This window comes from Streptomyces sp. NPDC004658 (genome assembly GCF_040609555.1).
GTDB lineage: Bacteria > Actinomycetota > Actinomycetes > Streptomycetales > Streptomycetaceae > Streptomyces.
This window is the reverse complement of sequence record NZ_JBEXKG010000005.1, coordinates 1-56086: the sequence shown is the minus strand read 5'-3', so window position 1 is coordinate 56086 and position 56086 is coordinate 1. Positions and strand designations below refer to the sequence as shown.

Sequence of the window (56086 nt, the reverse complement as noted above, 5' to 3'; positions counted from 1 at the left end):
ACCGCGTTCGCCCGGGCGTTCAGGACGCCCGACCTGCGCAAGAAGCTGCTCTTCACGCTGGGCATCATCGTGGTCTACCGGGTCGGTACCCACATCCCGATCCCCGGCGTGAACTACAAGGCAGTCCAGACCTGTGTGAACGAGGCCCAGGGCAACCAGGGCCTGTTCGGCCTCGTGAACATGTTCAGTGGTGGTGCGCTGCTGCAGATCACGGTCTTCGCGCTCGGCATCATGCCGTACATCACGGCCAGCATCATCCTTCAGCTGCTGACCGTGGTCATCCCGCGCCTGGAAGCCCTGAAGAAGGAGGGCCAGGCCGGCACGGCGAAGATCACGCAGTACACCCGTTACCTCACCGTGGCGCTCGCCATCCTGCAGGGCACCGGCCTGGTCGCCACCGCCCGCAGCGGCGCGCTCTTCAGCGGTTGCTCGGTCGCCACGAGCATCGTCCCGGACCAGGCGATCTTCACCACGATCACCATGGTCATCTGCATGACCGCGGGTACGGCCGTCGTGATGTGGCTCGGTGAGCTGGTCACCGACCGCGGTATCGGCAACGGCATGTCGATCCTGATGTTCATCTCGATCGCCGCGACCTTCCCGTCCGCGCTGTGGGCCATCAAGAAGCAGGGCACCCTGGCCGGCGGCTGGATCGAGTTCGGCACCGTCATCGCGGTGGGCCTGGTCATGGTCGCGCTCGTCGTCTTCGTCGAGCAGGCCCAGCGCCGCATCCCGGTGCAGTACGCGAAGCGCATGATCGGACGCCGTTCCTACGGCGGCACGTCCACGTACATCCCGCTCAAGGTCAACCAGGCGGGTGTGATTCCCGTCATCTTCGCCTCCTCGCTGCTCTACATCCCGGCGCTCGTGGCGCAGTTCGCGGGAGGCAAGTCGGGCTGGAAGACTTGGGTCGAGCAGAACCTCACCAAGGGCGACCACCCGATTTACATCGTTTCGTACTTCTTGCTCATCGTTTTCTTCGCGTTCTTCTACGTGGCGATCTCCTTCAACCCCGAAGAAGTAGCCGACAACATGAAGAAGTATGGTGGCTTCATCCCGGGCATCCGGGCTGGCCGACCGACCGCTGAGTACCTGAGCTACGTGCTCAACCGGATCACCTGGCCGGGTTCGCTGTATCTGGGTCTGATCGCTCTCGTACCGACAATGGCGTTGGTGGGCTTCGGGGCAAGCCAGAACTTCCCCTTCGGCGGGACCAGCATCCTGATCATCGTGGGTGTCGGCCTCGAGACGGTGAAGCAGATCGAGAGCCAGCTCCAGCAGCGCAATTACGAAGGGTTCCTCCGCTGATGCGTATCGTCCTCGTCGGGCCGCCGGGTGCCGGTAAGGGAACGCAGGCCGTCCGGCTCGCAGAGAAGCTGGACGTCCCGCACATCTCCACGGGCGACCTGTTCCGGGCCAACATCAGTCGGCAGACGGAGCTGGGCAAGCTCGCGAAGTCCTACATGGACGCCGGCAACCTCGTTCCCGACGAGGTGACGATCGCGATGGCCAAGGACCGCATGGAGCAGCCGGACGCGGAGAACGGCTTCCTGCTGGACGGCTTCCCGCGCAACGTCTCGCAGGCGGAGGCGCTGGACGAGCTGCTGCAGACCGAGGGCATCACCCTGGACGCCGTCCTGGACCTGGAGGTCCCCGAGGACGAGGTCGTCAAGCGCATCGCCGGCCGGCGCATCTGCCGGAACGACTCCTCCCACGTCTTCCACGTGACGTACAGCCCGCCCAAGCAGGAGGGCGTCTGCGACGTCTGCGGCGGCGAGCTGTACCAGCGCGACGACGACTCCGAGGAGACCGTCCGCAAGCGGCTGGAGGTCTACCACACGCAGACCGAGCCGATCATCGACTACTACAAGGCGCAGGGCCTGGTCGTGACGATCTCCTCCCTGGGCCCGGTGGACGAGATCACGCGGCGGGCGCTGGAGGCCCTCAAGCGCGAGAAGGCCGAGAAGTAGCTCCCGGCCCTTCCGGCCGCGGTGCCCTCCCCGGGGCGCCGCGGCCGTACTGTTGTACAGGTATCCCCAGTCGGTGTGAGTGACGGAGAGCGCAGGCCCCCCATGGTGCAGATCAAGACCCCCGAGCAGATCGCGAAGATGCGGGCGGCGGGCCTGGTCGTAGCCGCCATCCACGCGGCCACCCGCGAGGCCGCCGTGCCGGGCGCCACCACCAAGGACCTGGACGAGGTGGCCCGCAAGGTCCTCGCCGAGCACGGCGCCAAGTCGAACTTCCTGGGCTACGGCGGCTTCCCCGCCACCATCTGCACCTCCGTGAACGACGTGGTCGTCCACGGCATCCCCTCCGACGACGTCGTCCTCAAGGACGGCGACATCATCTCCATCGACTGCGGCGCGATCGTCGACGGCTGGCACGGCGACGCGGCCTACACCGCGTTCGTGGGCTCCGGTCACGCCCCGGAGCTGATCGAGCTGTCCCGGGTGACGGAAGAGTCGATGTGGGCCGGTATCGCGGCCATGAAGCAGGGCAACCGCCTGGTCGACATCTCCCGGGCGATCGAGACGTACATCCGCCGCCAGCCCAAGCCGGGCGGCGGCCGGTACGGGATCATCGAGGACTACGGCGGCCACGGCATCGGCACCGAGATGCACATGGACCCGCACCTGCTGAACTACGTCGACCGCCGGCGCGGCAAGGGCCCCAAGCTGGTCCCGGGCTTCTGCCTCGCGATCGAGCCGATGGTGTCGCTGGGCACCCCGCGCACCGAGGTCCTGTCGGACGACTGGACGGTCATCACCACCGACGGCACCTGGTCCTCCCACTGGGAGCACTCAGTCGCCCTGACGGAGCAGGGCCCGCTGGTCCTGACGGCCCCCGACGGCGGCAGGGCCAAGCTCGCCGAGTACGGCGTCACGGCGGCACCGGACCCGCTCGCTTAACGATCTCCCCCGTAGGGCAGACTTCCTCGATTCGCCTTTCGGGGTGCGCCGACGTAGACTGACTCGTCGGCTCTCGTGCACCCGCATGTCCGCATGCTCCCGCAAGGGAATCCCAGGGATCGCCTGAGAGTCGATCAAGGTAGTCGATTCGAAGGGCGAAGCGTGGCCAAGAAGCAAGGTGCCATCGAGATCGAGGGCACTGTCGTCGAGTCTCTGCCGAACGCCATGTTCAAGGTCGAGCTCCAGAACGGCCACCAGGTCCTGGCACACATCAGCGGCAAGATGCGTATGCACTACATCCGCATCCTCCCTGACGACCGGGTCGTGGTGGAGCTGTCTCCGTACGACCTGACGCGTGGCCGGATCGTCTACCGGTACAAGTAGATCTTGCCCGCGCCCCGGGCCCGCCCGGTGCGATGGCACTGACCCGGAGAACCTCACCCCATGAAGGTCAAGCCGAGCGTCAAGAAGATCTGCGACAAGTGCAGGGTGATCCGCCGTCACGGCCGGGTCATGGTCATCTGCGAGAACCCGCGCCACAAGCAGCGCCAGGGCTGACGCACGACCATCACCCTCTGCACCTCTATCGCAGAGTTTTCGCGCGACGCGAGCTGAATATGTTCATACGCAGAGCCCGAGCCATCCAGCTCGACACCCCCGGTTCGGAGGCCGGGGACCCGGTTCGTACCTAGTACGGCGGCCGGGAGCCGGTTCTGTGGAAGACCTCCGAAGATTCACCAGGAGCCATTGAATGGCACGCGTTTCCGGTGTCGACATCCCGCGCGACAAGCGCGTGGAGATCGCCCTCACCTACGTGTTCGGCATCGGCCGGACCCTCTCGAAGGAGACGCTGGCTGCGACCGGCGTCGACCCGAACACCCGCGTTCGTGACCTGACCGAAGAGCAGCTGGTCGCGATCCGCGAGTACGTCGACAACAACATCAAGACCGAGGGTGACCTCCGTCGCGAGATCCAGGCCGACATCCGCCGCAAGGTGGAGATCGGTACCTACCAGGGTCTCCGTCACCGTCGCGGTCTGCCCGTCCGCGGTCAGCGCACCAGCACCAACGCCCGCACCCGCAAGGGCCCGCGTCGCGCCATCGCCGGCAAGAAGAAGCCGGGCAAGAAGTAGTCCGCAGCGGACACCTGTCCACGGTCTTCGCTGTAGGACCGACCACCTCCCTCTAGGAGTTTGTAGATGCCCCCCAAGGGACGTCAGGGCGCTGCCAAGAAGGTGCGCCGCAAGGAAAAGAAGAACGTCGCTCACGGCCACGCGCACATCAAGAGCACGTTCAACAACACGATCGTCTCGATCACGGACCCGTCCGGCAACGTGATCTCCTGGGCCTCCGCCGGCCACGTCGGCTTCAAGGGCTCCCGGAAGTCCACGCCGTTCGCCGCGCAGATGGCCGCCGAGTCGGCCGCCCGCCGCGCCCAGGAGCACGGCATGCGCAAGGTCGACGTGTTCGTCAAGGGCCCGGGTTCCGGTCGTGAGACCGCGATCCGCTCGCTGCAGGCCACGGGCCTCGAGGTCGGCTCCATCCAGGACGTCACCCCGACCCCGCACAACGGCTGCCGTCCGCCGAAGCGTCGTCGCGTCTGACGCTTCCCCGGTCGCTGGTCGCGGGCGGTACGGCTCTTTCGGGTCGTGCCGCCCGTACCCTTGCAGTACCCGCGCTTCTCCGGCGCGGTTTCCGTCGGACGTCAAATAGCGGGCGTCCACGAAAGAAGGATCTGATCCACACATGCTGATCGCTCAGCGTCCCTCGTTGACCGAAGAGGTCGTCGACGAGTTCCGCTCCCGGTTCGTGATCGAGCCGCTGGAGCCGGGCTTCGGCTACACCCTCGGCAACTCCCTCCGCCGTACCCTCCTCTCCTCGATCCCCGGTGCCGCTGTCACCAGCATCCGGATCGACGGCGTGCTGCACGAGTTCACCACCGTGCCGGGCGTCAAGGAGGACGTCACCGACCTGATCCTCAACATCAAGCAGCTGGTCGTCTCCTCGGAGCACGACGAGCCGGTCGTGATGTACCTGCGCAAGCAGGGCCCGGGTCTGGTCACGGCCGCCGACATCGCGCCCCCGGCCGGCGTCGAGGTGCACAACCCCGACCTCGTCCTCGCCACGCTCAACGGCAAGGGCAAGCTGGAGATGGAGCTGACGGTCGAGCGCGGCCGCGGTTACGTCTCCGCCGTGCAGAACAAGCAGGTGGGCCAGGAGATCGGCCGTATCCCGGTCGACTCCATCTACTCGCCGGTGCTGAAGGTCACGTACAAGGTCGAGGCCACGCGTGTCGAGCAGCGCACCGACTTCGACAAGCTGATCGTCGACGTCGAGACCAAGCAGGCGATGCGTCCGCGTGACGCCATGGCCTCCGCGGGCAAGACCCTGGTCGAGCTGTTCGGTCTCGCGCGCGAGCTGAACATCGACGCCGAGGGCATCGACATGGGTCCGTCCCCGACGGACGCCGCGCTCGCCGCCGACCTGGCGCTGCCGATCGAGGAGCTGGAGCTCACCGTTCGGTCGTACAACTGCCTCAAGCGCGAGGGCATCCACTCCGTGGGTGAGCTGGTCGCGCGCTCCGAGGCCGACCTGCTGGACATCCGCAACTTCGGTGCGAAGTCCATCGACGAGGTCAAGGCGAAGCTGGCCGGCATGGGCCTGGCCCTCAAGGACAGCCCGCCCGGATTCGACCCGACCGCCGCCGCGGACGCGTTCGGTGCCGATGACGACGCTGACGCCGGTTTCGTGGAGACCGAGCAGTACTAAGAGCTCCGCGGGGAGGCCGTACTGCTTCTGCGGACCGGTCGTGGCTGGTCGCGCAGTTCCCCGCGCCCCTTCCGGGGCGCCCCTTCGGGGACGCCCCGGATCTCCGACGAGCAACCGCTCGCTCGGATACTGACCCCGGTACCTGACACGGCCGGGGCAGACACACAGGAGAAGAACCATGCCGAAGCCCACCAAGGGTGCCCGTCTGGGCGGCAGCGCCGCGCACGAGAAGCTCCTCCTCGCGAACCTCGCGAAGAGCCTCTTCGAGCACGGCCGTATCACCACCACCGAGGCGAAGGCCCGTCGCCTGCGTCCGTACGCCGAGCGTCTGATCACCAAGGCGAAGAAGGGTGACCTTCACAACCGCCGCCAGGTGCTTCAGGTCATCACGGACAAGAGCGTCGTCCACACGCTCTTCACCGAGATCGGCCCGCGCTACGAGAACCGTCCCGGTGGCTACACCCGCATCACCAAGATCGGTAACCGCCGTGGCGACAACGCGCCCATGGCCGTCATCGAGCTGGTCGAGGCGCTGACGGTGCAGCAGAAGGCCGTGGGTGAGGCCGAGGCCGCCACCAAGCGCGCGGTCAAGGAGGCCGACGAGGCGAAGGCCGAGGAGACCAAGGTCGAGGAGACCGAGGCCGCCGAGGCTCCCGCCGAGGAGTCGAAGGACGCGTAAGCGTTCTGCCCCCAGGGCGATGGCGGGCCCGTTCCTTTCGAGGAGCGGGCCCGCCCTTGTGTTGTTGAGAGGATCTGTACGTGAGTGACGAAGTACAGCCCGGCCATGTCCGTCTCCGTCTCGACCTGTCCTACGACGGCACCGACTTCCACGGCTGGGCCAAGCAGGCCGGTGGCAGGCGGACCGTGCAGGGGGAGATCGAGGACGCCCTGCGGACGGTGACCCGGTCACGGGAGACCTACGAGCTGACGGTCGCGGGGCGGACCGACGCCGGGGTGCACGCGCGCGGGCAGGTGGCGCACGTGGACCTGCCCGAGGGGGTCTGGCGCGAGCATCACGAGAAGCTGCTCAAGCGGCTCGCCGGCCGGCTGCCGAAGGACGTGCGGGTGTGGGCGCTCAGGGAGGCGCCGAGCGGGTTCAACGCGCGGTTCTCGGCCGTCTGGCGGCGCTACGCGTACCGGGTGACCGACAACCCGGGCGGGGTGGACCCGCTGCTGCGCAACCACGTGCTGTGGCACGACTGGCCGCTCGACGTGGACGCCATGAACGAGGCCGCCCGCGCGCTGCTCGGGGTGCACGACTTCGCCGCCTACTGCAAGCGGCGGGAGGGTGCGACGACGATCCGTACGCTCCAGGAGCTGAGCCTGGTCAGGGGGGACGACGGGATCATCACCGCCACCGTGCGCGCGGACGCCTTCTGCCACAACATGGTGCGGTCCCTGATCGGCGCGCTGCTGTTCGTGGGGGACGGGCACCGGGGGCCCGAGTGGCCCGGGAAGGTGCTGGCCGCGGGGGTGCGGGACTCCGCCGTGCATGTCGTACGGCCGCACGGGCTGACGCTGGAGGAGGTCGGCTATCCGGCCGACGAACTGCTGGCGGCCCGGAGCAGGGAGGCGCGGAACAAGCGGTCGCTGCCCGGAGCGTCGGGCTGTGAAACCTGTTAGTTACCTTCCATTTCGCTGATCTTATGCCTCATGTCTGGACTTACCAGGCGTAACACCCCTTAGCAACTCTTACGCGGTTCATACCTCTCGGATACAGTTGCGCCTCCCGGCCAAAAGTTCGACAGGGGTGGCCGGGGTTGGCTGGGGGGTCGACGGGCCGGAACGCCCGGGGTTGGACAAGGGCATGACTTCAGTGGGTCCCGTGCGGACCGGGGGGCGTCGCGCGGCGCGCCAGAGTGCGGGGCGGCGACGGGCCGGACGGGGCGGGAATCCCGCCCTCGGGCTGCTGCCGCTCCCGCCGACGGACCGGGAGAAGTACTCCTACGCGCACCGGCATCTGTGGATCCTGACCATCAGCTCACTGGTCAGCTTCTGCTGTCTGGTGATGAGCCAGTTCAAGCTGGCCCAGTCCACGCCGGTGCTGTGGATCTACACGCCGCTGCTGGTGTTCACGGTGATCTACTACCTGGTGTCGCTCCGGGTGAACGGCTTCACCCGGGACTTCGACATCGCCCACCACCGGCGGCTGGTGCAGAACTGGCGGCCCGAGGTGTACCCGTCCGTCGACGTGTTCCTGCCGGTGTGCGGGGAGCCCATCGAGGTGCTGCACAACACCTGGCGGCACGTGCGGGCGATGGCCGACCGCTACCCCGGGGTCTGCGTGCCGTTCGTGCTGGACGACGGCGCGAGCCCGGAGCTGGCCGCGATGGCGCGGGACTTCGGGTTCCGCTACGGCACCCGGGAGAACCGGGGCTGGTTCAAGAAGGCCGGCAATCTGCACTTCGGCTTCGCCCAGTCCGACGGCGAGTACATCCTCATCCTCGACGCCGACTTCACCCCGCGCGCGGATCTGCTGGAGGAACTGCTGCCCTACATGGACGCCGATCCCCGGATCGGGATCGTCCAGTCCCCGCAGTACTTCCGGGTGCTCGACTCGCAGAACTGGATCGAGCGCGGCGCGGGCGCGGTGCAGGAGCTGTTCTACCGGTCCGTGCAGGTGTCGCGGCAGGGCAGTGACGGCGCCATCTGCGTCGGTTCCTGCGCGATCTACCGGCGGGCGGCCCTGGAGACCAACGGCGGCACCACGCTGATCGAGCACTCCGAGGACGTGCACACCGGCTTCGACCTGCGCGGGCTCGGCTGGGACCTGCGGTACGTCCCGGTCGCGGTCTCCACCGGGGTGTGCCCGGACACCGCGGGCGCCTTCTTCAACCAGCAGTACCGCTGGTGCTCGGGATCGATGAGCCTGCTCGGCAGCCGCAAGTTCTGGCAGGCGAAGATCAAGCTCTCCAGCCGGCTGTGCTACATGTCCGGGTTCTTCTACTACATCCACACCGCGCTGTTCACCTTCGCGGCGCCGGTCATCCCGATCGTGCTGCTGCTGATGATGCCGGAGAAGCTCAAGGTGGAGCATCTGCTCCTGGTGCTGCCGAGCATCCTCTACACCACGATCGTCTTCCCGATGTGGCACCGGGCGCCGTACCGCCTGGAGGCGTGGGCGGCCCGCATGATGTACGGCTGGGCGCACGTCTTCGCCATCTGGGACATCCTGCGCAAGAACCGGATGGGCTGGCAGCCGACGGGCTCCTCCGGGGCCAAGAAGAACAAGACGCGGCGCTTCTGGATCGGCATGTGGGCCTGGAGCGGCGGCACGGCGCTGGTCTGGGTCACCGCGGCGGTGTACCGGACGTTCACCATGAACGCCCCGGACTTCGCCCTGATCCTGTCCTCCGGGTTGTTCTACGCGCTGGTCGTGGGCCGGGTCCTGGTCCAGCCGCGCTCGGGGGCGGAGGCCGTCTGATGCCACTGACGAAACGATTCCGCAACGGTCGTACGGCCCGACTCCACAGCGGCGGTACGGCCCGCGCCGCGCTGGCCGGCGTCCTCGTCGGCGTCCTCGCGCTGAGCGGCTGCTCGCTGCTCGGCGACTCCGGGGACTCGCCGTCGTCCGGCGGCGCCACGGCCGCCCCGCAGGCCACGGCCGGCACCGGCCAGGACGTCCCCTACGACGTCACCCCCCTGCTGAAGCCGGCGAGGAAGTACTTCGGCGCCGCGGTGCCGGGCGCGCCGCACTCCATGAAGAGCGTCGACGCGTACACGAGGATGACCGGCAAGCAGCCGAACCTGGTCGAGTACTACGCCGGCTGGGGCGACGGCTTCGACGCCACCGGGGTGCGCAACGCCTGGGCCGAGGGCGCACTGACGCTGATGTCCTGGGAGCCCTTCGACACCCCGCTCGCCGACATCGCGGCGGGCAAGTCGGACGCGTACCTCAAGAAGTACGCGACCGCGGTCCGCACGCTGAACCTGCCCGTGGTCATCGACTTCGCGGACGAGTTCAACGGCCACTGGGAGAAGTGGGGCACGAAGGACGTGACCCCGGCCCAGTACGTGGCCGCCTGGCGGCACATCCACCAGACCTTCGTGGACGAGGGCGCCACCAACGTCATCTGGGCCTGGTCGCCCAACATCGTCAACCCGGTCCCGGACGTGAAGCTCAAGCCGTACTACCCGGGCGACGCCTACGTCGACTGGGTCGGACTGATCGGCTACTTCACCGCCGGCGAGGACAACTCCTTCGACAGCGTCTTCGGGACCACCCGCGACCGGGTCCGCACCTTCACCGAGAAGCCGATCCTGCTGCTGGAGACCGGCGCCATGCCCGGCGAACGGCGGCGGGCCGACATCCGCAACCTGTTCGCGGGCGTCGCGGCGGACGACGACATGCTCGGCTTCGTCTGGTTCAACCACAAGAAGCGCGCCGACTGGCGGCTGGAGGCGAGCCCGCTGGCGCTGAAGGAGTTCAGACGCCTGGCCGCCGACGACCGGTTCGGCTTCGACGTACGGAAGCCGTCATGAGTTCACGACCCGAGTACTACGTCCCCCAGCCCTACGACCCGTACGCGGACGACGACCCGCAGGGCGGCTGGTTCAACTCCGACGGGTACGTCCCGCGCCGGCCGCAGGGCCACGAGAGTGCCCAGGGGCACGACACCGCCCAGGGCCACGAGACGCCCCAGGGCTACGGCGTCCCGCAGGGCTACGACAGCCCCGAGGGGTACGACTACGACCCCCGGACCTATCCGTACCAGCAGCAGGACGACCAGCCGACGTACGCCCTGCGCACGGTGGCCGAGCCGGCCGCGCCGGAGGAGCCCGGGTACACCGTGCCCGAGACGCCCGAGGTCGGCTGGGACATGGCCGCCAGCCGGCGGCGCGCCTGGGTCAGCCGGGCCGTGCTGCTGTTCGTCCTGGCCGTCCAGGCCGTGCTCTCGCTGCGCCTGTCCAACACGGCGTTCCAGGACGAGGCCCTGTACCTGGCCGCCGGCCACGCCGAACTGCAGCACCTGCTGCACGGCACCCCGCTGCCCATCGACTACGGCGCGTACTTCTCCGGCTCGCCGCAGCTGTACCCGGTCCTCGCCGCCGCCGTCGACGGCCGCTTCGGGCTCACCGGGGCCCGCCTCCTGAGCCTGGCCTTCATGCTGGGCACCACGGCGCTGCTGTACTCCTTCACCCGGCGGCTGTTCAACGAGCGGGCCGCGCTGGCCGGCGCGGCGCTCTTCGCCGTGGTGCAGTCCACGGTCGTCATGGGGTACTTCGCCACCTACGACGCCGCCGCGGTGTTCCTGCTGGCCCTGGCCACCTGGATCGTGGTCCGCACCGACCGGGCGCCCGTGGCCGCCGTGCTGCTCGCCGCGCCGGTCGCCGTCCTCGCCGTCGGTGTGAAGTACGCGTCGGCCCTGTACCTGCCGACCATCGTCGTGCTCGCGCTGCTCACCGGCTGGCCGCACAAGGGCGGCAAGGCCTTCCTGCGGATGCTGCTGCTCGCCCTCGGCGTCGGCGCCCTGCTGGCGGCCGGCATGTACAGCACCGATCTGCTCGCCGGTGTGCGGCAGACCACGACCAACCGCCAGCACGGCTCCGACAGCGCGGCCTTCCTGCTCCAGCGGTCGGCCCAGTGGGGCGGGCTGATGTTCCTCACCGCCGTCGGCGGCGCCCTGTCGTACGTGCGGCGCAGCCGGATGAACGAGTCGCCGATCGCCCAGCGGCTCGGCAACCCCGGCTGGCGCTGGCGGGCCCTGCTGGGCCTGGTGCTGTGCGGCACCGCGCTGCTCGCGCCCGCCTACCAGATGCACCTGGGGACCGTGGTCTCGCTGTTCAAGCACGTCGGCTTCGGCCTGCTGTTCGCCGCGCCGATGGCCGGCGTCGGCGTGACCCGGCTGATCGGGGCCCACTTCCGCTACCCCCAGCTCGGCATCATGCTGTGGACGGCGACGCTCTGCCTCGGCATCTCGCAGGCGGACTGGCGCTTCGGCGTCTGGCCCGACTCCTCGAAGATGATCCAGGTCATCGACTCCCACGTGGACCGCAAGGGCCACTACCTCGCCTCGACGCCCGAGGTGCCCGTCTACTACCTGCGCGACAGGACCAGCCACCGGCAGTGGCAGGGCGTCTTCGCCCTGGAGTACACGGACAAGAAGGGCACGTACCACAAGGGCGACGCCGCCTACCGCGCGGCGCTGCGCGACGGCGAGTTCGACCTGATCGTCCTGGACGGTCTCACCAATCCCCGGGTGGACACCGTCGTCGCGGACGCGGTCAAGGGCAATCCGCACTACCGGCTCCTCGCCGACCTGCCCTTCCGCAACTCCAGCGGCACCGGCCACTACCGCATCTGGGTCAAGACCGCCTGACGCACCCGAAGCACCTGATCTGAGAAAGGCCGTTCCCTTGCGGCTCACCGTCATCGGCACCGGCTACCTCGGTGCCACCCACGCCGCCTGCATGGCGGAGCTCGGCCACGACGTGCTCGGCGTCGACGTCGACCCGGAGAAGGTCGCCGCGCTGAGCGCTGGCCGTGTGCCCTTCCACGAGCCCGGACTGCCCGAGCTGATCGCGAAGCACACCGCGAGCGGCAGGCTGCGCTTCACGACCTCCTACGCCGAGGCGGGGGCCTTCGGCGAGGTGCACTTCGTGTGCGTCGGCACCCCGCAGCGCGCGGACTCCGGCGCCGCCGACCTGAGCCATGTCGACGCCGCCTTCGCCGCCCTGGCCGCCCACGCGGCACCGGACGCGCTGGTCGTCGGCAAGTCCACCGTGCCCGTCGGCACGGCGGAGCGGCTGGCGCGCACCTACGCCACCGAGGTCGCCTGGAACCCCGAGTTCCTGCGCGAGGGCTTCGCGGTCGAGGACACGCTGCGCCCGGACCGGCTGGTGTTCGGCGTGGACAGTGCCCGCGCCGAGACGATCCTGCGCGCCGTGTACGCCCCGGTCCTCGCCGCCGGCACCCCGCTCGTCACCGCCGACTTCCCGACCGCCGAGTTGGTCAAGACGGCCGCCAACGCCTTCCTCGCCACCAAGATCTCCTTCATCAACGCGATGGCCGAGGTCTGCGAGGCCGCCGGTGCCGATGTGCGCACCCTCGCCGAGGCGCTGGGCCACGACGACCGGATCGGCCCGAAGTTCCTGCGCGCCGGGATCGGGTTCGGCGGCGGCTGCCTGCCGAAGGACATCCGCGCCTTCGCGCACCGCGCCGAGGAGCTGGGCGTCCCGCTGACCTTCCTGCGCGAGGTCGACGCGATCAACATGCGGCGCCGGGACCGGGTGGTGGAGCTGGCCCGCGAGCTGTGCGGGTCGGACCTGCTCGGCGCCCGGGTCGCCGTCCTCGGCGCCGCCTTCAAGCCCGGCTCCGACGACATCCGCGACTCGCCGGCGCTGGCCGTGGCGGCCCGGCTGCGGCTGGAGGGCGCCGACGTCACCGTCCACGACCCCGAGGCGATGGACAACGCCCGCAAGGCGTTCCCGCTGCTCGGGTACGCGCTCACCGTGGAGGACGCGCTGCGCGGGGCCGACCTGGTCCTGCATCTGACCGAGTGGCCGCAGTTCCGGGAGATCGACCCGGAGCGGGCGGCGGCACTGGTGGCCCGGCCCCGGATCGTGGACGGGCGAGGGGTGCTCGACGGGGGCCGCTGGGCCGCGGCGGGCTGGCTTTTCCGGGCGCTGGGCACTCCGGCGCCCGCAGGGGAGGGACAGTGAGGGCACAGGACGAGCCGCCGGTCACCGTGGTGATGCCGACGTACAACGAGGCGGCGAACCTGCCGGGGATGGCCGAGGCGGTGCTCGGGCTGCCGCTGGCCGGGCTGCACCTGAAGATCGTCGACGACTCCAGCCCGGACGGCACCGGGCGGATCGCCGACGAGCTGGCGGCGGAGTACAACAGCGGCGGGCGGCGCCGGATGAGCGTGCTGCACCGCACCGAGAAGGACGGGCTGGGGCGGGCGTACACGGCGGGGATGTCCGCCGCGCTGGCGGAGGGCGCCGCGTACGTCGTCCAGATGGACGCCGACGGCAGCCACCCCGTGGAGGCCGTGCCCCGCATGCTGGAGGCGGCCCTCGCCTCCGGCGCCGGTCTCGTCGTGGGCAGCCGGTACGTCGAGGGCGGCTCGCTGGACGAGCGGTGGGGCGCGCACCGGGTGCTGCTGTCCCGCTTCGCCAACCGCTACGCGCGCGCCGTCCTCGGCACCGACATCCAGGACATCACGGCCGGCTTCAACCTGTGGTCGGCGGCCACCCTCAGGGACGTGGACCTGTCGTCCCTGGACAGCGCGGGCTACAGCTTCCAGGTGGAGCTGAAGTACAAGGCCGTACGCGCCGGGCACACGGCCGTGGAGATACCGATCCGGTTCGCCGAGCGCACGGAGGGTGCCTCCAAGATGACCCTGCGCACCCAGCTGGAGTCGGCCGTGGTGCCGCTGCGGCTGCGGCTGAAGCGGCAGTAGGCGAGCCCGGCTAGCGGGCGGCGGCCGAGGCCTGCGCCTGGCCGCGGCGGTGGATCTGGTTCGCGGTGAACTGGGCGAGGTCGTTGCCGGCGGCGAAGACCTTGGTGTCCTTGGTGGTGACGTCCTTGCCGCTGGTGAAACCGGAGATCGTGAAGTAGGCGTAGCGGCCGTAGGCGTTCCTGGTCGAGCGGCAGAACGCGCCGTCGCAGAAGGGCTTGACGCCCTTGCCGAACAGCGAGCGCACGATGCTCCGGTCGTCGGTCCGGCCCTTGGCCTTGGCGGCCTGGGCCGCGTCGTCGAAGACGGCGACGCCGACGGTGACCGCGATGCCGCCGTTGGTGTAGGTCACCCGCATCAGGCGGGTGCAGCCGTTGCCGGTGAGGATCTTGGGGAGGGTGCCGCCGGCGGCGGTGGCACAGCTCCTGGTGTCGGCCGCCGGGCCCTTCTTGTACACCGTGCCGCCCATGGTCAGCTGCGTGCCCGGGAACAGGGTGTCCGGGCTGAGCGGGGCGGTGTCCTTCTTGGCGCTGGATATGAAGTCCTCCGGGTCCAGCGGCGGCGGCGCGCTGGTGGGCGCGAAGGACGGCGTCGCGGTGCCCGTGCCGGGCAGCGATCCGCTGGCGGGCAGGTTGCTGGGGCCGGCCTGCGGGTCGCCGCCGTTCGCGGAGACGACGGCCATGGCGACCGCGGTGCCTATCGCGACGGTGGCGAGCGCGCCGCCTGCTATGAACAGCAGCTTGCGGCGCTTGTTCCGCGTCTCCGATGCCTCGGCGAGCGCGGCCCAGTCCGGCGTCCCGTCGTCGGATCCGCTGTTCCACGGCTGCTGGGAATTCGGTTTCCAGGGATCCCATTGAGACTGGGGTCCCCCCTGCCCGTAACTCATGGGGCGCATCTTAGACGGGGGGCCGGTGGTGCGGGGTCCCTCCGGCGGCCTGCCTCGTTTTGACCCGTCCGGGGGCTGCCCGGTAACCTACTTCTTCGTTGTGTATTGGCTTGCTCATTCTCACGGGACGGGCCCTTACACCGGTCCACCGGGCCGATGACCAGCGACCCCACGCACGCGGTTTGCGTCGCCGCCGTGGGTCAAGGCTGTCGTGATCGTTTCGGTGACCTTGTTTAGGACCATTCACTCGAAGCGAAGGCTACGAACCGTGCGTACGTACAGCCCCAAGCCCGGCGATGTGACGCGCCAGTGGCACGTCATCGACGCTCAGGACGTTGTCCTGGGCCGTCTCGCCACCACCGCTGCGACCCTTCTGCGGGGCAAGCACAAGCCGATCTACGCGCCGCACGTCGACGCTGGTGACTTCGTCATCATCATCAACGCCGACAAGGTGCACCTGTCCGGCAACAAGCGGACCCAGAAGATGGCGTACCGCCACTCCGGCTACCCGGGTGGTCTGCGCTCCGTCCGTTACGACGAGCTGCTCGACAAGAACCCCGAGAAGGCCATCGAGAAGGCCGTCAAGGGCATGCTCCCCAAGAACTCCCTGGGCCGTCAGATGCTCTCGAAGCTGAAGGTCTACAAGGGTGACCAGCACCCGCACGGCGCGCAGCAGCCGCAGCCGTACGAGATCACCCAGGTCGCGCAGTAAGTCCGGCCACCCCCTAAGACTGAAGAGAATCTGAGGAGAATCGTGGCCGAGACCACTGCCGAGCAGCCGCTCGAAGAGCTTGACATCGACAGCTACACCACCGAGTCCGAGGTCCCCGTCGAGGGCGAGTACACCTCGGAGTCCCTGGCCTCCCGCTTCGGCGAGCCGCAGCCGGCCGCCGGCCTGGGCCGCCGCAAGAACGCCATCGCCCGCGTCCGGATCGTCCCGGGCACCGGCAAGTGGAAGATCAACGGTCGCACCCTCGAGGACTACTTCCCGAACAAGGTGCACCAGCAGGAAGTCAACGAGCCGTTCAAGGTCCTGGAGCTCGAGGGCCGTTACGACGTCATCGCCCGCATCGCGGGTGGCGGTGTCTCCGGTCAGGCCGGTGCGCTCCGTCTCGGTGTCGCCCGTGCGCTGAACGAGGCCGACGTCGACAACAACCGTGGCCCGCTGAAGAAGGCCGGCTTCCTGCGCCGCGACGACCGCGCGGTCGAGCGGAAGAAGGCCGGTCTGAAGAAGGCCCGCAAGGCCCCGCAGTACAGCAAGCGCTAATCAGCAGCTGCCTCTGCTCGTACTCCGAACGCCCCGGCGGCACGCCACTTGTGCCGTCGGGGCGTTCGTTTATCCCCGCCAAGGGCGTATAACGACACAAGACGCTCAAAGGCTTGTGTGATCGGATGTCATGGCGTCTGCCATCATTCCCGGCAGCAAGGACGCTTCCTCAGGAGGACAAGTGGGACGACTCTTCGGCACGGACGGCGTGCGCGGTGTCGCCAACGCGGATCTGACGGCCGAGATGGCACTCGGCCTCTCCGTCGCCGCGGCGCACGTGCTGGCCGAGGCGGGCACCTTCGAGGGCCACAAGCCGACGGCGGTGGTCGGGCGGGACCCGCGCGCGTCCGGGGAGTTCCTGGAGGCGGCGGTGGTCGCGGGCCTGGCCAGCGCGGGCGTGGACGTCCTGCGGGTCGGCGTGCTGCCGACGCCGGCGGTGGCCCACCTGACCGGAGCGCTCGGCGCCGACCTCGGTGTGATGCTCTCCGCCAGCCACAACGCCATGCCGGACAACGGCATCAAGTTCTTCGCACGCGGCGGCCACAAACTCGCCGACGAGCTGGAGGACCGGATCGAGGCGGTCTACGACGCCCACCGGCACGGCGAGCCGTGGGAGCGGCCGACGGGCGCCGGGGTCGGGCGCATCCGGTCGTACGAGGAGGGCTTCGAGCAGTACGTCGCCCACCTGCTCGCGGTGCTGCCCAACCGGCTCGACGGGCTGAAGATCGTCCTGGACGAAGCGCACGGCGCGGCCTCGGGGGTCTCGCCGGAGGCGTTCGCCCGGGCCGGCGCCCAGGTCGTCACGATCGGCGCCGAGCCGGACGGCCTCAACATCAACGACGGCTGCGGCTCGACCCACCTGGACAAGCTCAAGGCCGCGGTCGTCGAGCACGGCGCCGACTTCGGCGTCGCGCACGACGGCGACGCCGACCGCTGCCTGGCCGTGGACCACACCGGCGAGGAGGTCGACGGCGACCAGATCCTCGCCGTGCTCGCGCTGGCGATGCGGGAGCGTTCCGCACTGCGCTCCGACACCGTCGTCGCGACCGTGATGTCCAACCTCGGCTTCAAGCTGGCCATGGAGCGCGCGGGCATCCGGCTCGTGCAGACGGCCGTGGGCGACCGGTACGTGCTGGAGGAGATGAAGGAGCACGGATACGCCCTCGGCGGCGAGCAGTCCGGGCACGTCATCGTCCTCGACCACGCGACCACCGGCGACGGCACGCTGACCGGGCTGCTGCTGGCGGCGCGGGTCGCGGAGACCGGCCGTACGCTGCGTGAGCTGGCCTCCGTCATGGAGCGGCTGCCGCAGGTGCTGATCAACGTGCCCGACGTGGACAAGTCGCGGGTGCGCACGTCGGCCGACCTCGCCGCCGCCGTGTCCGAGGCCGAGCGCGAACTCGGGGCGACCGGGCGGGTGTTGCTGCGTCCTTCCGGTACCGAGCCGCTGGTGCGGGTGATGGTGGAGGCCGCCGACATCGAGCAGGCGCGCTCCGTCGCCGGCCGGCTGGCCGACGCGGTGAAGTCCGCGCTGGGTTAGTGCCGGGCCGGGGCGCGGACCTGTGCGTTGCGGGCTGCGCCCCAGGGACGCCCCTAGGGATGTCGCCGGTGCCGCTTCCAGAAGGACTTCTGGGCGAGCAGGGTGAGCGTTCCGGCCAGGACGATGCCCAGCAGGTTCAGCAGGAGCTGTTCCGCGGAGCGTGCGGACTGGTGGGTGTCGTCATAGATCAGGGCCACGGCCGCGTTGGCGGCCGCGGGTACGGTCGTCACGGAGATGGCGACGCCCACCAGGGCGCCGGACTTGGCGGACGTCAGCGACAGCGTGCCGGCGATCCCCGCGAGCACGGCGACGACCAACGAGAACCAGTCCGGCGCGTAGATGAAGCCGGTGTTGGGCCGATCGGCCTCCAGCCGGGCCTTGCTGAACAGGCCGACAGCGTCCATCAGCAGACTGAACCCGGCGGTCAGGGCCATCGCCACGGCGAAGCCCACCAGCAGGGCGGTCAGCGAGCGCCACGCCAGGCGCGGACGGCGCCGCACGAGGGCCGTGCAGATGCCGGCCAGCGGGCCGAACTCCGGTCCCACCGCCATCGCGCCCACGATCAGGATCGCGTTGTCCAGCACCACACCGCAGGCCGCGATCATCGTCGCCAGGGTGATGAAGGCCACGTAGGTGACCGACAGCGTCGACTCCTCGTGGGTGGCCTCGGTCAGGCCCTCCCACAGCACCGCGTCCGCGCCCTCTCCCGGCGCCTCCTCCTCGGCCTGGTCGGCCCGCCGGGACAGGGAGAGGTCGATGGTCTCCATGGCGATCGAGCCGGTGTCGTCCAGGCCGAGGCGCCGCAGCCCGGCGATCAGTTCGTCGCCCGCCTCGCGGGCCACGTCGCACAGGACGAGGTCTCCGGCGGGGTCGCGGGCGGCGCCGGGCAGGACCACCAGGTGGGTGGCGCCGACCGTCGCCTCGATCAGGCGCACCACCTCGTCGGTCCGCTCCGCCGGGGTGATCAGACGCAGATGCAGCATGGCCCCCATCCAACACGTACCGCACGTACCGCTACAGCTTGCGGAGCCTGAGGCGCTGGACCTTGTGGTCCTGGCCCTTGCGGAGGATGAGGGTGGCCCGTCCGCGCGTCGGGGCGATGTTCTCGACGAGGTTGGGCTTGTTGATGGTCCGCCAGAGCGTGCGGGCGTAGTCCAGGGCCTCCTCCTCGGAGACCTGGGTGTACTTGCGGAAGTACGAGTTCGGGTTCTGGAACGCGGTCTGGCGCAGCTTCTTGAAGCGGCTGAGGTACCAGCTCTCGATGTCGTCGGCGCTCGCGTCGACGTACACGCTGAAGTCGAAGTAGTCGGCGAGACCGACCCGGGTGCGGCCGTCCTTGCCGGGCAGGGCGGGCTGGAGGACGTTCAGGCCCTCCACGATCAGGATGTCCGGGCGGCGGACGGTGAGCTTCTCGCCGGGCACGATGTCGTAGATGAGGTGCGAGTAGACCGGCGCGGACACCTCGTCCTTGCCGGCCTTGATGTCGGCGACGAAACGGGTGAGGGCCCGGCGGTCGTAGGACTCGGGGAAGCCCTTGCGCGACATCAGTCCGCGGGCCTCCAACTCCCGTGTGGGCAGCAGGAAGCCGTCCGTCGTGACCAGTTCCACGCGCGGGTGCTCGGGCCAGCGGGAGAGCAGGGCCTGGAGCAGGCGGGCGACCGTGGACTTGCCCACGGCGACCGAGCCGGCGACCCCTATGACGAACGGGGTGCCGGACTGGGAGCCCTTCTCCCCGAGGAAGGTGTTCAGCGCGCCCCGGAGGCCGTCCGTGGCGCCGACGTAGAGATTGAGGAGCCGGGAGAGCGGGAGGTAGATGTCCCGCACCTCGTCCAGGTCGATGACGTCACCGAGGCCGCGGAGCTTCTCCACCTCCTCGGCGGTGAGCGGCAGCGGCGTCTTGTCGCGCAGCGCGCTCCACTCGGCACGGGTGAGATCGACGTAGGGAGTCGCCTCCGGCCTGTGCCGGTGGGCGCTCCGGGGCATCGAGGAGACCGGTGAGATCACAGTCCATTGTTAACGGAGTTTGAACGGCACGGCGGGTGGGGTCCGTCACGCACGCCGTCCCGACCGCCGCGGGCCTTCGTACGACGGTGGGAATTTCCGATTTCGGGCAGGCGGAGGCCGTTTCTGATCGTTGTCGGCCCGTAGGCTGCCGCCCATGTGCGGAATCGTGGGATACGTAGGGTCGCAGTCGGCGCTCGATGTCGTGATGGCCGGGCTGAAGCGGCTGGAGTACCGGGGGTACGACTCGGCGGGTGTCGCCGTGCTGGCGGACGGCGGGCTGGCCGCCGCGAAGAAGGCCGGGAAGCTGGTCAACCTGGAGAAGGAACTGGTCGAACGGCCGCTGCCGGCCGGCTCGACCGGCATCGGCCACACGCGCTGGGCCACCCACGGCGGCCCCACGGACGCCAACGCGCACCCGCACCTGGACAACGCGGGCCGGGTCGCTGTGGTCCACAACGGCATCATCGAGAACTTCGCGGTGCTGCGCGCCGAACTGGCCGAGCGCGGCCACGAGCTGACCTCCGAGACGGACACCGAGGTCGTCGCCCACCTGCTGGCCGAGGAGTTCTCGGCGACCGCCGACCTCGCCGAGGCGATGCGGCTGGTGTGCCGGCGGCTGGAGGGCGCGTTCACGCTGGTCGCGGTGCACGCCGACGACCCGGACGTGGTGGTCGGCGCCCGCCGGAACTCGCCCCTGGTGGTGGGTGTCGGCGAGGGCGAGGCGTTCCTGGCCTCCGACGTCGCCGCGTTCATCGCCCACACGCGCTCGGCGATCGAACTCGGCCAGGACCAGGTCGTGGAGCTGCGGCGCGACGGCGTCACGGTGACCGGCTTCGACGGCCGCCCGGCCGAGGTCCGCTCCTACCACGTGGACTGGGACGCCTCGGCGGCCGAGAAGGGCGGCTACGACTACTTCATGCTCAAGGAGATCGCCGAACAGCCCAAGGCGGTCGCCGACACCCTGCTCGGCCGCATCGACCCGTCCGGCTCGCTGACCCTGGACGAGGTGCGGATCAGCCCCTCCGAGCTGCGCGAGATCGACAAGGTCGTCATCGTCGCGTGCGGTACGGCCTTCCACGCGGGCCTGATCGCCAAGTACGCCATCGAGCACTGGACGCGCATCCCGTGCGAGGTCGAGCTGGCCAGCGAGTTCCGCTACCGGGACCCGATCCTGGACGGGCAGTCGCTGGTCATCGCCATCTCGCAGTCCGGCGAGACCATGGACACCCTGATGGCGCTGCGGCACGCCCGCGAGCAGGGCTCGAAGGTGCTGGCGATCTGCAACACCAACGGCTCGACGATCCCGCGCGAGTCGGACGCCGTGCTGTACACGCACGCGGGCCCCGAGGTCGCCGTCGCCTCCACGAAGGCGTTCCTGACCCAGCTGGTCGCCTGCTACCTGGTCGCGCTGTACCTGGGCCAGGTGCGGGGCACCAAGTGGGGCGACGAGATCCAGGCGGTGATCAAGGACCTGTCCCGCATCTCCGAGGAGGTCGAGCGGGTCCTGGAGACCATGGAGCCGGTGCGGGCGCTGGCGCGCACGCTGGCCGACAAGGGCACGGTGCTGTTCCTTGGCCGGCACGTGGGCTACCCGGTGGCCCTCGAAGGCGCGCTCAAGCTGAAGGAACTGGCCTACATGCACGCCGAGGGCTTCGCCGCCGGTGAGCTGAAGCACGGCCCGATCGCGCTGATCGAGGAGGACGTGCCGGTGGTCGTCGTCGTCCCGTCCCCGCGCGGCCGGTCGGTCCTGCACGACAAGATCGTCTCCAACATCCAGGAGATCAGGGCGCGCGGCGCGCGGACGATCGTGATCGCGGAGGAGGGCGACGAGGCGGTCGTCCCGTACGCCGACCACCTGATCCGCATCCCGGCCACGCCCACCCTGCTGCAGCCGCTGGTGGCCACGGTCCCGCTCCAGGTCTTCGCCTGCGAGCTGGCCACGGCCCGGGGCAACGAGGTGGACCAGCCGCGCAACCTGGCCAAGTCGGTCACGGTGGAGTGAGCCGGCGGGGCCTCGTCAGGCGACCTTCGTCAGTGGACGGAGAAGCCGCCGTCCACGTGGATCGACTGGCCCGTGACGTAGGCGGAGGCGCGGCCGGCCAGGAACACGGCCGCGCCCGCGAAGTCCTCGGCGAGGCCGTTGCGCCCGACCATCGTGCGTGCGGCGAGGGCCGCCACCTTCCCCGGATCCTCCTGCAGCCGCCGGTTGAGCGGGGTCAGCACGAAGCCCGGCACCAGGGTGTTGCAGGTGACGCCGTACGGTGACCAGGCCTCGGCCTGGGAACGGGCGAGGGATTCCAGACCCCCCTTGGAGACGCCGTACGCGCCGCTCTGCACGAAGGCGCGGTGGGCCTGCTGGGAGGTGATGTGGATGATCCGCCCGAAGCCCCGCTCGGCCATGCCGGGGCCGAACCGCTGCCCGAGCAGGAACGGCGCCTCCAGGTTCACCGTCATGGTGGTGTCCCAGACGTCCTCGCCCAACTCGTCCATCGGCGGGCGCAGGTTGATCCCTGCGGAGTTCACCAGGATGTCGGGCTCGCCGAAGACGGCCGCCGCCTCCTCGGCCGCCGCCCGCACGCCGTCGCGGGTGCCCAGGTCACCGCTGACCCACGCCGCCCGGCAGCCGTCCGACGCCAACTCGTCCACGGTGGCGGCCAGTTCCGTCTTTCTCCGCGCCACGATCACCACGCTCGCCCCGGCCCGGGCCAGCGCCCCGGCGATGGCCCGCCCGATACCGGAACTGCCACCGGTCACCACGGCGACACGGCCGTCCAGGGAGAAGAGGTCGGAGAGATAGGCATGCGACGGCGTCATGCCGGAAGCGTAGAACGCGTGCTCCCGCCGCCGTGCGGCGCCCGGGGGTCCGACGTGGTGTCGCCGTGTCGCTTGTCACCGGGGTCGTAGGGTGCTCGGCATGAGCATCATCGGGGTGGGCATCGACGTCGCCGAGATCGACCGGTTCCGGGCGTCCCTGGAGCGGACGCCGGGCCTGGCCGACCGGCTGTTCGTGGAGCGGGAGCTGCTGCTGCCCAGCGGGGAGAGGCGCGGCATCGCCTCGCTCGCGGCCCGGTTCGCCGCCAAGGAGGCGCTGGCGAAGGCCCTGGGCGCGCCGCCGGGGCTGCAGTGGACCGACGCCGAGGTGTACGTGGAGGACACCGGGCAGCCGCGGCTGCGGGTGAAGGGGACCGTGGCCGCGCGGGCCGCCGAGCTGGGCGTGCGGGCCTGGCACGTGTCGCTCAGTCATGACGCGGGCGTGGCCTCGGCCGTGGTGGTCGCCGAGGGCTGACCGGTGCCCGTCCCGGGTGTGGGCGGTGGGGGTTACGGGGCAGACTCGGTGCCATGCGTACTGCGTACAGCGTGGAGACGGTAAGGGCCGCCGAGCGGGCGCTGATGGCACGGCTGCCGGAGGGCGCGCTGATGCAGCGGGCCGCCGCCGGGCTGGCCGCCGCCTGCGCCGAACTGCTCGGGCGGGTGTACGGCAGCCGGGTGGTGCTGCTCGTCGGCAGCGGCGACAACGGCGGGGACGCCCTGTACGCGGGGGCCCGGCTGGCCCGGCGCGGCGCCGGCGTGACGGCCGTCCTGCTGGCGCCCGGACGGGCCCACGGCGGAGGGCTGGCCGCCTTGCGGCGGGCGGGCGGCACGGTGGTCACCGCGGACCCCGCCTCCTCGGACGAACCGGTCCTGCGGGCCGACCTGGTGGTGGACGGCATCGTCGGGATCGGGGGCAGGGGCGGGCTGCGGCCGGACGCCGAGCGGCTCGCCGGGGTGGTGGCGCGGTCCCGGGCCGCCGTCGTGGCCGTGGACCTGCCCAGCGGTGTCGACGCGGACACCGGGGAGGTGCGGGGGGCCGCGCTCCGGGCCGACCTGACCGTCACCTTCGGCGCGTACAAGCCGGGGCTGCTGGTGGATCCCGCCCGGGAGTACGCGGGGGTGGTGCGGCTCGTCGACATCGGTCTCGAACCGCCGCCCGCCGACGCCGTACTGGAGGCCCCGCAACACGCCGACGTGGCGCGGCTGTTGCCGCAGCCGACGGGGGAGAGCGACAAGTACCGGCGCGGGGTGGTCGGGATCGCCGCCGGGTCGGCCCGCTATCCCGGGGCGGCCGTGCTGGCGGTGTCGGGCGCGCTGCGGGGCGGGGCCGGGGCCGTGCGGTACGTCGGGCCGGCCGGGGACGCGGTCATCGCCCGCTTCCCGGAGACCCTCGTCTCCGACGCCGGGCCGGCGAAGGCCGGGCGGGTGCAGGCCTGGGTGGTCGGGCCGGGCGCCGGGGACGACGCGGGCACCGTCGCCGAGGTGCTGGAGGCGGACGTGCCGGTGCTGCTGGACGCGGACGGGCTGCGACTGGCCGACCGGGACGCGGTACGGCGGCGTACGGCGCCGACGCTGATGACCCCGCACGCGGGGGAGGCCGCCGCGTTGCTGGGGGTGCGGCGCGAGGAGGTCGAGGCGGCCCGGCTGGCCGCGGTGCGGGAGCTGGCGGCGGTGTACCGGGCGACCGTGCTGCTGAAGGGGTCGACGACACTGGTCGCCGACTTCGCGGGCGGTCCGGTGCGGGTGAACGCCACGGGGACGCCGTGGCTGGCCACCGCCGGGAGCGGGGACGTGCTGTCCGGGCTGGCGGGGTCCCTGCTGGCGGCGGGGCTGGACGCGGCGGACGCGGGGAGCGTGGCGGCGTATCTGCACGGGCTGGCGGGCCGCTTCGCCGCGGACGGCGCGCCGACGGGCGCGCATGACGTGGCGTCACGCATTCCGCAGGCGTGGAGGGACGTAAGGGACTGAACGAAACCGCCGCCCTCCGGGCGCGAGGGCGGTGCGACGCCCTGGGGCATCGAGCGGCGTCGGCCGGGGCGGTGGTGCGGCCGACGGCGGTCCGACTCCCCAGGGGCGCGGGGAACTGCGCGACCAGCCCCACGCACCCGCGGTCCGCTGACAGGCGCCCCCACGCACCCGCGCTCCGCCGACAGCCGCCCCCACGCACCCGCAGTCCACTGACCGCCCGTCGCCCCGGCGTACCCGCGCTCCGCCGACAGCCGCCCCGCACCCGCGCTCGGGGACGGCGCAGGTCGGACGACGGGGGGCGACCCGGCCCACGCCCCGCGCAGGGCGGCTCTGAGAGACTGGGGCGCGATGAGTGAGACAGCACCTGTGCCGACCGCCGCCCTGCGTGCCCGCGCCGAGATCGATCTGGGCGCCCTGCGCGCCAATGTGCGGGCCCTGCGCGCCCGGGCCGAGGGCGCCGCCGTGATGGCCGTCGTCAAGTCCGACGGATACGGCCACGGCGCGGTGCCGTGTGCCCGCGAAGCCCTCGCGGCCGGCGCGAGCTGGCTCGGCACGGCCACGGCCGAGGAGGCCCTCGCCCTGCGCGCGGCCGGGCTGCCCGGCCGCATCCTGTGCTGGCTGTGGGTGCCGGGCGGGCCCTGGCGGCAGGCGATCGAGGCCGACATCGACGTCTCGTTGAGCGGCATGTGGGCCCTGCGGGAGGTCGTCGAGGCGGCCCGTGCGGCGGGGCGCCCCGCGCGCGTGCAGCTCAAGGCGGACACCGGACTCGGCCGCAACGGCTGCCAGCCGGGGGAGGACTGGTCCGAGCTGGTCGGCGCCGCCCTGCGCGCGCAGGCCGAGGGACTGGTCCGCGTCACCGGCCTGTGGTCGCACTTCGCGTGCGCCGACGAGCCGGGGCACCCGTCCATCGCCGCACAGCTCACCCGCTTCCACGAGATGCTGGCGTACGCCGAGGGACAGGGCGTACGGCCCGAGGTGCGGCACATCGCCAACTCGCCGGCCACCCTCACCGTGTCCGAGTCCCACTTCGACCTGGTCCGCACGGGCATCGCCCTGTACGGCGTCTCGCCCAGCCCGGAGCTGGGCACCCCGGCGGACTTCGGACTGCGCCCGGTGATGACGCTCAGCGCCTCGCTGGCCCTGGTCAAGCGGGCTCCGGCCGGACACGGCGTCAGCTACGGCCACCACTACGTCACCCCCGGCGAGACCACGCTCGGCCTGGTGCCGGTCGGTTACGCGGACGGCGTTCCGCGGCACGCCTCGGGCACCGGACCGGTGCTGGTCGGCGGCAAGTGGCGGACGATCGCCGGGCGGGTCGCCATGGACCAGTTCGTGGTGGACCTGGGCGGTGACGAGCCGCCGGTGGGCAGCGAGGCCGTGCTGTTCGGGCCCGGTGACCGCGGTGAACCCACGGCCGAGGACTGGGCCCAGGCCTGCGGCACGATCGCGTACGAGATCGTCACACGCATCGGAACGCGCGTTCCCCGCGTCTACGTGAACGGGTCCGTGTGAAACGGGCCCACGCGACCGGGTCCGTGTGAACGGGCCCGTGTGACCGGATCCGCGTGAACGCGCCCATGTGAGCGCATTCATGTGAACACGCAAGAACTCGGGTAACCCGTTCCGCGGCGGCACCCGTCCAGGCGAACTGCAGTACGGCGAAGTACGGCGAAGAGGAGCGGTACGTGAGCGAGAGCAGCGCGGAGGTCGTGGCGGACGTCATCGCCTCCGCGGCCGCCTCCGCCGCGGGGGCGGCCGGGAGCTGGCGCAGGGCGACCGGCATCGCCGGTGCCGCGATAGGCGTGCTCGCCGCGGGAGCGGCGGCCGGGGTCGCCATCGAGCGGATGACGGTGGGGCGCGCGATGCGCCGCAGGGCCCGGCTGGCGCTGGACTCGGCGGGCCCGTACGGCACCCTGCGCGGCACCCCGGGCAAGGCGTACGCCGACGACGGCACCGAGCTGTACTACGAGGTGGACGAGGTCGAGCCCGATGCGGGACCCAACGTCTCGCCGCGCCGGCGCCGGCTGTTCGGCCGCAAGGCGCCCGCCCCGGTCACCGTCGTCTTCTGCCACGGCTACTGCCTCAGCCAGGAATCCTGGCACTTCCAGCGGGCGGCCCTGCGCGGCGTCGTGCGGACCGTGCACTGGGACCAGCGCAGCCACGGGCGGTCCGGGCGGGGCGTGGCCCAGACCCGGGACCGGGCGCCCGTCACCATCGACCAGCTCGGCCGCGATCTGAAGGCCGTGCTCGACGCCGCCGCACCGGCCGGGCCCCTGGTGCTGGTCGGTCACTCCATGGGCGGCATGACCATGATGGCCCTCGCCGCGGAGTACCCCGAGCTGATCCGGGACCGCGTGGTCGCGACCGCCTTCGTCGGGACGTCGTCCGGGCGGCTCGGCGAGGTCAACTTCGGACTGCCGGTGGCCGGCGTCAACGCGGTCCGCCGGATCCTCCCCGGGGTGCTGAAGGCGCTGGGGCAGCAGGCCGAGTGGGTGGAGAAGGGGCGCCGGGCCACCGCCGACCTGTTCGCCGGGATCATCAAGCGCTACTCGTTCGCGGGCCGGGACGTCGACCCGGCGGTGGAGCGCTTCGCCGAGCGGATGATCGAGTCGACGCCGATCGACGTGGTCGCCGAGTTCTACCCGGCCTTCACCGACCACGACAAGACCGAGGCGCTCGTCTGCTTCCGCGACATGCCGGTGCTCGTGCTGGCCGGCGTCCAGGACCTGGTCACGCCCAGCGAGCACAGCGAGGCCATCGCCGACCTGCTGCCCGACGCCGAGCTGGTGCTCGTGCCGGACGCCGGGCACCTGGTGATGCTGGAGCACCCGGAGGTGGTCACCGACCGCCTCGCCGACCTGCTCACCCGCGCGGGTGCGGTGCCCGCAGGGGCTACCGTAAGTGGCTATGGAAGCACCAGCAGCACCGCACAACCCCGCTGAGACCCAGCTGACCGTCACCTCCCCGGAGCAGATGCGGGAGCTGGGCCGCCGACTGGCCAAGCTGCTGCGCGCGGGCGACCTCGTGATGCTCACCGGGGAGCTGGGCGCGGGCAAGACCACGCTGACCCGCGGGCTCGGTGAGGGCCTGGGCGTGCGCGGCGCGGTCACCTCGCCGACCTTCGTGATCGCCCGGGTGCACCCGTCCCTCGGTGACGGCCCGCCCCTGGTGCACGTCGACGCCTACCGGCTCTCCGGCGGCCTGGACGAGATGGAGGACCTGGACCTCGACGTCTCGCTGCCCGACTCGGTGATCGTCGTGGAATGGGGCGAGGGCAAGGTCGAGGAACTGACCGAGGACCGCCTCCAGGTGGTCATCCACCGCGCGGTCGGCGACACCACGGACGAGGTGCGGCACGTGACGGTGACCGGCCTGGGCGAACGCTGGTCCGACACGGACCTGGAGCCGCTGTCCGGCTGAGACCGCCGACACGTTCCGACAAGCCGTCGGCAAGATATTGCGCAGGACATCCCGGGCGTGGTCACATGGTACCCAGCCCGTACTTAGGTGTGCCTAAGTACGTCCGCCCCCGCAGCTCAGGAGGCGTCCATGCCCACGGTGCAACCGGTGTCCATGCGCGATCTGCTGGCGGCCTGCGCCGCGGCGGACGCCGTCTCCCGGCCGCCGCGGCCGGAGCCCGCCGAGGGCGCGCCCGCCGGACGTGCGGATGCCGCCGCGTGGGAATGCCCGGCCGCGACGGACCACCGGACGCCCGACACCACGGCCCGGCACACGGACAGGCCCTAGCGGATCACCACGACCCTCACGCCGATCGTCGCGAAGTTCCACATCGCGTCCCCGTCCGCCCGCGTCTCCCGGATGCCCCCCGTCTTCACGCCGGAGTCGGCCGCCGCGGCCCCCGCAGCGCCGTCCACCGGCGCGCTGAACCCGATGGTCACCCCGTTCACGCTGGTGAACCGCACGACGTGCTCGATGGGGATGCCGTCGGTGCCGGTGGCCGCGTGGGAGCGGGACGTGACCCAGTACGTGCCGACCGGCGGGTCGACGCTGCCCGGCCGCACCGGGAAGGTGCGCTGCACCCGGTTCCCGGGGGCGACCAGCCAGATCCGGTCGTCGTCCACCGAGTACACCACCCGTTCACCCGTTCCGGAGCCGCTCGGCAGGGCGGTCGGGTTGTGCCGGTCCCGGGGCGCCTTGGACGTGGGCGTGGCGTGCACCGCCGGGCTCGCGCCCAGGGCCGCCGGGACGGTCACCTGGGCCCGGTAGGCGAGGAAGCCGACCGTTCCCAGCGCCGCCGCGGTGAGGGCGGCCACGATCCCCGAGCTGGTCCCTGCCACCTGCGCCACCTCTGCCTCGTGCCGTCTTCCGGTACATATGTCGTACTTCGTACTGACCGTAGCAGTCGGTGACCGTCCGTCCCGGACGACCCTGCGGGCGGCGCGGGCGCCGTAGGCTGTTCGCGTGCTCTTGCTCGCTCTGGATACCGCAACACCCGCCGTCACCGTCGCCCTGCACGACGGCACGGACGTCATCGCCTCGTCGAGCCAGGTGGACGCGCGCCGGCACGGAGAGCTGCTGCTGCCGGCCGTCGACCGGGTCCTCGCCGAGGCCGGACTGAGGCTGGAGGCCGTCACCGGGATCGTCGTCGGCACCGGGCCCGGCCCCTACACCGGCCTGCGCGTCGGCCTGATGACCGCCGACACCTTCGGCCTCGCGCTCGGCGTCCCCGTGCACGGTCTGTGCACGCTCGACGGCCTCGCCTACGCCGCCGACATCGAGAAGGGCCCCTTCGTCGTGGCGACCGACGCCCGGCGCAAGGAGGTCTACTGGGCCACGTACGCCGACTCCCGGACCCGGCTGACCGGCCCGGCCGTCGACCGCCCGGCCGACATCGCCGAGCAGGTCGCGGGCCTCCCGGCGGTCGGCGCCGGCGCGCTGCTCTACCCGGACACGTTCCCGCGCGCCCACGAGCCCGAGCACGTGTCCGCCGCCGCCCTCGCCTCGCTCGCCGCGGAGAAGCTGGCCGCGGGCGAGGAACTCATGGCGCCCCGGCCGCTGTACCTGCGCCGGCCGGACGCCCAGGTCCCCAAGAACTACAAGGTGGTCACCCCCAAGTGACACAGCCGGCACCTCCCCGACTGCGCGAGATGCGCTGGTGGGACATCGACGTGGTCCTGGAGCTGGAGCGGGACCTGTTCCCCGAGGACGCCTGGTCCCGGGGCATGTTCTGGTCCGAGCTGGCCCACTCCCGGGGCCCCGAGGCCACCCGCTGCTATCTCGTCGCCGAGTCCGCCGACGGCCGGGTCGTCGGGTACGCGGGCCTGGCCGCCGCCGGTGACCTGGCCGACGTGCAGACCATCGCGGTCGCCCGCGACCACCAGGGCACCGGCCTCGGCGCCCGCCTGCTGACCGAGCTGCTGCGCGCGGCGACCGCGTTCGAGTGCCACGAGGTGATGCTCGAATGCCGGGTGGACAACCTTCCCGCCCAGAAGCTCTACGAGCGCTTCGGCTTCACCCCGATCGGCTTCCGGCGCGGCTACTACCAGCCGGGCAACGTGGACGCCCTGGTGATGCGCCTGACCACGGAACCCGGCAGCGGCCCGGCCGCCGGCTCCGCCTCAGTACAAGGAACCGATATCCATGACTGACGAACCTCTCGTCCTCGGCATCGAGACCTCCTGCGACGAGACCGGCGTCGGCATCGTCCGCGGCACCACCCTGCTGGCGGACGCCGTCGCCTCCAGCGTCGACGAGCACGCCCGCTTCGGCGGCGTGGTCCCGGAGGTGGCCTCCCGGGCGCACCTGGAGGCGATGGTCCCCACCATCGACCGCGCGTTGAAGGAGGCGGGGGTCGGCGCCAAGGACCTGGACGGCATCGCGGTCACCGCGGGCCCCGGCCTCGCGGGCGCCCTGCTCGTCGGCGTCTCGGCGGCCAAGGCGTACGCCTACGCGCTCGGCAAGCCCCTGTACGGCGTCAACCACCTCGCCTCGCACATCTGCGTGGACCAGCTGGAGCACGGCCCGCTGCCCGAGCCGACGATGGCCCTGCTGGTCTCCGGCGGCCACTCCTCGCTGCTGCTGTCGGAGGACATCACCTCCGACGTCCGTCCGATGGGCTCGACCATCGACGACGCGGCCGGCGAGGCCTTCGACAAGATCGCCCGCGTGCTGGACCTGGGCTTCCCCGGCGGCCCGGTCATCGACCGGTACGCGCGCGAGGGCGACCCGGAGGCCATCGCCTTCCCGCGCGGCCTGACCGGCCCGCGCGACCCGGCGTACGACTTCTCCTTCTCCGGCCTGAAGACCGCCGTGGCCCGCTGGATCGAGGCCCGGCGCGCGGCCGGCGAGGAGGTCCCGGTCCGCGACGTGGCCGCCTCCTTCCAGGAGGCCGTGGTCGACGTGCTGACCCGCAAGGCCGTCCGCGCCTGCAAGGACGAGGGCGTGGACCACCTGATGATCGGCGGCGGTGTGGCGGCCAACTCCCGGCTGCGCGCCCTCGCCCAGGAGCGCTGCGAGGCCGCCGGCATCCGGCTGCGCGTGCCGCGCCCCAAGCTGTGCACGGACAACGGCGCGATGGTGGCCGCGCTCGGCGCCGAGATGGTCGCCCGGGGCCGGGCCGCGTCCAGCTGGGACCTGTCGGCCGACTCCTCGCTGCCGGTGACCGACCCGCACGTGCCCGGCCACGACCACGTGCACGAGGTCAGCAAGGAGAACCTCTACTCGTGACCGTCGCCCTGATGTGGGAGGCCCGGGCGGCCGACGGCCGGGGCGCGGACCTGCTGGCCTGGGTGCGCGAACAGCCCCTGGCGGCGGAGCCGTTGCGGCGCGAGACCTTCCGCGCGCCGCAGGACCGGGTGCTGGTCGTCACGTGGTGGGACGCGCCGTACGACGCCCCGCTCCCCGAACTGCCGGAGCCGGACCCGGACCTGGTGACCCGGGCCGTGCACCGGTGGCGGTTCGAGTCGGTGGCGGAGGGCTGAGTTGGGGAACCGGCCCCGACTGCGCTATGATCATCACACAGCGAACGGCCGGAACACCGGTCCGGACGCAGTGCGTTGGTGGTCCAAGGAAAGACGCCCCGCTTCCTGCGGGGAGATGCAGGTGCAAGGCCTGCCCGGCGCTCCACTCGACACCCCGCCCCCGGGTTTCCGGCGGCGGGGTGTTCGCGTTGCGCGCACCCGTGGCGAACCGGTGGCGAAAGTTTCGGAAGGTCTTTCGAATGTTCCGGTGGGCTCCTGGTGTGCCGGGGGCTTCGTCGAGCGGTCCGGCGAGGATACGATCGCGGGCATGAAGCCCTCGAAGCCCGCAGGAACGCAGACGGCGACCCTCGCCGAGATCGCCCGTGAGGCGGGGGTCTCCGCTCCGACTGTTTCGAAGGTCCTCAACGGCCGGGCCGATGTCTCCCCCGCGACCCGCACCCGCGTCGAGGAGCTGCTGCGCGCCTACGGCTACCGGCGCCGCCGTGCCGAGGCCTCCCGCTCGCCCCTGATCGACGTCGTCTTCCACGAGCTGGAGAGCGCCTGGGCGATGGAGGTCATCCGGGGCGTGGAGAACGTCGCCCGGGACGCCGGACTGAGTGTGGTCCTGTCCGAGTCGGCCGGCCGGCTCACCCCCGGCCGCACCTGGGCCGACCAGGTCGCCGCCCGCCGCCCGCACGGCGTGGTGCTGGTCCTCTCCGAGCTCGACGAGTCCCAGCGGGCGCTGCTGACCAGCCGCTCCATCCCGTTCGTGGTGATGGACCCGGCCGGCGACCCGGGCCCGGACGTGCCCTCCATCGGCGCCACCAACTGGCAGGGCGGCCTCGCCGCCACCCGCCACCTGGTGGAACTCGGCCACACCCGGATCGGCGCGATCAGCGGCCCGTCCCGGATGATGTGCAGCCGGGCCCGGGTCGACGGCTACCGGGCCGCGCTGGAGACGGCCGGGCTGCCCGTCGACCCCTCCCTCGTCGTGGCCGGCGACTTCCACCACGACGCGGGCTACCGCCTGGGCCTGGAGCTGCTGCGCCGCCCGGACCGGCCCACCGCCGTCTTCGCGGGCAACGACCTTCAGGCGCTCGGCCTGTACGAGGCCGCCCGTGAGCTGGGCCTGCGCGTCCCGGAGGACCTGAGCGTGGTCGGCTTCGACGATCTGCCGGTGGCCCGCTGGGTGGGGCCGCCGCTGACGACCGTACGGCAGCCGCTCACCGAGATGGCCGAGGCCGCGGCCCGGCTGGTGCTGGAGCTGGGGAGCGAGCGCGAGGAGCGGGCGGCGACCCGGGTGGAGCTGGCGACGAGCCTGGTGGTGCGGTCGAGCACGCACGTGCCCCCGGCCGTTTAGCGGCGCGTGCGGCCGGTCTTCCAACGGGCCGGTGCCGGAGGGTGGTTGGGTGCCCTGTGCTTCAACGCGTCGTGGAACAGCGCCAATCCGGTACTCACCGTGACGTTGGATGAGAATTTCGCAAGAAAACCGACTCGGACGGGCTTCCGCTAACACTCCCCTAATAATTCGGACTTATGTTCCTGCCGTGACGCGACAGGTGGAGCAAGGCGACGCGGGCGGACGGGCGGGCGGGCGGGCGAGAGCGCTGAAGATCGTCGGCCTCGCTCTGGCGGGCGCCCTGGTGCTGGGCGTGGCGGGGACCGGCTGGGCCTACTGGCATCTCAACCACAACATCACCAGCGTCGACATCGACAGCGCGCTCGGCGACGACCGCCCGGCCCGCGCCGCGGTCACCCCGTCCGCGTCCGCCCCGGCGGACGCCTCCCCGCTGCCCACCGGTTCCCTCAACATCCTGGTCCTCGGCTCGGACTCGCGCAGCGGCAAGGACAACCAGAAGCTGGGCGGCGGCGACAGCGGCGGAGCCCGGTCCGACACCGCGATGGTGGTGCACATCGACGCGGGCCGCACGAAGGCCACCGTCGTCAGCATCCCGCGCGACACGCTCGTCACCCGCCCGTCCTGCCCGCTCTCCTCCGGCGGCAGCACGGCACCGGCGTACGGCGCCATGTTCAACAGCGCCTACGCGGTGGGCGGCCCGGTGTGCGCGGTGAAGACCGTCGAGTCCCTGACGGGTGTCCGCATGGACCACTACCTGGAGATCGACTTCTCCGGCTTCGCCAAGCTGGTCGACGCGCTCGGCGGGGTCGACGTGACCACCGGCCAGGACATCGACGACGACATGAGCCACCTGCACCTCAAGGCGGGCACCCACCATCTCGACGGCAGGCGGGCCCTCGCTCTCGCCCGGACCCGGCACGGCATAGGCGACGGCAGCGACCTGGGCCGCATAGGGCTCCAGCAGACGCTGGTCAAGGCCCTGCTGGAGCACATGTCCGGCGCGGGGCTGCTCTCCGACCCAGCCCGGCTGTACCGGGTCGCCGACGCCGTCACCACCAGCCTCACCACCGACACCGGACTGAACTCCCTGAACGAGCTGGTGAGCCTCGGCCGGAGCCTGAAGGGACTGACCGTCGACCGGGTGCGGACGGTGACCATGCCGGTCGTCACGGCGCCCTCCGACCCCAACCGGGTCGTCGCGGAGGAACCGGCGGCGAACGACCTCTGGGCCTCCCTGCGCTGAGCCGTGCCCGGGCGGTCGTCGGGGGCGGAAAAAAATCCCGCGGAATTTTCCGCGAGGATGTCGATCCGGGTGGTTCCCGTTCGACGCAAGGGGTGAGTGGCGGGAACGGACCCGCCGCCCCGACCGGAGGAGTCACCATGCCCCGCTACCTGTCGCTCGTTCGCGTCGACGAGTCCGCCGGCCCCGCCGGGGGGCCCAGCGAGGAGCTGATGCAGCGGATGGGCGAGCTGATCGAGGAGATGACCAAGGCCGGTGTCCTGCTCGACACCGCCGGACTCACCCCGTCCGCCGATGCGTCCCGGATCGACTGGGACGGCGAGAAGGTCTCCGTGACCGACGGCCCGTTCACCGAGTCCAAGGAGGTCGTCGGCGGCTACGCGCTCATGCAGTGCAAGGACCGGGCCGAGGCACTGGAGTGGACCCAGCGCTTCCTGAAGATCCACGGCCCGGAGTGGCAGCTCGCCTGCGAGCTGCGGGAGATCGCCGAGGGCTGAGCCCGTTTGGCCCGCCGCCGCCCAGGGTGTTGCATGGTGGGCTGTGGAGACACAGCCCGCCACGGCGCACGCCATCGAGACCGTCTTCCGCCTGGAGTCGCCCCGGGTGATCGCCGGGGTCGCCCGGATCGTCCGGGACGTCGGCATCGCCGAGGAACTGGCGCAGGACGCCCTGGTCGCCGCCCTGGAGCGGTGGCCGCTGGACGGGGTGCCGGACAACCCGGGCGCCTGGCTCATGGCCACCGCCCGGCACCGGGCCGTCGACCTGATCAGGCGCCGCGAGACCTACGCCCGCAAGCTCGCCGAGATCGGGCGCGACCTGGAGACGGCCCCGCCGTCGTACGACGCACCGGCCGACCCGGACGACATCGACGACGACCTGCTCCGGCTGGTCTTCACCGCCTGCCATCCGGTGCTGTCACCGGAGGCCCGCACCGCGCTCACCCTGCGCCTGCTGGGCGGTCTGACCACGGCCGAGATCGCCCGTGCCTACCTGGTCCCGGAGTCCACGGTCGCCCAGCGGATCGTCCGCGCCAAGCGCACCCTGGCGAAGCGCAACGTCGCCTTCGAGGTGCCGTACGGCCCCGACCGCGAGGCCCGCCTGGGCTCCGTGCTGGACGTCATCTACCTGATCTTCAACGAGGGGTACGCGGCCACCGCGGGCGACGACTGGCTGCGCCCCGGCCTGTGCGAGGACGCGCTGCGGCTGGCCCGGGTGCTGTCCGCGCTGATGCCCAAGGAGCCCGAGGTGCACGGGCTGACGGCGCTGCTGGAGTTCCAGGCATCCCGCTCCGCCGCCCGCACCGGCCCCGACGGTTCACCGGTGCTGCTGGAGGACCAGAACCGCAGCCGCTGGAACCGCATGCTCATCGCGCGCGGCATCCGCGCCCTCGACCGCGCCGGGGCCACCGCGAGCGGCCCCCCGGGCCCGTACACGCTCCAGGCGGCCATCGCCGCCTGCCACGCGCGCGCGTACACGTACGAGGAGACGGACTGGCGGGCCATCGCCACCCTGTACGGCCTGCTGGCCGTCCGCGGGCCCTCCCCGGTGGTCGAGCTGAACCGCGCGGTCGCCGTGTCGATGGCCGACGGCCCGGCGGCGGGCCTGAGGCTGGTGGACGCCCTCGCTGACGCGCCCGCGCTGCGCGGCTACCACCTGCTGCCCAGCGTCCGCGGCGACCTCCTCTCCCGCCTCGGCCGCACCGCCGAGGCCCGCGAGGAGTTCCTCCGGGCGGCGGCCCTGACCCACAACGAGCGGGAACGGGAGCTGCTGCTGCGCAGGGCGCGTGCGTGCGGCTGAGCCTCAGCCCAGCGGACGGCCGATCAGCATCGCCGGCGCCCCGGCGACGCGGGTGAGGAACACGGTGGCCGCGTTCGGCCCCTGCGGTTTCACCTTCCGGCGCAGCTCCTCGGGCTCGACCGCCGAGCCGCGCTTCTTCACGGTCAGCGTGCCGACCTCCCGCTCGCGCAGCAGGGCTTTCAGCCTCTTGACGTTGAACGGGAGCCGGTCGGTGATCTCGTAGGCGGTGGCGTAGGGCGTGGGCCGGGCCTCGTCCGCGGTGATGTACGCGATGGTCGGGTCCAGCAGTCCGCCGCCGACCTCCTCGGCGACCTCCGCGACCAGGTGCGCGCGGATCACGGCGCCGTCCGGCTCGTACAGGTACCGCCCCACCGGCCGGACGCCGGGATCGTGCAGCCCGCGGCCGAGCAGCGTGCGCGGGCCCGGCAGCAGCGTGGCCCGCACCGCGCCCGGCGCCCCGGTCCCGAACCACAGCACCGCCTCCTTCACGTCGCCGCCGTCGGAGACCCACTCGGCCTCGGCCTGGGCCGGGACCACCTCGTGCGGGATGCCCGGGGCGATCTTCAGCGCGGCGCGGGGCGCCGCGAGAGCCGCCTCGACCGCCCAGGACAGCGGCGGCGAGTACGCCTCCGGATCGAAGAGCCGGCCGCGCCCGCCCCGGCGCGCGGGGTCCACGAACACCGCGTCGTACCCGGCGGTGTCCACCTGCGTGACGTCGGCCTCCCGGACCTCGATGAGGCCGGCCAGCCCGAGCGCCTCGGCGTTCGCGCGCGCCACGGCCGCCGTCAGCGGGTCCCGGTCGACGGCCAGCACCCGGATCCCGGCCCGTGCCAGCGCGATGGCGTCCCCGCCGATCCCGCAGCACAGGTCGGCGACGGAGGTGACGCCCAGCTCCTTCAGCCGTCCGGCCCGGTACGCCGCGACGCGGGCCCGCGTCGACTGCTCGACCCCGTTCGGCGTGAAGAACATGCGCCCGGCGTCCTCGGCCCCGAACTTCGCCACCGCCCGCTGCCGCAGCCGGGCCTGGCCGAGCGCGGCGGAGACCAGGTCGGCCGGGTGCTCGCGGCGCAGCCGGGTGGCCACGGCCAGCTCCTGCGCGGGCTCGGTGTCGCGCACCTCGTCGAGGAGGGCGCGGCCTTCGGGGGTGAGGAGCAGTGCGAGGTCGTTCACCGGGTCATTGTGGGCCAGTCGGTGGATGGTGCGCCTCCGGCGGCGGTGTCGGCCGGGGTCGCGGGCCGGGGCCTGGGAGGATCCGGCACCATGCGAGCAGTAGTACAAAATGACAAAAGTCGGACTCTCCGGCGACTGGCCCTCGGGGGCGGAGCAGCCGCGCTGGCCGCCGCCGCCCGGCGCTGGGGGCTGGACCAGGTCCCGCTCACGCCGCCGCCACCGCCCGCGGTGAAGCCGAGGATCACCGCCCGCGACGGATTCGAGGTGGACCACCAGGAGGACTGGAACCTGCCCCCCGTCTTCACCACGATCCCGACCCGGCAGAAGGTCGTCTTCCTGACGATCGACGACGGCGCCGAGAAGGACCCGCGGTTCCTCGCCATGATGCACGAGCTCAAGATCCCGTACACCGCGTTCCTCAGCGACTACCTGGTCAGGGACGACTACGCCTACTTCCGCAGGATGCGCTCCTACGGCAACACCCTCAACAACCACACCCTGCACCACCCCTACCTGCCGGGTCTGTCCTACGAGGAGCAGAAGGACGAGATCTGCGGCATGCAGGCCGTCATGAAGAAGCAGTTCGGCAAGGCGCCCACCGTCTTCCGCCCGCCCTACGGCAACTACAACCAGGACACCCTGGTCGCCGCCAAGGAGTGCGGCATCAAGTACGCGCCGATCTGGAACGAGGAGGTCTTCGTCGACCACTGGGAGTACCGCGAGGACGACAAGCGGCTGCGCCGCGGCGACATCGTCCTCACCCACTTCCGCGGCCGGGACGACTGGGACGGCACGATGGTGGACGACATGCGCCGCTTCCTGAACAAGGTCACGCGCGAGGGCTACGCCGTGGCCCGCCTGGAGGACTACCTGTGAGGCGGGTCAGGGGCCCGGCCGCGGTGCTCGCCGCGGCCCTGCTCCTGACGGGCTGCGCCCAGTCCGTCGACCCCATCGAACGCCTCGGCAAGAAGGCCGCCGAAGGGGTGCGCCCGCACACCACCGCCCCCGACCACCGCTACCGCGTCTGGGGCCTGACCCGGCCCCTCGCCCGCTCCCCGGTGCACCCGGCCCGCCCGCTCGCTGGGCACCCGGGGACCGGCACCCCGCCCCCCGTGGTCGACCGCGTCCCCACCCGCGACCCGGTCGTCTTCCTCACCTACGACGACGGCGCCGAGCGGGACCCCCGCTTCGTCGACATGGTCCGCGAACTCCGGCTCCCGGTCACCCTGTTCCTCACCGACAGCGTCGCCGGCCCCGGCTACCGCCACTTCGCCCGCCTGCGCGCCCTGGGCGCCGGCATCGGCAACCACACCGTCGACCACCGGGCGCCGGCCGGACTGCCGTACGCCGGCCAGCGCGCCGAGATCTGCGGCCAGCAGGACCGCCTCCGCGCCGCCCTCGGCGTCCGCCCCCGCCTCTTCCGCCCGCCCTACGGCTCCTACGACCGCACCACGCTGCGCGCGGCGGCCGACTGCGGCGTCTCCGCGCTCGTCCTGTGGCGTGCCGCCCTGACCCCGGCGGGCCTCGCCTACACCCACGGCCCCCGCCACCTGCGCCCCGGCGACATCGTCCTGGTGGGCCCCGACGAGTCGAGGGGGCCGGCCCTGCGGACGCGGACGGTACGGGTGCTGAGGGAGGCACAGGGGCGAGGACTGACGGTGGGGCGCCTGGAGGACTACCTCGGGTGAGGCCGTGCGGCCCGCCGCGGGCAAAACGGCCGACGCGCCGCGGGCAATTGGCACTCCGCTTGACCGAGTGCTAATCGCGGTCATAGTCTCGGCTCTGGCACTCCCCCCTGGAGAGTGCCAGACAAACGCGACGGGCAGGTCCGGCACCCGCGACGACGGATCGACCTGGTCGCCACCTCAGACAGTTAACCCCGTGAGATCTCCGAAGGGGGAGGTCGGATCGTGACGACCGCCAGCTCCAAGGTTGCCATCAAGCCGCTCGAGGACCGCATCGTGGTCCAGCCGCTGGACGCCGAGCAGACCACGGCCTCTGGCCTGGTCATCCCGGACACCGCGAAGGAGAAGCCCCAGGAGGGTGCCGTCCTCGCCGTGGGCCCGGGCCGGTTCGAGAACGGCGAGCGTCTGCCGCTCGACGTCAAGGTCGGCGACGTCGTCCTCTACAGCAAGTACGGCGGCACCGAGGTGAAGTACAACGGCGACGAGTACCTCGTCCTCTCGGCTCGCGACGTCCTCGCGATCATCGAGAAGTAATCACCTCAAGCGACTCTCCGCTTTGAGCTGCGCCCCTGGCCCCCGCGACCGATAAGAAGCCGGGCGCCCGGGGCGCAGCGTCTTTTCACCCACAGATTTCCGAGAGGGCTCCCGCTGTCATGGCGAAGATCCTGAAGTTCGACGAGGACGCCCGTCGCGCCCTTGAGCGCGGCGTCAACAAGCTTGCCGACACCGTCAAGGTGACGATCGGCCCCAAGGGCCGCAACGTCGTCATCGACAAGAAGTTCGGCGCGCCCACCATCACCAACGACGGTGTCACGATCGCCCGCGAGGTCGAGATCGAGGACCCGTACGAGAACCTCGGCGCGCAGCTGGTGAAGGAGGTGGCGACCAAGACCAACGACATCGCGGGTGACGGCACCACCACCGCCACCGTCCTCGCCCAGGCGCTGGTCCGCGAGGGTCTGAAGAACGTCGCCGCCGGTGCCTCCCCGGCCGCCCTGAAGAAGGGCATCGACGCCGCGGTCAAGGCCGTCTCCGAGGACCTGCTCGCCTCGGCCCGCCCGATCGACGAGAAGTCCGACATCGCCGCCGTCGCCGCGCTGTCCGCCCAGGACCAGCAGGTCGGCGAGCTGATCGCCGAGGCCATGGACAAGGTCGGCAAGGACGGTGTCATCACCGTCGAGGAGTCCAACACCTTCGGCCTGGAGCTGGACTTCACCGAGGGCATGGCCTTCGACAAGGGCTACCTGTCGCCGTACTTCGTGACGGACCAGGAGCGCATGGAGGCCGTCCTGGAGGACCCGTACATCCTCATCAACCAGGGCAAGATCTCCGCCATCGCCGACCTGCTGCCGCTGCTGGAGAAGGTCATCCAGGCCGGCTCCTCCAAGCCGCTGCTGATCATCGCCGAGGACGTCGAGGGCGAGGCCCTGTCGACCCTGGTCGTCAACAAGATCCGCGGCACCTTCAACGCCGTCGCGGTGAAGGCCCCCGGCTTCGGCGACCGCCGCAAGGCGATGCTCCAGGACATGGCCGTCCTCACCGGCGCCACCGTCATCTCCGAGGAGGTCGGCCTCAAGCTCGACCAGGTCGGCATCGACGTGCTCGGCTCCGCCCGCCGCGTCACCGTCACCAAGGACGACACCACGATCGTCGACGGCGCCGGCAAGTCCGAGGACGTGCAGGGCCGCGTCGCCCAGATCAAGGCCGAGATCGAGAACACCGACTCCGACTGGGACCGCGAGAAGCTCCAGGAGCGCCTCGCCAAGCTGGCCGGCGGCGTGTGCGTGATCAAGGTCGGCGCCGCCACCGAGGTGGAGCTGAAGGAGAAGAAGCACCGTCTGGAGGACGCCATCTCCGCGACCCGCGCCGCGGTCGAGGAGGGCATCGTCTCCGGTGGTGGCTCCGCCCTGGTCCACGCCTCCAAGGTGCTGGACGGCAACCTCGACAAGTCCGGCGACGAGGCCACCGGTGTCTCCGTGGTCCGCAACGCCGTGGTCGAGCCGCTGCGCTGGATCGGCGAGAACGCCGGCCAGGAGGGCTACGTCATCGTGTCCAAGGTCAAGGACCTGGACAAGGGGCAGGGCTACAACGCCGCCACCGGCGAGTACGGCGACCTGATCAAGGCCGGCGTCATCGACCCGGTCAAGGTCACCCGCTCCGCCCTGGAGAACGCCGCCTCCATCGCCTCCCTGCTGCTCACGACCGAGACCCTGGTCGTCGAGAAGAAGGAAGAGGAAGAGCCGGCCGCCGCGGGTCACAGCCACGGCCACGCGCACTGAGCCGAGCGCTCTCGAGCGAAGGCCCGGCACCCCGTCGAGGGGGCCGGGCCTTCGCCCTGTCCGGCGCTCCCACGCGTCTACTGCTCCAGCGCGTCGAGCGCGCCCAGCTGCTGCATCAGCCCCAGCTGGTCGTGCTGCCACCACAGTTCCGCGATCTTGCCGTCCTCGCCGAACCGGAACAGCGTCATCCCGGTCATGGCGACCTGCCTGCCGGTGGGCGCGATCCCCAGGAAATCGCCCTGGTGCGTGGCGTACCAGGTCCACCGCGCGCAGGCCCGGTCGCCCTGGGTGAGCACGTCCTCGACCGTGAACGCGAAGTCGAACGCGCCGCGCCACATCCGGAACTCGGCGCGGACGTTGTCCAGCCCGATGGTGTCCTGCGGGTTCATCGGATCATGGCTGTGGATGTCCTCGTCCAGCAGGTCGTTGAACGGCGGCAGCTCGCCCTCGGCGCACAGCGCCTCGAAGAACCCGCGCACCATGCCCTCGGCCAGGTTCTCGTCCCGTACGACGTCCAGGTCGATGAACGTCGGCATCTCGTCGCACAGCGCGACCAGGCCGCGGAAGATCCGGTCGGTCTCGGGGAGGTTCGAGTTCCGCATCGCGTCCTCGTACGACGCGAACTCCACCACTTCGACGACGTGCGACGCGTCCGAGCGGTCCGTGCCGACCACCGCGTGCGTCGCCGTCCGCTTGCCCTTGGTCTGCCGCACCCAGTCGTCCATGAGCCGGTTCATCTCGTCCAGCCGGCTCGTCCTGCACTCGATGAGCTGTACGAAGGTCATGCGCCGCCTCCGGCCCCCCTGGTCCGGTACCGTCCCGCCCATTTTCCCACCGGGACGGCGGCGCCACCCGTCCGCTACTGCGGCCCGTACTTGCGCCCCGTCCGGGAGCTGATCCCACCCAGCAGCCCGCGCGGCGTCACCTTCACCAGGCCCATCAGCGCCTTGTACCGGGGGTCGGGGATGGACACCGTCCTGCCGCGCGCGAGGTCGGACAGGGCCGCCGCGACCAGCTTGTCGGCGTCCAGCCACATCCAGCCCGGGATGTTGTCCGTGCCCATCCCGGCCCGCTGGTGGAACTCGGTGCGCACGAACCCCGGGCACAGCGCCATCAGCCGGACGCCGGTGCTGGCCAGGTCCTTGGCCGCGCCCTGGGTGAACTGCACGACCCACGCCTTGGACGCGCCGTACGTGCCGCGCGGGAGGAAGGCGGCCACCGAGGCGACGTTCACCACCCCGCCCCGGCCGCGCTCGCGCATCGCCCCGGCCGCCGCCGACGTCAGCCGGAGCACCGCCTCGCAGTGCACCTTGAGCATCCGCAGCTCGTCCGCCATCGGAACCTCCAGATAGCGGCCCTTGTTGCCGAAGCCGGCGTTGTTGACCAGGAGGTCGACCGGGTTCTTCTGGTCGCCGAGCCGGTCGGCCACCGCCTCGATGCCCTCGTCCCGCGCCAGGTCGGCGGTCAGCACCTCCACCTCGATGCCGTGCCGGTCGTGCAGTTCCGTCGCCTGGTCGCGCAGCCGCTTGGTGTCCCGCGCGACCAGGACGAGGTCATGCCCGTCCGCCGCCAGCCGCCGCGCGAACGCGGCACCGATCCCCGCGGTCGATCCCGTAATCAGAGCCGTTGTCATGGCCCAAGCGTAGTGACCCGGACCGCGGGCCTCCGCGGTCCGCGCGCCGCGTCCGGTGTCCTGCCGGCGAGCTGTCAGGCCCCGTGCTCGGCCACGTACTTCCGGGCCTTCGCCAGCGTGTCCGTGTGCAGCGCCGTGCCCGCCGCGAGCAGCCGGGGCAGCAGCTGCCGCTCGGTGGTGACCGCGCGGAACTGCATCGCCGCCGTCACCCCGTGGTCCGGCCGGTGCACGATCCGCACGGGATCGCCCGCCCGGATCTCACCCGGTTCGATCACCCGGAGGTAGGCGCCCGTTGCGCCCTTCTGCGTGAATCTCCTGACCCAGCCGCGCTCGCCCAGATGGCCCTGGAAGGTGGCACACGGAATGCGGCCGGAGGTCACTTCCAGTACGACGGTGGCACCGATCCGCCAGCGCTCCCCGATCAGCGCCCCGGAGACGTCCAGGCCGTCCGTCGTCAGGTTCTCGCCGAAGCAACCGTTGGCCAGCGATCTGCCGAGTTCCCGCTCCCAGGCGTCGAGATCCTCCCGGGCGTACGCGTACACCGCCTGGTCGTCCCCGCCGTGGTAGCGGGTGTCGCACACCGCGTCCCCGGCGAGTCCGCCCGCGCCGACGCCCCGCGGGCCGGGCGCCGCCACCCGCACCGGCCCGTCGGCCGGCTGCTTGTCGATGCCGGTCAGACCGTCCGGCTGGTTCGTGTACGGCACCTGCCGGGGCCGGCCCAGATTCACCGAGAGAAGCTTCATCCCGGCACGGTAAGCGATCGGTCCCCAAAGCGTCGACGCATTATTGGTCGCCTTGCCCAAGACTGCCTTATGCTCGACGGGTGATCGAGGCCCGCCATCTCCGCGTCCTGCGCGCCGTAGCCACCACCGGTTCCTTCTCGGCGGCCGGGCGTCAGCTGGGCTGCACACAGCCCGCCGTCAGCCAGCAGATGAAGGCCCTGGAAGCCTCGGTCGGCACCCCGCTGCTGGTCCGCACCGGGCGCGAGATGCGCCTCACGCAGGCCGGCGAGGCCCTGGTCCGGCACGCCTCCGGCATCCTGGCCGGGCTCACCGCGGCCGAGGAGGAGGTCGCCGCCATCGCCGGCCTGCGCGCGGGCCGGGTCCGGCTGGTCTCCTTCCCCAGCGGCAGCTCCACCCTGGTCCCCACCGCCCTGGCCGCCCTGCGAGCGGCTCACCCCGGCACCCGTGTCTCCCTGGAGGAGGCCGAGCCGCCGCGGTCGGTCGAACTGCTCCGCGAGGGCGACTGCGACCTGGCCCTGGCCTTCCGGTACGAGGGTGCGGCGATCGCCGAGGACTGGGACGACCTCGTCGTGCGGCCCCTGCTGACGGACCGCCTGGTCGCCCTGGTGCCCGAACGGCACCGGCTCGCGCGCGCGGACACCGTCGCCATCGGCGAGCTGGCCCACGAGCCCTGGATCGCGGGCTGTCCGCGCTGCCGCGGTCAGCTGGTCGAGGTGTGCGAGGGGGCCGGCTTCACCCCGCGCATCGACTTCGCCACCGACGACTACCCGGCCGTGGTCGGCCTGGTCGGCGCCGGTCTCGGTGTCGCCGTACTGCCCCAGCTGGCCGTGGAGTCGGTACGGCCGCGGGGCGTGCGCACGGTACGGCTGGAACCGGCGGTGCGGCGGGAGATCGTCGCCCTCACCCTGCCCGACCTGGCCCAGGTGCCGGCGGTGTCGGCCACGCTGGAGCAGCTGGCCCGGGCGGCGCGCACGGCGGGGCGCGGCCAGGCGTAGTCCGCGGGAGCGGGGGTCACGGAGCGCGGGTGCCGCCCGGACGGGCCACGGGCACGCGCGTGCGTGCCCGGTAGGGAAGTGGATGTTGTGCCGACAGGTGTTGCAGAAACGTTCCTTCAGTGATCCGAAACCGTTCCTTCAGTGATCGGAAGCGGTGTCTCCGCTGGTGGTGGAGGCCGCCACCAGGCGGTTGCGAGCCCGCCCCATCAACTCCTCACGCTCGTCCTCGGTCAGGCCGCCCCAGACGCCGTACGGCTCGCGCACCGCCAGCGCGTGCGCCGCACACTCCGCACGGACCGGGCACCTCATGCAGACCTCTTTGGCCGAGTTCTCGCGAGCGCTCCGAGCCGCCCCGCGCTCGCCCTCCGGGTGGAAGAAGAGCGAGCTGTCCACCCCGCGGCAGGCAGCCAGCAGCTGCCAGTCCCACAGGTCCGCGTTCGGTCCGGGAAGGCGGGAGAAATCTGCCATTACGTGACCCCTTGTCGCCGTTCTGGGCGGATACGGTGCCAACGACCGTACATCTCCGGTCTAAGGAGATGAAAATATGACTCATTGCGAATCTAGCCCCGGACACTACGAAACGGGAAGAAAAGGGGCCGAATGGGGCATAGGTTGTGATGAAAAGTTGTGGGTCCGTCGAGCATGTCTGCACCGTGTCGACGCCCTCACGTAGAGTGCCGAAGACGGCACGCGGGCCCGTAACTCTTTCGAGTGACCGTCGTTGAGAGTGCGGAGGCGGTTGAGAACACAAGCGCTCGGGCAGGCGTCCGAGACGGTCGACCGCACAGGTGACGATTCCGTACCAGCCTGGAGGCTCAAGGTGACGCGCATCAGCTGCGGAGGGCGGTCATGACATCCGTCCTCGTCTGCGACGACTCCCCGCTTGCCCGAGAGGCGCTCCGCCGCGCGGTCGCGACCGTGCCCGGTGTCGAGCGCGTGACGACGGCGGCCAACGGCGAGGAAGTCCTCCGCCGCTGGGGCGCCGACCGCTCCGACCTCATCCTGATGGACGTGCGCATGCCCGGTCTGGGCGGCGTCGAGACCGTGCGCCGGCTGCTGTCCGCCGACCCGGGCGCGCGCATCATCATGCTCACCGTCGCGGAAGACCTCGACGGGGTGGCGCTCGCGGTCGCCGCGGGTGCGCGGGGATACCTGCACAAGGACGCCTCGCGCGCGGAACTGCGCGCCACGGTGACCCAGGCGCTGGCCGACCCCACCTGGCGCCTCGCCCCGCGCCGGCTGCGCTCGGCCGAGATGGGCGCCGCGCCCACGCTCACCGCGCGTGAGATCCAGGTCCTGGAGGGCATGAGTCACGGCCGCTCGAACGCCGAGATCGGTCGCGAGCTGTTCCTCTCCGAGGACACCGTCAAGACGCACGCCCGGCGCCTGTTCAAGAAGCTCGGTGCCTCGGACCGGGCGCACGCGGTGGCCCTCGGCTTCCGCTGGGGACTGGTCCGCTAGCGGGTCGGAGGCCGGGCGGGCCGCTCGGCGCGGGGCGTTCCGGCGCCGTCCGCGCCCGCGGCTCCTGTGCGGGTGACCGGCCTGCCGCGCGGTCGAGCGCGGCCCGGCTCACCAGGGTTCGTCCGGTCCTCCGGTCTGCTGTGTGACCCGGGTTCGTGGTGCCCGCCGCGGGTGTGCGGGTCTTTCGGTGCGCGGGTCCTACGGGCGGTGGTCTGCCGGGCCGCTGCGCCGTCCGGTGGACGGTGCCGTCCGGGCCGATCCGGATGCCGGAGCCGCCCTGGTCGGCCCGGCCGTCCCGGCCGTCCGGGTCCCTCGCCGGCGGGCGCACCGCCGTGGAGGCCGGCGGCGAACGCCGGAGAAGCCGGCAGGTGGGCTCGCCATCCGGTGGAACGCGTCGACGGGCGACCGCCCCGGCGCGGGGCAGTGCCGAACACGGCGCGTGAACACTCCGGCGCACCACCCCGGCGAACGCCCTGAGAGGCCCGTGCGGGGCGGCCCGCCGGACGGGCGCTGCTCGTTTCGGCGCGGATGCCGCATCCTTGAGGTGTGGAGTCTCTCGGGGACGAGTCGGTCGAGCGGAAGGGGAGGGCGCAGGGAATGAGTGCCGGCGCACCTGCTCATAACGCTTCGGTGCACAACCACGAGCACGATGCGACGGACCGGACGGCCGCAGGGCACCATGGACCGATGCGCGACGACGAGGCGGGCACGGTCCCTGGGGCGATCGGTGCGCTCGTGCATCGTGCCGTCGACGGGGACGAGCAGGCCACGCACGATCTGCTCGCCCGTGTCCACCCCCTGGCGCTGCGCTACTGCCGCACCCGGCTGTCGCGCCTGCCCGGCGACGCGCGCCACTTCGTGGAGGACCTCGCCCAGGAGGTCTGCGTGGCGGTCCTCCTCGCCCTGCCCCGCTACCGCGACACCGGCCGCCCCTTCGAGGCGTTCGTCTTCGCCATCGCCTCCCACAAGGTCGCCGACCTCCAGCGCGCGGCGATGCGCCACCCGGGATCGACCGCGGTGCCGTCCGACGAGATGCCCGAGCGGCCCGACGACTCCCTCGGCCCCGAGGAGCGCGCCCTGCTCAGCAGCGACGCCGAGTGGGCCAAGAAGCTGCTGGCCAACCTCCCCGAGAACCAGCGCGAACTGCTCCTGCTGCGCATCGCCGTGGGCTTGACCGCGGAGGAGACGGGGCAGATGTTGGGAATGTCACCCGGTGCGGTCCGCGTGGCCCAGCACCGGGCCCTGAGCCGCCTCAGGGCGCTCGCCGAACAGTGAACCCGCCCTGCGCGGAGCCTGCGTAGCTCCTTCGCTGAACAGGTGCGCCGCCGTTTCCGTACGAACATACGAAGCCGGAAGCTACCCCGTACCGTGGAATTTGCTAGCGACGCTTCCCGTTAGCATGGACATCCGCACCGATCAAGGCCATTTGGGGAAGGTGTCATGACTGCCAACGTCGACGGAGTGCCCGGTAAATTCGCGACACTCGGGCTGACCTACGACGACGTGCTGCTGCTGCCGGGCGCATCCGAGGTGCTGCCCAACGCGGTCGACACCTCGTCCCGCATCTCGCGCAACGTCCGGGTGAACATCCCGCTGCTGTCCGCGGCGATGGACAAGGTGACCGAGTCCCGCATGGCCATCGCGATGGCCCGGCTGGGCGGCGTCGGTGTGCTGCACCGCAACCTCTCCATCGAGGACCAGGTCAACCAGGTCGACCTGGTGAAGCGGTCGGAGTCCGGCATGGTCACCGACCCGATCACGGTGCACCCGGAGGCCACGCTCGCCGAGGCGGACGCCCTGTGCGCGAAGTTCCGCATCAGCGGTGTCCCGGTCACCGACCCGGCCGGCAAGCTCCTCGGCATCGTGACCAACCGGGACATGGCCTTCGAGAGCGACCGCACCCGGCGCGTGCACGAGGTCATGACCCCGATGCCGCTGGTCACCGGAAAGGTGGGCATCTCCGGCCCCGAGGCCATGGAGCTGCTGCGCAAGCACAAGATCGAGAAGCTGCCGCTGGTGGACGACGAGGGCGTCCTCAAGGGCCTGATCACGGTCAAGGACTTCGTCAAGGCCGAGAAGTACCCCAACGCGGCGAAGGACGCCGAGGGCCGGCTGCTCGTCGGTGCGGCGGTCGGTGCCAGCCCGGAGGCGCTGGAGCGCGCTCAGGCGCTCGCCGCGGCCGGTGTGGACTTCCTGGTCGTCGACACCTCGCACGGCCACAACAGCAATGCCCTGAGCTGGATGTCGAAGATCAAGTCGAGCGTGAACGTCGACGTGGTCGGCGGCAACGTCGCCACCCGCGACGGCGCCCAGGCGCTGATCGACGCCGGTGTGGACGGCATCAAGGTGGGCGTGGGCCCGGGCTCCATCTGCACCACCCGGGTCGTGGCCGGTATCGGTGTGCCCCAGGTCACCGCGATCTACGAGGCGTCCCTCGCGGCCCGTCCCGCCGGCATCCCGCTGATCGGCGACGGCGGCCTCCAGTACTCCGGGGACATCGGCAAGGCGCTGGCCGCCGGTGCCGACACGGTGATGCTGGGCAGCCTCCTCGCCGGCTGCGAGGAGTCCCCGGGCGAGCTCCTCTTCATCAACGGCAAGCAGTTCAAGTCGTACCGGGGCATGGGCTCGCTGGGCGCCATGCAGTCGCGCGGCCAGGGCAAGTCGTACTCGAAGGACCGCTACTTCCAGGCCGACGTCACCGCCGACGAGAAGCTCGTGCCCGAGGGCGTCGAGGGCCAGGTGCCCTACCGCGGCCCGCTCGCCAACGTGCTGCACCAGCTCGTCGGCGGCCTGCGCCAGACCATGGGCTACGTCGGCGCCGCCACCATCGAGGAGATGGAGTCCAAGGGCCGGTTCGTGCGGATCACCTCGGCGGGTCTGAAGGAGTCCCACCCGCACGACATCCAGATGACGGTCGAGGCACCGAACTACAGCAGCAAGAAGTGACGCCCCCGCGCGCGTGAGGCTCGTGCCACGGCGGTCCCGGAGCATCCGGGGCCGCCGTTGCCGTACCCGTCGGCGATACTGGAAGGCGCTGCAACGCATAGGGAAAGGCCACCAACGTGACTGAGATCGAGATCGGGCGCGGCAAGCGCGGCCGCCGGGCGTACGCCTTCGACGACATCGCCGTCGTCCCCAGCCGCCGTACGCGGGACCCGAAGGAGGTCTCGATCGCCTGGCAGATCGACGCCTACCGCTTCGAGCTGCCGTTCCTGGCCGCCCCCATGGACTCCGTGGTCTCCCCGGCCACCGCCATCCGCATCGGCGAGCTGGGCGGCCTCGGGGTGCTGAACCTCGAAGGCCTGTGGACGCGGTACGAGGACCCGCAGCCGCTGCTGGACGAGGTCGCGGAGCTGCCCGCCGAGCAGGCGACCCGCCGCCTCCAGGAGATCTACGCGGCACCGATCAAGGAGGAGCTGATCGGCGCCCGCATCAAGGAGGTGCGGGACTCCGGGGTGGTCACCGCCGCCGCGCTCTCCCCGCAGCGCACCGCCCAGTTCTCCAAGGCGGTCGTGGACGCGGGCGTGGACATCTTCGTCATCCGCGGGACGACGGTCTCGGCGGAGCACGTGTCGTCCTCGCACGAGCCGCTGAACCTGAAGCAGTTCATCTACGAGCTGGACGTCCCGGTGATCGTCGGCGGCTGCGCCACGTACACGGCGGCCCTGCACCTGATGCGCACCGGTGCGGCCGGCGTCCTCGTCGGCTTCGGCGGCGGCGCCGCGCACACCACGCGCAACGTGCTCGGCATCCAGGTCCCGATGGCCACCGCCGTCGCCGACGTGGCCGCGGCCCGCCGTGACTACATGGACGAGTCCGGCGGCCGGTACGTGCACGTGATCGCGGACGGCGGCGTCGGCTGGTCCGGTGACCTGCCCAAGGCCATCGCCTGCGGCGCCGACGCCGTGATGATGGGTTCCCCGCTGGCCCGGGGCACGGACGCGCCCGGCAAGGGCCACCACTGGGGCATGGAGGCGGTCAACGAGGAGCTGCCCCGCGGCAAGAAGGTCGACCTCGGCACGGTCGGCACGATCGAGGAGATCCTCACCGGCCCGTCCCACACCCCGGACGGCTCGATGAACTTCTTCGGCGCCCTGCGCCGCGCCATGGCCACCACCGGCTACAGCGAACTGAAGGAGTTCCAGCGCGTCGAGGTGACGGTGGCGGACAGCCAGCACCGGCGGTAGTCGCCGGGGCGGTCGCTACGACCCCTGAAGGGCCGGTCATCCAGGGTGGGTGACCGGCCCTTTCACGTGCCCGGCGGCGCTCAAGTGGGCCGTGGCGGGGGCGCGTTGCACGGGGGGGCGCGTGGTTGCGTTCGGGGGCGAACGCGGGCCGAACGGGCGTAGCGGGCCGGTGGTGGCCGTGATCGGCGACCCGGTTCCGCTTGCGGATCGTGGAAGGGGGCGCCCATGGGACGCCACCGCAAGCCCATCCACTGGGACCGCATTCGGCTTCGGCTGGTGAAGTTCCGGAGGAGGTGCGCCTTGTGGATCTACAAGACGTGAGTGGCCACCCCCAGACGGAATAGGGGTGGACACTCCGATCACTTCCAGGAGCCCACCGCAGTGACCCCTGCGGTGGGCTCCACCTGGTCCCAAGGTACCGGCGCCGCATCACCCACGCCGCCAGCCCCCAGCCCTCACACCCCAACGCGCCCCCTTCACAACCGATGCGCCGCGCCCGTGGGCGTGGCCCCCCGCGTGTCCAGCAGCAGCTGGGCCTTCACCGAGAGGCCTTGCAGGTCGTACGTGCGGTGCTGCTGGAGCAGGATCGTGAGGTCGGCGTCGGCTGCCGCCTCGTACAGGGAGTCCGCGCGCGGCACGGGCCGGTCCAGGACGCTCCACTCGGGCACGTACGGGTCGTGGTAGCTCACGGCCGCGCCCAGTCCCATCAGCCGTACGGCGATCTCCTGCGCCGGGGTGCCCTGCTGGTCGGCCAGATCGGGCTTGTAGGTGACGCCGAGGAGGAGCACGCGGGCCCCGCGCGCGGACTTGCCGTGTTCGTTGAGGAGCGTGGCCGCGCGCTGGACGACGTACCGGGGCATCCGGCTGTTGACCTGCTGGGCCAGCTCGACCATGCGCAGGGTGCGGGTCGCGTGCCCGGTGAGGTCCAGCGGAACCCCGTGCCCGCCGACGCCCGGGCCCGGCCGGAACGCCTGGAAGCCGAAGGGCTTGGTCTCCGCGCACCGGATGACGTCCCACAGGTCGACCCCCAGCTCGTGGCAGAGGACGGCCATCTCGTTGACGAGCGCGATGTTGACGTGCCGGTAGTTGGTCTCCAGCAGTTGCACGGTCTCCGCCTCGCGCAGTCCACGCGCGCGTACCACCTTGTCGGTGAGCCGGCCGTAGAACGCGGCGGCCGACTCGGTGCAGGCGGGGGTGAGGCCGCCGATGACCTTCGGGGTGCTCGCGGGGGTGTGGTCGCGGCTGCCGGGGTCGACCCGGCTGGGGGAGTAGGCGAGGTGGAAGTCGCGGCCGGCGCGCAGCCCCGAACCTTCCTCCAGCAGCGGGCGCAGGAACTCCTCCGTGGTGCCCGGGAGCACCGGCGACTCCAGGATGACCGTGGTGTGCGGGCGCAGCCGCGCCGCCAGGGTGCGGGCGGCCGCCTCGACCTGACCGAGGTCGAGTCCGCCGTCGGCGCCGCGCGGGGTGGGCGCGCAGATCACCGCGGTGCGCACCCGGCCGAGCTGGGCGGGGTCGGTGACGGGGCGGAAGCCGGCGGAGTGCATCCGGCGCAGCTCCGCGGGGCTGAGCGAGCCGGCCTCGGGGCCGGTGGCATAGCCGACGGTGGGGATGCCGGCGGCGACGGCGGCCTGGGCGAGCGGCAAGCCGTAGGGACCGAGTCCGATGACGGCGAGGTCTGCGGGCATGGAGTGGGCCGTCCTTCCCAGTAGCCGAAGCGGGACAGGTGCGCAACCGCTGTGGAGAAGACGAGCGAGTGCACTGTCAGACTAGGTACATATATGACCGTTATGTGTGATTGTGTTTGTGTGTCTTCCGAGGGTTGTGCGCAAGTTGTCCACAGGTCGGGAGCCAGTGGTGGCTGAAGTCGGACAGCCCGGTCAGAATTTGGGCAGGGGATGTACCGGGCTTCGCCCACCGGGTGCGGCCGACGCGAGCGGATCTGCGACAGCGGGAGGCAGCGGTGAGGACAGCGACTCTGGGGCCGGCGCAGCGCGCCGAGGCACTGGCGGCGATGGCGGAGCGCGAGCTGGACGTGCTGGTGGTCGGCGGTGGAGTGGTGGGCGCCGGCACCGCGCTGGACGCCGTCACCCGCGGCCTGTCCACCGGCCTGGTCGAGGCCCGCGACTGGGCGTCCGGCACCTCCAGCCGGTCCAGCAAGCTGATCCACGGCGGCCTGCGCTATCTGGAGATGCTCGACTTCGCCCTGGTCCGCGAGGCCCTCAAGGAGCGCGGCCTGCTGCTGGAGCGCCTCGCCCCCCACCTGGTGAAGCCGGTGCCGTTCCTCTACCCGCTCCAGCACAAGGGCTGGGAGCGGCTGTATGCGGGCTCGGGCGTCGCGCTGTACGACGCGATGTCCATGGCCCGTGGCCACGGCCGGGGCCTGCCCATACATCGCCACCTCACCCGCCGTCACGCCCTGCGTGTCGCCCCCTGTCTGAAGAAGGACGCCCTGGTCGGCGCCCTGCAGTACTACGACGCCCAGATGGACGACGCCCGCTTCGTCGCCACCCTGGTGCGCACGGCCGCGTCCTACGGCGCCAAGGTGGCCAACCGCGCCCGCGTGACCGGGTTCCTGCGCGAGGGCGAGCGGGTCGTCGGCGCCCGGGTGCAGGACGTCGAGGCCGGCGGGGAGTACGAGATCCACGCCCAGCAGGTCGTCAACGCCACCGGTGTGTGGACCGACGACACCCAGGCCATGGTCGGCGAGCGCGGCCGGTTCCACGTCCGCGCCTCCAAGGGCATCCACCTGGTCGTGCCCAAGGACCGCGTCCACTCCACCACCGGTCTGATCCTGCGCACCGAGAAGTCCGTCCTCTTCGTCATTCCCTGGGGCCGGCACTGGATCATCGGCACCACCGACACCGACTGGGACCTCGACAAGGCCCACCCCGCCGCGTCCAGCGCCGACATCGACTACCTGCTGGAACACGTCAACTCGGTGCTGGCCGTGCCGCTCAGCCGCGACGACGTGCAGGGGGTGTACGCCGGGCTGCGCCCGCTGCTGGCCGGCGAGTCGGACGCCACCAGCAAGCTGTCCCGCGAGCACACGGTCGCCCACCCCGTGCCGGGACTGGTGGTCGTGGCGGGCGGCAAGTACACGACGTACCGCGTGATGGCCAAGGACGCCGTCGACGAGGCCGTGCACGGGCTCGGCATGCGCGTGGCCGACTGCGTCACGGAGGAGACCCCGCTGATCGGCGCGGAGGGCTACCAGGCGCTGTGGAACGCGCGAGCGCGGATCGCCGCGCGCACCGGACTGCACGTGGTCCGCGTGGAGCACCTGCTGAACCGGTACGGCTCCCTGGCCGAGGAGGTCCTGGACCTCATCGCGGCCGACCCCACGCTCGGCGAGCCGCTGCGCTCCGCCGACGACTACCTGCGCGCCGAGGTGGTGTACGCGGCCTCCCACGAGGGTGCCCGGCACCTGGACGACGTCCTCACCCGCCGCACCCGCATCTCCATCGAGACCTTCGACCGCGGCACCCGCAGCGCCCGCGAGGCGGCGGAGCTGATGGCACCCGTCCTCGGCTGGGACGAGGACCAGATCGCCCGCGAGGTAGAGCACTACGAGAAGAGAGTGGAGGCCGAGCGGGAGTCCCAGCTCCAGCCGGACGACCAGACGGCGGACGCGGCGAGGCTGGGTGCGCCGGACATCGTGCCGCTGTAGCGGCAGCCGGTATTCACTCGAACGAGTGGCCGTTTCCGGGATCTCCGCTCGAATCCGGACCGTTCTACCAGGTGCGAGGGCAGAACTCGGCGGCGAGCAGCGCGGGTTCGAGGTGCGGGTCCGCGATCGCGTCCGTGTCCACCCGGAAGGTGAGGACCCGGCGGCCGTCGGCGGTGGCTGCGCTGCGCACGTAGCTCCCGGATATCCGGCCGTTGTGCCCCCACACCGTGGTGCCGCACGGCAGCTTCACCGGAAACAGCCCCATGCCGTACGAGCCGTGTGCGGCACGGGTGTCGAGCATCTCGCGCAGCCAGCGCGGGGGCAGCAGCCGGCCACCGAGCAGGGCCGCGTAGAAGCGGTCCAGGTCGGCCAGTGTGGTCACCAGCTCACCCGCCGCGCCGGCCACGCGCGGGTCGAGCTCGGTGACGTCGGAGCCGTCGGCGGCGTAGGCGCGGCCGTGCGGTGAGGGCAGTGATCTGTCGGACCCGGGGAAGGAGGTGCCCGTCAGACCCAGCGGAGCGATGACGCGGCGCTCGGCCTCGAAGGCGTAGGAGTGACCGGTGACCTGGCGGACGACCAGGCCGAGCAGGACGTAGTTGGTGCTGGAGTAGGAGTAGCGGCCCGGGCGGGCCGGAGGGAGGGTGAGAGCGATGCGCACGGCTTGACGGGCGGTCAGGGGCACGGCGCCCCGGGTGGCTTGGGTGAAGTCGGCCAGTCCGCTGGTGTGGGTGAGCAGCGCCCGCAGGGTGATGCGCCTGCCGTCGGTGCCGGGTCCGCGCAGCAGCCCCGGCAGGTGGCGCTCCACGGTGTCGGACAGGGAGAGCCGGTGCTCGGCGGCCAGCTGGAGCACGACCGTCGCGATGAGGGTCTTGGTGATGCTGCCGGCGCGGAAGTGGTCGGCGCGGGCGATGCCCCGGCCGGCGGCCGAGTAGCGCAGGCGGCTTCCCTTCGCGCCGGTGTCCAGGGCCAGCAGGGCCGCGGCGGGTGCCCTGCCGTCGCTGACGAGCAGCGGCAGGACCGCGTCCGTGGCCGCCGCCGGGGAGATGTCCCGGGAGGTGTCCCGGGAGGCGGCCGGGGCGAGCAGCAGCATCAGGGACACCGGTATGGACAGGACTGTCCGAAGCGTCGGCATGCCGGTTCCTCCCCTCTTACGGCCCATCATCCCGGTCAGCGGAAGGCCCACTTCAGGGGGGTTTCCGGGGCGGCGGGGGCAGGCCCCGGCGACGGGCACCCTGGGCGTCGGCCACTTGTCGGGTGAGAGACAATGGAGGCTCTGTCAGGGCGGGTTGTATGAGGGGACGCATGTCGGAGGCGGAGCGGGCGGGTACATCTCGTCAGGAGACTCGTCAGGACAAGAACGAGCGGCGTCTCCTCGCGGGGCGGTACCGGCTGGGAGACGTGCTGGGCCGTGGCGGTATGGGCACGGTCTGGCGCGCCGAGGACGAGACGCTGGGCCGGACGGTCGCCGTCAAGGAGCTGCGGTTCCCGTCGAACATCGACGAGGAGGAGAAGCGGCGCCTGATCACGCGCACTCTGCGTGAGGCGAAGGCCATCGCCCGGATCCGCAACAACAGCGCGGTGACGGTCTTCGACGTGGTCGACGAGGACGACCGGCCCTGGATCGTCATGGAGTTGGTCGAGGGCAAGTCCCTCGCCGAGGTCATCCGCGAGGACGGCGTGCTGGAGCCCCAGCGCGCCGCCGAGGTGGGGCTGGCCATCCTCGACGTGCTGCGCTCCGCGCACCGGGAGGGCATCCTGCACCGGGACGTGAAGCCGTCCAACGTGCTCATCGCCGAGGACGGCCGGGTCGTGCTCACCGACTTCGGTATCGCGCAGGTCGAGGGCGACCCGTCCATCACCTCCACCGGCATGCTCGTCGGCGCGCCGTCCTACATCTCCCCCGAGCGGGCCCGCGGCCACAAGCCGGGCCCCGCCGCCGACCTCTGGTCGCTCGGTGGTCTGCTGTACGCGGCGGTCGAGGGCACCCCGCCCTATGACAAGGGATCGGCGATCGCCACGCTCACCGCGGTGATGACCGAGCCCCTGGAGGAGCCGAAGAACGCCGGACCGCTGCGGGACGTCATCTACGGCCTGCTGACCAAGGATCCGGCCAAGCGGCTGGACGACGCCGGTGCCCGGGCCATGCTCAACGCGGTGATCCAGGCGCCCGCGCCGAAGCCGTTGGACGCCACGCAGGTGGTTCCGCTGCCGGCGCAGTCCGGCGGACCGGACGGCAAGCGGGGCGAGGAGGCCGGGGAGAAGCTGCGCGGCGCGCTGCGGTCGGTCCGCAAGGCGGCCGGGGCGGCCACGTCCGCGGCGACCGTGCGGAGCCGGGGCGGCGGCGAGCCGGACGATAGGAAGTGGGTCGAGTCGGGCCCGAGTGTCCGGATGGTG

56 protein-coding genes and 1 tRNA gene (1 of these 57 cut by a window edge) are annotated in these 56086 nt (G+C 71.5%); 45 read left to right on the top strand and 12 right to left on the bottom strand.

Annotated features, from left to right (window positions below; all coding sequences use genetic code 11):
* From secY to ABZV94_RS03710, 15 genes are all read left to right on the top strand, one after another.
* On the top strand, positions 1-1308 hold the 3' portion of the coding sequence (secY, locus tag ABZV94_RS03780) for a preprotein translocase subunit SecY (protein ID WP_014674383.1). 6 nt of this gene lie to the left of the window's left edge; the window shows 1308 of its 1314 coding nt (coding positions 7-1314); its start codon lies off the left edge, out of view; the stop codon is at positions 1306-1308.
* Positions 1308-1970 carry an adenylate kinase gene (locus ABZV94_RS03775; protein ID WP_356336820.1) on the top strand — a complete coding sequence of 221 codons (663 nt, stop codon included), beginning with the start codon at positions 1308-1310 and terminating at the stop codon, positions 1968-1970. Before secY ends, ABZV94_RS03775 begins: the two co-directional genes overlap by 1 nt.
* A 102-nt stretch (positions 1971-2072) precedes the next feature.
* The gene (gene map / locus ABZV94_RS03770; protein WP_356336818.1) at positions 2073-2909 is read left to right on the top strand and encodes a type I methionyl aminopeptidase; all 837 of its coding nucleotides are present in this window, start codon (positions 2073-2075) and stop codon (positions 2907-2909) included.
* 162 nt (positions 2910-3071) lie between these two features.
* On the top strand, positions 3072-3293 hold the full coding sequence (infA, locus tag ABZV94_RS03765) for a translation initiation factor IF-1 (RefSeq protein WP_003948620.1): 222 nt from the start codon (positions 3072-3074) through the stop codon (positions 3291-3293).
* A 60-nt stretch (positions 3294-3353) separates the two neighbouring features.
* Positions 3354-3467 carry a 50S ribosomal protein L36 gene (gene rpmJ / locus ABZV94_RS03760; protein WP_003998809.1) on the top strand — a complete coding sequence of 38 codons (114 nt, stop codon included), beginning with the start codon at positions 3354-3356 and terminating at the stop codon, positions 3465-3467.
* 193 nt (positions 3468-3660) lie between these two features.
* A complete protein-coding gene (rpsM, locus tag ABZV94_RS03755) occupies positions 3661-4041 on the top strand; it encodes a 30S ribosomal protein S13 (protein WP_030641206.1) in 381 nt (126 codons plus the stop codon).
* 66 nt (positions 4042-4107) lie between these two features.
* The gene (gene rpsK / locus ABZV94_RS03750; protein ID WP_003956432.1) at positions 4108-4512 is read left to right on the top strand and encodes a 30S ribosomal protein S11; all 405 of its coding nucleotides are present in this window, start codon (positions 4108-4110) and stop codon (positions 4510-4512) included.
* A gap of 142 nt (positions 4513-4654) precedes the next feature.
* A complete protein-coding gene (locus tag ABZV94_RS03745; protein WP_003966937.1) occupies positions 4655-5677 on the top strand; it encodes a DNA-directed RNA polymerase subunit alpha in 1023 nt (340 codons plus the stop codon).
* A 178-nt stretch (positions 5678-5855) separates the two neighbouring features.
* A complete protein-coding gene (gene rplQ / locus ABZV94_RS03740) occupies positions 5856-6356 on the top strand; it encodes a 50S ribosomal protein L17 (protein ID WP_356336815.1) in 501 nt (166 codons plus the stop codon).
* Positions 6357-6436: 80 nt separating this feature from the next.
* Positions 6437-7300, top strand: a complete 864-nt coding sequence (truA, locus tag ABZV94_RS03735) for a tRNA pseudouridine(38-40) synthase TruA (protein ID WP_356336813.1) — start codon at positions 6437-6439, stop codon at positions 7298-7300.
* Between the two features lie 382 nt (positions 7301-7682).
* On the top strand, positions 7683-9101 hold the full coding sequence (locus ABZV94_RS03730) for a glycosyltransferase family 2 protein (protein ID WP_356336914.1): 1419 nt from the start codon (positions 7683-7685) through the stop codon (positions 9099-9101).
* Positions 9101-10159, top strand: a complete 1059-nt coding sequence (locus ABZV94_RS03725; protein ID WP_356336811.1) for a glycosyl hydrolase — start codon at positions 9101-9103, stop codon at positions 10157-10159. Before ABZV94_RS03730 ends, ABZV94_RS03725 begins: the two co-directional genes overlap by 1 nt.
* Positions 10156-11997: a glycosyltransferase family 39 protein gene (locus ABZV94_RS03720; protein ID WP_356336809.1), complete on the top strand. Its 1842-nt coding sequence runs from the start codon at positions 10156-10158 to the stop codon at positions 11995-11997. Before ABZV94_RS03725 ends, ABZV94_RS03720 begins: the two co-directional genes overlap by 4 nt.
* Positions 11998-12034: 37 nt before the next feature.
* The gene (locus tag ABZV94_RS03715; protein WP_356336806.1) at positions 12035-13339 is read left to right on the top strand and encodes a UDP-glucose/GDP-mannose dehydrogenase family protein; all 1305 of its coding nucleotides are present in this window, start codon (positions 12035-12037) and stop codon (positions 13337-13339) included.
* Positions 13336-14082, top strand: coding sequence for a polyprenol monophosphomannose synthase (locus ABZV94_RS03710; protein ID WP_356336804.1), 747 nt, complete (start codon positions 13336-13338; stop codon positions 14080-14082). The genes ABZV94_RS03715 and ABZV94_RS03710 overlap by 4 nt, the downstream gene beginning before the upstream one ends.
* 10 nt (positions 14083-14092) lie before the next feature.
* On the opposite strand, the gene ABZV94_RS03705 is transcribed toward ABZV94_RS03710, so the two are convergent.
* Positions 14093-14965 carry a hypothetical protein gene (locus ABZV94_RS03705; RefSeq protein WP_356336802.1) on the bottom strand — a complete coding sequence of 291 codons (873 nt, stop codon included), beginning with the start codon at positions 14963-14965 and terminating at the stop codon, positions 14093-14095.
* A gap of 268 nt (positions 14966-15233) precedes the next feature.
* Between ABZV94_RS03705 and rplM the strand changes: the two genes are divergently transcribed.
* The 3 genes from rplM to glmM all read left to right on the top strand — a co-directional run bounded on the left by rplM (position 15234) and on the right by glmM (position 17772).
* On the top strand, positions 15234-15677 hold the full coding sequence (gene rplM / locus ABZV94_RS03700) for a 50S ribosomal protein L13 (RefSeq protein ID WP_003998796.1): 444 nt from the start codon (positions 15234-15236) through the stop codon (positions 15675-15677).
* A 42-nt stretch (positions 15678-15719) separates the two neighbouring features.
* Entirely contained in the window at positions 15720-16232 is a 513-nt protein-coding gene (rpsI, locus tag ABZV94_RS03695) for a 30S ribosomal protein S9 (protein ID WP_003998795.1), read from the top strand.
* 181 nt (positions 16233-16413) lie between these two features.
* A complete protein-coding gene (gene glmM, locus ABZV94_RS03690) occupies positions 16414-17772 on the top strand; it encodes a phosphoglucosamine mutase (protein WP_356336800.1) in 1359 nt (452 codons plus the stop codon).
* Between the two features lie 53 nt (positions 17773-17825).
* Here glmM and ABZV94_RS03685 read toward each other — a convergent pair whose 3' ends face one another.
* Entirely contained in the window at positions 17826-18755 is a 930-nt protein-coding gene (locus ABZV94_RS03685) for a DUF389 domain-containing protein (protein WP_356336797.1), read from the bottom strand.
* Positions 18756-18786: 31 nt separating this feature from the next.
* A complete protein-coding gene (gene coaA / locus ABZV94_RS03680) occupies positions 18787-19776 on the bottom strand; it encodes a type I pantothenate kinase (protein WP_356336795.1) in 990 nt (329 codons plus the stop codon).
* Between the two features lie 154 nt (positions 19777-19930).
* Between coaA and glmS the strand changes: the two genes are divergently transcribed.
* Entirely contained in the window at positions 19931-21778 is a 1848-nt protein-coding gene (gene glmS, locus ABZV94_RS03675; protein ID WP_356336794.1) for a glutamine--fructose-6-phosphate transaminase (isomerizing), read from the top strand.
* A gap of 29 nt (positions 21779-21807) precedes the next feature.
* Here the strand turns inward: glmS and ABZV94_RS03670 are convergent, their stop codons facing one another.
* Positions 21808-22590 carry an SDR family oxidoreductase gene (locus ABZV94_RS03670; RefSeq protein WP_356336791.1) on the bottom strand — a complete coding sequence of 261 codons (783 nt, stop codon included), beginning with the start codon at positions 22588-22590 and terminating at the stop codon, positions 21808-21810.
* A gap of 100 nt (positions 22591-22690) precedes the next feature.
* On the opposite strand from ABZV94_RS03670, the gene ABZV94_RS03665 reads away from it, so the two are divergent.
* The 6 genes from ABZV94_RS03665 (at position 22691) to ABZV94_RS03640 (ending at position 28302) form a co-directional block, all read left to right on the top strand.
* Positions 22691-23062 carry a holo-ACP synthase gene (locus ABZV94_RS03665; RefSeq protein ID WP_356336789.1) on the top strand — a complete coding sequence of 124 codons (372 nt, stop codon included), beginning with the start codon at positions 22691-22693 and terminating at the stop codon, positions 23060-23062.
* Between the two features lie 53 nt (positions 23063-23115).
* A complete protein-coding gene (locus ABZV94_RS03660; RefSeq protein ID WP_356336787.1) occupies positions 23116-24555 on the top strand; it encodes an NAD(P)H-hydrate dehydratase in 1440 nt (479 codons plus the stop codon).
* Between the two features lie 348 nt (positions 24556-24903).
* Positions 24904-26067 (top strand): alanine racemase, encoded by a 1164-nt coding sequence (gene alr / locus ABZV94_RS03655; RefSeq protein ID WP_356336784.1) that lies wholly within the window; start codon positions 24904-24906, stop codon positions 26065-26067.
* 173 nt (positions 26068-26240) lie between these two features.
* Entirely contained in the window at positions 26241-27497 is a 1257-nt protein-coding gene (locus ABZV94_RS03650) for an alpha/beta hydrolase (RefSeq protein ID WP_356336783.1), read from the top strand.
* Entirely contained in the window at positions 27463-27975 is a 513-nt protein-coding gene (tsaE, locus tag ABZV94_RS03645) for a tRNA (adenosine(37)-N6)-threonylcarbamoyltransferase complex ATPase subunit type 1 TsaE (RefSeq protein ID WP_356336781.1), read from the top strand. Before ABZV94_RS03650 ends, tsaE begins: the two co-directional genes overlap by 35 nt.
* A 129-nt stretch (positions 27976-28104) precedes the next feature.
* Positions 28105-28302: a hypothetical protein gene (locus ABZV94_RS03640; protein ID WP_356336921.1), complete on the top strand. Its 198-nt coding sequence runs from the start codon at positions 28105-28107 to the stop codon at positions 28300-28302.
* Here the strand turns inward: ABZV94_RS03640 and ABZV94_RS03635 are convergent.
* Positions 28299-28853, bottom strand: coding sequence for a hypothetical protein (locus ABZV94_RS03635; protein WP_356336778.1), 555 nt, complete (start codon positions 28851-28853; stop codon positions 28299-28301). The genes ABZV94_RS03640 and ABZV94_RS03635 overlap by 4 nt on opposite strands.
* A 124-nt stretch (positions 28854-28977) precedes the next feature.
* On the opposite strand from ABZV94_RS03635, the gene tsaB reads away from it, so the two are divergent.
* The 9 genes from tsaB to ABZV94_RS03590 all read left to right on the top strand — a co-directional run bounded on the left by tsaB (position 28978) and on the right by ABZV94_RS03590 (position 35872).
* Positions 28978-29634 carry a tRNA (adenosine(37)-N6)-threonylcarbamoyltransferase complex dimerization subunit type 1 TsaB gene (tsaB, locus tag ABZV94_RS03630; RefSeq protein ID WP_356336777.1) on the top strand — a complete coding sequence of 219 codons (657 nt, stop codon included), beginning with the start codon at positions 28978-28980 and terminating at the stop codon, positions 29632-29634.
* A 29-nt stretch (positions 29635-29663) separates the two neighbouring features.
* Positions 29664-30164 carry a ribosomal protein S18-alanine N-acetyltransferase gene (gene rimI / locus ABZV94_RS03625; RefSeq protein ID WP_356336912.1) on the top strand — a complete coding sequence of 167 codons (501 nt, stop codon included), beginning with the start codon at positions 29664-29666 and terminating at the stop codon, positions 30162-30164.
* The gene (tsaD, locus tag ABZV94_RS03620; protein WP_356336775.1) at positions 30157-31242 is read left to right on the top strand and encodes a tRNA (adenosine(37)-N6)-threonylcarbamoyltransferase complex transferase subunit TsaD; all 1086 of its coding nucleotides are present in this window, start codon (positions 30157-30159) and stop codon (positions 31240-31242) included. Before rimI ends, tsaD begins: the two co-directional genes overlap by 8 nt.
* A complete protein-coding gene (locus tag ABZV94_RS03615; protein ID WP_356336773.1) occupies positions 31239-31496 on the top strand; it encodes a hypothetical protein in 258 nt (85 codons plus the stop codon). Before tsaD ends, ABZV94_RS03615 begins: the two co-directional genes overlap by 4 nt.
* Before the next feature lie 72 nt (positions 31497-31568).
* Positions 31569-31641, top strand: a tRNA-Gly gene (locus ABZV94_RS03610).
* A gap of 162 nt (positions 31642-31803) precedes the next feature.
* The gene (locus tag ABZV94_RS03605) at positions 31804-32835 is read left to right on the top strand and encodes a LacI family DNA-binding transcriptional regulator (RefSeq protein WP_356336770.1); all 1032 of its coding nucleotides are present in this window, start codon (positions 31804-31806) and stop codon (positions 32833-32835) included.
* A gap of 187 nt (positions 32836-33022) precedes the next feature.
* Positions 33023-34078: an LCP family protein gene (locus tag ABZV94_RS03600; RefSeq protein WP_356336768.1), complete on the top strand. Its 1056-nt coding sequence runs from the start codon at positions 33023-33025 to the stop codon at positions 34076-34078.
* 137 nt (positions 34079-34215) lie between these two features.
* Positions 34216-34572, top strand: a complete 357-nt coding sequence (locus ABZV94_RS03595; RefSeq protein WP_356336765.1) for a YciI family protein — start codon at positions 34216-34218, stop codon at positions 34570-34572.
* Between the two features lie 43 nt (positions 34573-34615).
* On the top strand, positions 34616-35872 hold the full coding sequence (locus ABZV94_RS03590) for an RNA polymerase sigma factor (RefSeq protein WP_356336763.1): 1257 nt from the start codon (positions 34616-34618) through the stop codon (positions 35870-35872).
* A gap of 3 nt (positions 35873-35875) precedes the next feature.
* On the opposite strand, the gene ABZV94_RS03585 is transcribed toward ABZV94_RS03590, so the two are convergent.
* Entirely contained in the window at positions 35876-37042 is a 1167-nt protein-coding gene (locus tag ABZV94_RS03585; protein WP_356336760.1) for a methyltransferase domain-containing protein, read from the bottom strand.
* Between the two features lie 90 nt (positions 37043-37132).
* Here ABZV94_RS03585 and ABZV94_RS03580 point away from each other — a divergent pair, with 90 nt between their 5' ends.
* The 4 genes from ABZV94_RS03580 to groL all read left to right on the top strand — a co-directional run bounded on the left by ABZV94_RS03580 (position 37133) and on the right by groL (position 41006).
* Complete coding sequence (locus ABZV94_RS03580; protein ID WP_356336758.1) at positions 37133-37918, top strand: polysaccharide deacetylase family protein; 786 nt, start codon at positions 37133-37135, stop codon at positions 37916-37918.
* A complete protein-coding gene (locus tag ABZV94_RS03575; RefSeq protein ID WP_356336756.1) occupies positions 37915-38730 on the top strand; it encodes a polysaccharide deacetylase family protein in 816 nt (271 codons plus the stop codon). The genes ABZV94_RS03580 and ABZV94_RS03575 overlap by 4 nt, the downstream gene beginning before the upstream one ends.
* A gap of 222 nt (positions 38731-38952) precedes the next feature.
* Complete coding sequence (gene groES / locus ABZV94_RS03570; RefSeq protein ID WP_004955293.1) at positions 38953-39261, top strand: co-chaperone GroES; 309 nt, start codon at positions 38953-38955, stop codon at positions 39259-39261.
* A 119-nt stretch (positions 39262-39380) separates the two neighbouring features.
* Entirely contained in the window at positions 39381-41006 is a 1626-nt protein-coding gene (groL, locus tag ABZV94_RS03565) for a chaperonin GroEL (protein ID WP_356336753.1), read from the top strand.
* Between the two features lie 77 nt (positions 41007-41083).
* Here the strand turns inward: groL and ABZV94_RS03560 are convergent, their stop codons facing one another.
* The 3 genes from ABZV94_RS03560 to ABZV94_RS03550 form a co-directional block, all read right to left on the bottom strand.
* Positions 41084-41791: an ester cyclase gene (locus tag ABZV94_RS03560; protein WP_356336751.1), complete on the bottom strand. Its 708-nt coding sequence runs from the start codon at positions 41789-41791 to the stop codon at positions 41084-41086.
* A 74-nt stretch (positions 41792-41865) separates the two neighbouring features.
* Positions 41866-42639, bottom strand: a complete 774-nt coding sequence (locus tag ABZV94_RS03555) for an SDR family oxidoreductase (RefSeq protein ID WP_356336749.1) — start codon at positions 42637-42639, stop codon at positions 41866-41868.
* A gap of 74 nt (positions 42640-42713) precedes the next feature.
* Positions 42714-43382 carry an MOSC domain-containing protein gene (locus ABZV94_RS03550; protein ID WP_356336747.1) on the bottom strand — a complete coding sequence of 223 codons (669 nt, stop codon included), beginning with the start codon at positions 43380-43382 and terminating at the stop codon, positions 42714-42716.
* An 80-nt stretch (positions 43383-43462) separates the two neighbouring features.
* On the opposite strand from ABZV94_RS03550, the gene ABZV94_RS03545 reads away from it, so the two are divergent.
* Positions 43463-44377: a LysR family transcriptional regulator gene (locus ABZV94_RS03545; protein WP_356336745.1), complete on the top strand. Its 915-nt coding sequence runs from the start codon at positions 43463-43465 to the stop codon at positions 44375-44377.
* A 138-nt stretch (positions 44378-44515) separates the two neighbouring features.
* On the opposite strand, the gene ABZV94_RS03540 is transcribed toward ABZV94_RS03545, so the two are convergent.
* Complete coding sequence (locus tag ABZV94_RS03540; protein ID WP_030641276.1) at positions 44516-44845, bottom strand: WhiB family transcriptional regulator; 330 nt, start codon at positions 44843-44845, stop codon at positions 44516-44518.
* A gap of 381 nt (positions 44846-45226) precedes the next feature.
* Here ABZV94_RS03540 and ABZV94_RS03535 point away from each other — a divergent pair, with 381 nt between their 5' ends.
* The 4 genes from ABZV94_RS03535 to ABZV94_RS03520 all read left to right on the top strand — a co-directional run bounded on the left by ABZV94_RS03535 (position 45227) and on the right by ABZV94_RS03520 (position 50025).
* Positions 45227-45838, top strand: a complete 612-nt coding sequence (locus ABZV94_RS03535) for a response regulator transcription factor (RefSeq protein ID WP_003948568.1) — start codon at positions 45227-45229, stop codon at positions 45836-45838.
* A 687-nt stretch (positions 45839-46525) separates the two neighbouring features.
* The gene (locus ABZV94_RS03530; protein ID WP_356336743.1) at positions 46526-47113 is read left to right on the top strand and encodes a sigma-70 family RNA polymerase sigma factor; all 588 of its coding nucleotides are present in this window, start codon (positions 46526-46528) and stop codon (positions 47111-47113) included.
* Between the two features lie 165 nt (positions 47114-47278).
* Positions 47279-48784 carry an IMP dehydrogenase gene (gene guaB, locus ABZV94_RS03525; RefSeq protein ID WP_356336741.1) on the top strand — a complete coding sequence of 502 codons (1506 nt, stop codon included), beginning with the start codon at positions 47279-47281 and terminating at the stop codon, positions 48782-48784.
* A 116-nt stretch (positions 48785-48900) separates the two neighbouring features.
* Complete coding sequence (locus tag ABZV94_RS03520; RefSeq protein ID WP_356336738.1) at positions 48901-50025, top strand: GuaB3 family IMP dehydrogenase-related protein; 1125 nt, start codon at positions 48901-48903, stop codon at positions 50023-50025.
* A gap of 476 nt (positions 50026-50501) precedes the next feature.
* Here the strand turns inward: ABZV94_RS03520 and ABZV94_RS03515 are convergent, their stop codons facing one another.
* Positions 50502-51710, bottom strand: a complete 1209-nt coding sequence (locus ABZV94_RS03515) for a nucleotide sugar dehydrogenase (RefSeq protein ID WP_356336735.1) — start codon at positions 51708-51710, stop codon at positions 50502-50504.
* Positions 51711-51985: 275 nt separating this feature from the next.
* On the opposite strand from ABZV94_RS03515, the gene ABZV94_RS03510 reads away from it, so the two are divergent.
* The gene (locus tag ABZV94_RS03510) at positions 51986-53692 is read left to right on the top strand and encodes a glycerol-3-phosphate dehydrogenase/oxidase (RefSeq protein ID WP_356336733.1); all 1707 of its coding nucleotides are present in this window, start codon (positions 51986-51988) and stop codon (positions 53690-53692) included.
* Between the two features lie 64 nt (positions 53693-53756).
* On the opposite strand, the gene ABZV94_RS03505 is transcribed toward ABZV94_RS03510, so the two are convergent.
* Positions 53757-54824 carry a serine hydrolase domain-containing protein gene (locus ABZV94_RS03505; protein ID WP_356336731.1) on the bottom strand — a complete coding sequence of 356 codons (1068 nt, stop codon included), beginning with the start codon at positions 54822-54824 and terminating at the stop codon, positions 53757-53759.
* A gap of 170 nt (positions 54825-54994) precedes the next feature.
* Between ABZV94_RS03505 and ABZV94_RS03500 the strand changes: the two genes are divergently transcribed.
* On the top strand, positions 54995-56086 hold a 1092-nt coding region (locus ABZV94_RS03500), incomplete at its 3' end, for a serine/threonine-protein kinase (protein WP_356336729.1).

Bases quoted from the DNA above. Each gene is read 5' to 3' on its own strand.
- ABZV94_RS03560 (WP_356336751.1), bottom strand. From the start codon at position 41,791: ATGACCTTCGTACAGCTCATCGAGTGCAGGACGAGCCGGCTGGACGAG.
- ABZV94_RS03725 (WP_356336811.1), top strand. From the start codon at position 9,101: ATGCCACTGACGAAACGATTCCGCAACGGTCGTACGGCCCGACTCCAC.
- ABZV94_RS03775 (WP_356336820.1), top strand. From the start codon at position 1,308: ATGCGTATCGTCCTCGTCGGGCCGCCGGGTGCCGGTAAGGGAACGCAG.
- map (WP_356336818.1), top strand. From the start codon at position 2,073: ATGGTGCAGATCAAGACCCCCGAGCAGATCGCGAAGATGCGGGCGGCG.
- ABZV94_RS03720 (WP_356336809.1), top strand. From the start codon at position 10,156: ATGAGTTCACGACCCGAGTACTACGTCCCCCAGCCCTACGACCCGTAC.
- ABZV94_RS03745 (WP_003966937.1), top strand. From the start codon at position 4,655: ATGCTGATCGCTCAGCGTCCCTCGTTGACCGAAGAGGTCGTCGACGAG.
- ABZV94_RS03580 (WP_356336758.1), top strand. From the start codon at position 37,133: ATGCGAGCAGTAGTACAAAATGACAAAAGTCGGACTCTCCGGCGACTG.
- ABZV94_RS03515 (WP_356336735.1), bottom strand. From the start codon at position 51,710: ATGCCCGCAGACCTCGCCGTCATCGGACTCGGTCCCTACGGCTTGCCG.
- ABZV94_RS03555 (WP_356336749.1), bottom strand. From the start codon at position 42,639: ATGACAACGGCTCTGATTACGGGATCGACCGCGGGGATCGGTGCCGCG.
- ABZV94_RS03550 (WP_356336747.1), bottom strand. From the start codon at position 43,382: ATGAAGCTTCTCTCGGTGAATCTGGGCCGGCCCCGGCAGGTGCCGTAC.
- groL (WP_356336753.1), top strand. From the start codon at position 39,381: ATGGCGAAGATCCTGAAGTTCGACGAGGACGCCCGTCGCGCCCTTGAG.
- rpmJ (WP_003998809.1), top strand. From the start codon at position 3,354: ATGAAGGTCAAGCCGAGCGTCAAGAAGATCTGCGACAAGTGCAGGGTG.
- ABZV94_RS03660 (WP_356336787.1), top strand. From the start codon at position 23,116: ATGCGTACTGCGTACAGCGTGGAGACGGTAAGGGCCGCCGAGCGGGCG.
- glmS (WP_356336794.1), top strand. From the start codon at position 19,931: ATGTGCGGAATCGTGGGATACGTAGGGTCGCAGTCGGCGCTCGATGTC.
- tsaE (WP_356336781.1), top strand. From the start codon at position 27,463: ATGGAAGCACCAGCAGCACCGCACAACCCCGCTGAGACCCAGCTGACC.
- rimI (WP_356336912.1), top strand. From the start codon at position 29,664: ATGCGCTGGTGGGACATCGACGTGGTCCTGGAGCTGGAGCGGGACCTG.
- ABZV94_RS03595 (WP_356336765.1), top strand. From the start codon at position 34,216: ATGCCCCGCTACCTGTCGCTCGTTCGCGTCGACGAGTCCGCCGGCCCC.
- rpsK (WP_003956432.1), top strand. From the start codon at position 4,108: ATGCCCCCCAAGGGACGTCAGGGCGCTGCCAAGAAGGTGCGCCGCAAG.
- tsaD (WP_356336775.1), top strand. From the start codon at position 30,157: ATGACTGACGAACCTCTCGTCCTCGGCATCGAGACCTCCTGCGACGAG.
- ABZV94_RS03605 (WP_356336770.1), top strand. From the start codon at position 31,804: ATGAAGCCCTCGAAGCCCGCAGGAACGCAGACGGCGACCCTCGCCGAG.
- guaB (WP_356336741.1), top strand. From the start codon at position 47,279: ATGACTGCCAACGTCGACGGAGTGCCCGGTAAATTCGCGACACTCGGG.
- rplQ (WP_356336815.1), top strand. From the start codon at position 5,856: ATGCCGAAGCCCACCAAGGGTGCCCGTCTGGGCGGCAGCGCCGCGCAC.
- ABZV94_RS03540 (WP_030641276.1), bottom strand. From the start codon at position 44,845: ATGGCAGATTTCTCCCGCCTTCCCGGACCGAACGCGGACCTGTGGGAC.
- alr (WP_356336784.1), top strand. From the start codon at position 24,904: ATGAGTGAGACAGCACCTGTGCCGACCGCCGCCCTGCGTGCCCGCGCC.
- ABZV94_RS03530 (WP_356336743.1), top strand. From the start codon at position 46,526: ATGCGCGACGACGAGGCGGGCACGGTCCCTGGGGCGATCGGTGCGCTC.
- ABZV94_RS03705 (WP_356336802.1), bottom strand. From the start codon at position 14,965: ATGAGTTACGGGCAGGGGGGACCCCAGTCTCAATGGGATCCCTGGAAA.
- ABZV94_RS03685 (WP_356336797.1), bottom strand. From the start codon at position 18,755: ATGCTGCATCTGCGTCTGATCACCCCGGCGGAGCGGACCGACGAGGTG.
- rpsM (WP_030641206.1), top strand. From the start codon at position 3,661: ATGGCACGCGTTTCCGGTGTCGACATCCCGCGCGACAAGCGCGTGGAG.
- ABZV94_RS03505 (WP_356336731.1), bottom strand. From the start codon at position 54,824: ATGCCGACGCTTCGGACAGTCCTGTCCATACCGGTGTCCCTGATGCTG.
- ABZV94_RS03670 (WP_356336791.1), bottom strand. From the start codon at position 22,590: ATGACGCCGTCGCATGCCTATCTCTCCGACCTCTTCTCCCTGGACGGC.
- ABZV94_RS03665 (WP_356336789.1), top strand. From the start codon at position 22,691: ATGAGCATCATCGGGGTGGGCATCGACGTCGCCGAGATCGACCGGTTC.
- ABZV94_RS03535 (WP_003948568.1), top strand. From the start codon at position 45,227: ATGACATCCGTCCTCGTCTGCGACGACTCCCCGCTTGCCCGAGAGGCG.
- ABZV94_RS03640 (WP_356336921.1), top strand. From the start codon at position 28,105: ATGCCCACGGTGCAACCGGTGTCCATGCGCGATCTGCTGGCGGCCTGC.